Consider the following 57,671-nt stretch of genomic DNA (forward strand, 5'->3'; position numbering starts at 1 on the left):
TCATGTCTTTGTTTTGGACACTTTTGATCACTTGCGCTCGAAAGTCTGCTGAATAGGTCATGTATTCTTCTGCCGTGTCGCTTATTTTAAAAGTATTGTATCTTATTTATAAAAGACTGACTATATCTACGAAGAAGATATTGCAAATTATGAACTTCATATTTTTCTTGAAAACAAAAAGCTAAATGGCTTAGAGTTAGATGTGAAATCTCGTAAATTTAGTGCTTTTTTACGGCATCAATACAGTAAAAACATTTCATGTGCTGAGTCTGTAATTACAGCTCATTTTGAAAATGACTAAGGCAACTTTTAAATGGGAAAAATATTCGATTAGGTTTCCCTTCACTTTACATCATAATCAAATATTCCATGCCGCTTAAAGATGCGTTATACACAAATCCTTTTTCTAAAATTGAAGTCTCATATTTTTAATAAAGAATTTAAAGTGCCTACTATCCATTAGAGGACTATTTAAAGCTTTTTAAAGAGTGATAATATAACAATAACAACTATTAAGGAAAAACCTATGACAACCTCAAAAGTAACCTACCAAGGCGACTTGCGCACTACTGCCATTCACTTGCAGTCAAACAATGAAATTATCACTGATGCGCCTGTCGATAATCATGGTAAAGGCGAAGCATTTTCACCGACTGATTTATTGGCGACGAGCTTAGCCAGTTGTATGTTGACCATTATTGGTATTAAAGCTCGTGATATGGAAATTGATATTGCAGGTACTACGGCTGAAGTGACAAAAGTAATGTCTGCTGATCCAAGACGGGTAAGTGAAGTACATGTTGCGATTACTTTTAATCAAAAGCTAGATGATAAAACACAAAAAATATTTTATAACACTGCGCTGACTTGTCCGGTTGCTAAAAGCATCCATCCTGATATCATTCAAAAGGTAACTATTAATTCTAAGAACTATTAATCCTAAGAGTTGTTGATTCCAAAAACTACTAATTCCAAAAGTTAATAGCCTCTGTAAAGGTGATTAATATGGCTAGCAAAACCTTACTTATTGTCGCGCATGCGCCATCGCCTAATACCAAAAAAATGGCTCATGCGGCGTATGATGGCGCTAGTCATCCTGATTTAGATATCAATGTCATATTAAAGTTACCACAAGATACCCAGCCCGAAGATGTATTAGCGGCAGATGCAGTATTATTAGGAACGACTGAGAACTTGGCTTATATGGCAGGGCTGACCAAAGACTTCTTTGATCGCTGTTATTATCCGGTGTTAGAGAAGAAGCAGGGCATGCCATTTGCGGTATATATTCGCGCAGGGCATGATGGGACAGGTACTAAGCTTGCTATCAGAACCATTACCACGGGATTACGCTGGTCATGGATTCAAGAGGCGCTGATTTTACAAGGCGATTGGCAAGAAAATTTTACTGAGCAAGTCGAAGAGTTAGCGATGACAATGGCAGCTGGGGTAGAAGCGGGTATTTATTAGTTTTTTCGACGCTTTGCTTGTCGCCATTATTAATATCAAAGCTACAGTAATGAAGATATATAAGGATAAAGGATATTAGCAGTGTTGAATGATGATTTAGATAATAGCCAATCGATTGCTCCTACTGGAATAGCATTTTCTCAAGCGTGTGAAAATAATAAGCAGCCGATTCTAGAAGTTTTACAGCAAGAGTTGCAATGTTCTATTCATGTGTTAGAGGTTGGGTCAGGTACGGGGCAGCATAGTGTCTATTTTGCGCCACGTTTGACGCATTTACACTGGCAAACCAGTGACGTATCAGCGCATCATGCCACCATCAATGCTTGGCGTGCTGCTTATCCTGCCCCTAATTTATATGCACCGCTCCCTTTTGATGTATCGTGTAACTCAGTGCCAGTCAATGAGGTTGCCGATGCGCCTTATGATGCAGTATTTACCGCCAATAGCTTGCATATTATGTCGTGGACTTTAGTGGCTAAATTATTCCAATTGGTCGGTGATATGCTACCTTTAAATGGTAAATTCATCGTTTATGGACCCTTTAACGAAAATGGCAGTTATAGCAGCGCAAGCAATCGTCAGTTTGACCATAGCTTGCGCCAGCGCGATGCTAACAGTGGCATCCGTCATTTAGAAGACGTTATAGATTTGGCAAATACACATCATTTAACGTTAAGTAAGCGTTATGAGATGCCATCTAACAATCAAATATTGGTATTCAAAAAACTCTATTAACGTAAAAAGCTGAGTTGATCCACTGTTATAACACCATGAATCAACTCAGCTTTATATAAGTTTGAATCCGTAAAGACCAACCTATTTATAAATACTAACCCGTATTGCGTAGCCCTGCTGCCAAAGCATTGATGCTACGAATTAATGCATCTTCGACAGCCAGTCTCTCGTTATTTTCCAATTTATCATCACTAGCGTTATCAGGCTGGCGCATACGCTTGAGTAGCTCAATCTGGATATAGTTGATGGGGTCTAAATAGGCGTTACGCCATTCTAATGACTGAGCCAATTCTTGTTGGTTTGAGAGTAAAGACGCTTGTTCTAGCAAGGAGTTGAGACCTGCGTGCGTCAGTTCATGCTCATCAATCACTGCCTGCATGACTTGCTCACGTAAGCTTTCGTCTTTACACAGTTGACTGTATGCACGGGCGATATTCATCTCGGATTTTGTAAAAGCCATTTCAATATTACTGATAAAGACATTGAAAAATGGCCAGTTTTTATTCATCTCCTTCATTAACGCTTCGTCTTTTTTGACGCTATCTAAAGCACTGCCCACGCCATACCAAGCGGGAAGGGTAAAGCGTGCCAATGACCAGCCAAATACCCACGGTATCGCCCGAATCGTCGATTTGCTCGGCAGTCCTTTTTTACGGTGAGCAGGACGCGAGCCAATATTGAGCAATGAAATCTCTTGTACTGGCGTGGCCTCAGAATAAAACTGATAGAAGCCCTCTGTATTATCCGTCAGCTCTCGATATTGCTGTTCGCCTGCATCTGCCAAGTCAGCAAACAACGCTTCATAGCTATCTAGCTGTTTGGGTTGTTCGACAAATCGTGACGAGCTGGCTTTTAGCGCCCCCGTGATTCCCATGGTTAATTCAAACACGGCAGTATCTGGATTGGCATACTTGGCGTAAAGTACTTCGCCTTGTTCGGTGAACTTGATCTGTCCATGTAAAGTGCCAGCAGGCTGAGCAGCGATGGCTTGATGGGTTGAGCCACCACCACGACTGACGGAACCACCACGACCATGGAACAGGCGGGTGGTGATACCATATTGATTGGCGATATCGGTGATGGTTTGCTGGGCACTATATAACTGCCAAGCGGAAGTAATAATGCCGCCGTCTTTAGAGGAGTCTGAGTAGCCAAGCATAATCTCTTGAATGTTTCCTGAGTGCTCAAGTAACTCCCGATATAGCGGATTGTCCAACACCATTGGCATAATCTTATCGATATTTTTTAAATCTTCGATAGTTTCAAACAGTGGCGCAACTGGTAGGGCAGAAAATAAATGCCCGTTCTTATCAATACCCGATAAGCCTGCAAAACGCATCAGTAGCAGTACCTCTAATAGCTGACTGGCGTTGTTGGTCATCGAAATTACATAGCTACCAAAAGTATCGTCGCCAACCAGTTTACGCAGTTTAGCGACAGAATTCATCAGAGCAAGCTGTTCGTGTGTTTGCGCGCTTAAGTTGTCGGTATAAATCAGCGGTGCACCTGGCTTTTCTAGCAAACGGGTTAGCCATTGTTGGCGCTCTGTTTCGCTGAGGGTGCGATAGTCGGGTAGATTCGAGGCGCTAGCAAAAATATCTGCAATGACTTCGCCGTGATATCCTGAATCTTGGCGAATATCTAGCGAGGCTAAATGGAATCCACAGGTTTTGACTAGGCGAATAGTATCAAGTAGTAAGCCTTCGCCATGCGCTTTGTCATGAGTATTAACGCTTTTGCGAATAAGGCGTAAATCATCTAACAAGGCTGTCGGTGTTGAGTAAGCCTCTTGTGCAGCCTCTTTATCTGTGCCTTGGCTTTGGATATGCTGGTTGGTCGCTTTTATTTTAGCCAGAATAATGGACAGCAATCTTCGGTACGGTTCATTATTGTAATCATCAGGATTGTAGCAAAAGACTTTTTGATCGAGTGTGCTGTAGTCTTTGATACGAGTATAAATCTCTGGCGCGATATCGACGATAGTATCGCTATGAATCAGCTCACGACGCAATTTTCTGACCAATACTTGGTAATGGCGTAGCACGGTATTAGCATGCATCAATACCGCCATTTCAGTGGTTTCATGGGTAACGAATGGATTGCCATCTCTATCGCCGCCAATCCAAGAGCCAAAACTGACAAAGGCGGGTAAAGGGTAGTCGATTAACTCAGGATAGATATCGACGATAGCGTCTTTTATATTACGATATACTTTGGGAATGGCAGTGAATAAGCTGGCATCAAAATAGTGTAAGCCGTTGTTTATTTCATCATAAACCAAAGGTTTTCGGCTGCGAACTTCGTCTGATGACCACAGCAAGTCAATGGTTTCTGCTGTTTTTTGCTTGGCTTGCATAAAGGCTAGACTGCCTTCGGGATAGTCGCTCATGGCATCGGTATGCTCATAGAGGGTCTGCAAGATATTCATGGTGGTGCGTCTACGGGCTTCGGTAGGATGAGCCGTAAAAACAGGAATAAATTTAAGGTGATCAATAAGCTCTTTGATTTGCGCAGGTTCGATTTGCCGCTCACGGCATTCTAACAAGGTGCGGCGAAAGGATCCTTCCCAGCTTTGATTGGACTGGGCACGCATAGTACGGCGTTGCTCACGCAGATAGTTTTCTTCCGTTAAATTGGCGAGGAAAAAGTAAATAGAGAATGCGCGAATGACGTTTTTTAAGGTTTGATTGTCTAATGAGGCAATAAGATCGATCAGCTGCTGTTTGTGTGCTGGATTATGCTCGCGGCGCTCCTGAATAAAGCCTTTGCGCAATGTTTCGATAGTACGTAGGGTATCCTCCCCAGATTGGCGAGAAATGGCCTCACCTAAAAATGCGCCTAACAATCTAACACGCGCACGCAATACGTCGTTCTTCAATAACATAATTGGCTTCCTTGGCTTTTAATCGACTCATTTATCAATGAGATAGGCTGGTTAATAATTAAGGGTCGCTGTTCTTATAGGATATAAATTAAAGTTATTTATATTCATTTGCTAAAAAATCCAAATAGCGTTTCCAAGAGCGCTCATCTGCACGTGCATCATATCTATCACTGCCGAACACGCTAAAGGCATGTGGTGCACCACTGTATGTCACCATCTCATGCGGTACGTTGGCGGCTTCTAGCGTCTTACCCAAAGTGGCGAAGCTCTCTAGAGAGACAGATTCATCAGCAGAGCCATGGAATACTAAGATTTCTCCAGTTGTCTTGTCATAACTTTGACCCGTTGGAATATCAAAGGCACCATGGAAGGGTACAAATGCTTTTTGCTCAAATCCTGAGCGCGCCAGCTCCAGAGCAACGGTACCGCCAAAACAATATCCCATGGTAGTGCCTTTACGCACATCATTACCTTGTAGTCGTCCAGCATTCAACGCACCTTGAAGTATGCGGCGCATTTTATTGCGATCATCGTATAACTCCCCAGTTAAGCGTTTGTTTTCTTCAATAGAAGTAGGACGAACGCCTTGCCCGAACATGTCTGCCGCCAATACGTTGTAGCCCTCAGTGGCTAACATGTCAGCACGTTTGCGCTCATAGTCTGTCAATCCATCCCAATCATGAATGAGTAGGATAAAAGGCGCATTAGCTTTGTCGGCTTTGGCGTAATAGCCTTCGTATGCTTGATCATCCACGGTATAGGTAATATTTTTGGTCGTAATAGCGGCAGCTGTTTGGCTAAAAGTGAGTGCCATTAGTCCGATTGACGCACCCATTAGCAATGAGTGATAAGGTTTTTTGGACGTAGTCTTTAAAGTTGATAACATGGTAGGTCGCCTTATAATTGTATAAAAAAGATAAATAGTTGGCTAAAACCATGCCCATTTTATTTATCAACTGTTTTAATGCTTCCTAAGAGCATACCTTAAAAAATCACCACATGACAAGAATCTATCGTCAACGTTAAAGCTCTATTTAAATACGCTGAAATTACGGCTTTATCACGGCTGCAAACTTTAACCAAATATCAACAAGGAGTGCCATGAATTAGTCATATTTTTTGGCTAATATTAAAGACAGCTCTATACAAAGGTTCTAAAGAAATAGAGCCTACTTTTAATTACTAGCTAGGATGCATAATGAAAAATAATATTGATCATACTGACCCCGCTAAAGATATGAATACGGAACGTGGCAATGGCGGTGAGACTCACCAGCGCGCAGGGGATGACGCTAAAGTGCTAACGACCCAACAAGGTGTCGTCATCTCTGATAATCAAAACTCTCTAAAAGCAGGCGCACGTGGGCCAACCTTATTAGAGGACTTTGTATTACGAGAAAAAATTCATCATTTTGACCATGAGCGTATTCCTGAGCGTATCGTTCATGCGCGTGGTAGTGCTGCTCACGGTTATTTTGAGCTGACAGAATCATTAGAAGAATATACCACGGCGAAAATTTTGACCGAGACGGATAAGCAGACGCCTTTATTTACCCGTTTTTCTACGGTTGCTGGTAACAAAGGCTCAAAAGATACGCCACGTGATGTGCGTGGTTTTGCTGTGAAGATTTATACCGAAGAAGGCAATTGGGACATCGTTGGTAACAACATGCCAATTTTCTTTATTCAAGATGCGATGAAGTTTCCAGATTTGATTCATGCGGTCAAACCAGAGCCTGATCGTGGATTTCCGCAAGCCGCTTCGGCGCACGATACTTTTTGGGACTTTGTGTCATTAAGTCCTGAGACCATGCATAATTTAATTTGGCTGATGAGTGATCGTGCACTACCACGCAGTTTACGTATGATGGAAGGCTTTGGTATTCACAGCTATCGCTTAATCAACAAAGAAGGCAAGAGCACCTTTGTCCGTTTCCATTGGAAACCTATACTCGGTGTACAGTCAACCACGTGGGATGAGGCGGTAAAAATCTCAGGCGCTGACCCTGATTATCATCGTCGTGATTTGTTTGAAGCCATTAATAATGGCGACTATCCTGAATGGGAGTTTGGCGTACAGTTATTTACTGAAGAAGAAGCTGATAAATTCCCGTTTGATCATTTAGATGCCACTAAATTGATTCCAGAAGAGATGGTGCCCGTTAAAATCATTGGTAAAATGGTGCTAAACCTTTATCCGGATAATTTCTTTGCAGAAACCGAGCAAGTGGCGTTCTGCCCATCGCATCTGCCACCGGGCATTGATTTCAGTAACGATCCATTATTACAAGGTCGTTTGTTCAGTTATCTAGACACGCAGTTATCACGTTTAGGTTCGCCTAACTTTGCCCAAATTCCAATCAATGCGCCGAAATGTCCGTTTGCCAATAATCAGCAAGATGGTCATATGCAGATGCAAGTACCTAAGACTCGTGTGCTCTATGAACCGCAAAGCTTAGATCTGACTAGACCGCGCGAAAGTGCCAAACGTGGCTTTGAATCATTCCATGAGCAGTTGGATGATGGTGTGAAAGGTCGCGTGCGCGCAGAGAGCTTTGCCGATCATTATAGTCAACCGCGGATGTTCTATCGTAGCCAGACGCCAGCTGAGCAAGCGCACATTGCTTCTGCCTATGCCTTTGAGCTAGGTAAAGTAGATACGGCGCATGTACGTACGCGTATGCTGAGCCATCTGCCGCATATCGATGAAGACTTGGCAAATCGTGTGGCAACAGCGCTAGGTATGGAACTGCCAGAGCCTGCTGATGCCGCTGCTCCTGTACAGGATATGGCGACATCGAAAGCAGTACAAACCATTGGTCTAACGCCGAAAAGTTTACAAGGGCGTTTGATTGGTATCTTGGTCGCTGAAGGCTCAAAGCATAGTGAAATCAAAAAGTTCGAAGAGGCGGCAAAAATGCAGGGTGCTAGCGTGAAAATCGTTGCGCCCAATAAAGAAGTTGTCTTAGATGACGACACTCGCATACAAGCAGATGAGCGTCTCGCTGGCGGTCCATCAGTGATGTTTGATGCGGTCGTTAGTATCATTATGCCAGACCAAGCTAAAAAGTTAGCAAAAGACAGCTCAGCACTAGATTGGTTCAATGATGCGTATGGTCATTGCAAAGCCATCGCTTATTGCGGGGCGACCGATGAGTTCATCTTAAGTAAGCTACCTATCGAAAAAGATGCCTTTGTCACGCCACTGGCTGAATTGGATACTTTTATTGAGAATGCCAAATCTCGTCTGTGGGAACGTGAGCCAAAGGTTCGTGATTTGGCATAAGGTAGTATTAAGTTTAAACTTCTGATACTTTTAGAATTTTACCGATTTAACGAAAACTCAGCCTTAGCGCTGGGTTCTTTTATTGTAAGTTTTATAAGAAAGCAATTTATAGCCACAAGCGTTCACTCAAAGTCATTACAAGTTAAATGGCGGGCGTTATACTAAATTCTATTAAGGCGCGTTAAAAGCGCCTCCTATAGTAGGGATACTATAACAGTGAGCAATCATGTAGCAGGGAATGCAAATGAGTTTATGTGAAATTGTACGTTTAGAAGGATATATCCAAAGTACTTATCTTGCGGTATATCCAGATAAAATTATGCTGCTAGATGGGGCGTGTCGCCCTGATGTGCCGATGGTATTAGACTATATTAAGACAATGTTGCAACGACCAATAACGGATCTAAAAGTCGTCGTGGTCACTCATATGCATCCTGATCATGCAGGTGGCGCTCATCAATTCAGAAAAGAGACGGGCTGTATCATTGTTTCAGCAGAAAAAAAGCGTCAATGGTATAGCGGTATCGGTGGGCATGCCATGCATTTTGTGGATATAAACCTTGCGCATTATGTGGCGAGACGTCAAGGTCGCTCCCTTAAGAACCTGTGTTATCCTGCCCATCTTACGCCTGATATTATCGTTAAAGATGGGGATAGTGTGCCGAAATTTGATGAATGGCAAGTACTGGAAACACCCGGACATACAGATCGTGACTTGTCTCTATTTCATGTACCAAGTCGGCAAGTCTATACGGCCGATCTCATTATCAAACTGCGTCATAAGTTTGTGGCGCCTTTTCCTATTTATGATCCTAAAGTCTATATTCAGTCACTACAAAGAATAAAGGCGTTAAAACCTTCTATGGTTATGATGGCACATGGGCGTGAGCTAGCAATCGACGCAGAAACGTTTGATATGCTGATTACGCAAGCACCTAAGCATCCACGGACGATCAAAGACACGATTAAGCATAAGCTACTGTGGCGAAAAGACACTGACTTCACTATTTTTAAACGAAACCGTAAAAAATAAAGTGAAATTTTAAGCAAAAAAAAGCCCAGTCATTATTAATATAATGACTGGGCTTTCTAAATATGGTGGGCCGACCGCGACTCGAACGCGGGACCAATTGATTAAAAGTCAACTGCTCTACCAACTGAGCTATCGGCCCTGAAGAGTGTATAAAAAAGCATGGCTTTTTTTAACTCTGCAAGTGAATTTACAACTTCGTAAATTCGGTGAAGTTTTCTAAAGGAAAGCTTCTTAAACTTTGTTACTTATTATGCCAATACCTGATAGGGCAATGTACATAACAAGCATAATACTAAATATGGTGGGCCGACCGCGACTCGAACGCGGGACCAATTGATTAAAAGTCAACTGCTCTACCAACTGAGCTATCGGCCCTGAGCGAAGATAAAATGAAATATTACTTCATCTGAGTACAAGAGAGTTTACATTTTCGTAAATTCTAAAAACTCTATACCTTTACTAGGTTTATATCTACTACAAGATAAGTTTCCTTGAAGGCAAACTTATTAAAACTAGACATCTAAAAAATGTCTTTAAACTTAATTTTTAATATTAGGTAAATCAACATTAAAAGAGGCATTAAGTTTGTTTCAACGTTTAAAGAATTTCTATCCCTAAACGTGAGAGCACATTATATACACTATCAGGACAATTACAACCCCGTAATATAAAAAAAGTGCAATTAATGCGAAAAAATGCGTTTTTTTATATAATTTGGCTTATTGGTGGCTGTTTCATGGCAGTAAATGCCTATTTAAAACGTCAGTCGCGACGTTTTAGTCCCTAGACAGTGCTTCAACAGGATCTAATTTAGCAGCATTACGCGCTGGCAAGAATCCAAATACGACACCAATCAGTGTTGAACATATAAATGCAGCAATAATAGAGGTTGGTGAGTAGATAACTTGGAAGCTATCACCGCCCACTCGGTTAATCAGCTCGCCAATGGCAAATGCCAATCCAATACCTAGCAGACCACCTAAAATACAAACCAGTATGGCTTCAATGAGAAACTGTTGCATAATATCATTTTGGCGGGCACCTACTGCCATGCGTACGCCTATCTCATTAGTACGTTCGGTCACTGATACCAACATAATATTCATCACTCCGATGCCACCAACAATCAAAGAGATAATGGCAATTGAGGATATCAGTAGGGTCAATGCACCAGTCGTCGATTCGATAGTCTCACGGATAGAATCTGAGTTTCGTATACGAAAATCGTCAGTGCCGTGTCGGCTTGTCATTAGACTGGAAATAGCGGCTTCAGCGGCAGCAGACGATATATTATTATCGATAAGTGCAACAAAGCTTTCGATATAGGTGCTGCCTATGAGACGTGACATCATAGTGGTATAAGGCATGTAAAACGTTGGTGTATCCGTATTTCTACTAAAGCCACTACTGTTAGGCTCAAGTACACCGATGACACGTCCAGGAACACTGCCAATCAGTACTACTTCACCGATAGGGTTGGGATTGTCAGGGAAGAAAGTTTGCAGGGCGTTATCATCGATAATGATGTCTTGAGTACGGAGTGAGATGCTTTGTTCATCGAAGCCTTGACCTTGAGCGAGTTTCTCTCCACTCACATCCAGATAATCTTCACCGACGCCGCTGATACTGGCAGCTTCTTGTATATTGCGATAGCGCACATTCATATTGCTATCAAGCTGTGGACTGACACTAATGACGTAGGGCTGGTCGGCGACTGCTTGCGCGTCATCAGGTGTTAAGTTGTCATCGCCAAAACTTCGCCTTGGGTCGCCGTAAGGGTAGCCGTCAATAACGGTGATGGTGTTGGTACCCAGTGAGCTAATATTTGATAAAATTTGTTCTTGAGAGCCTTTGCCAAGCCCGACCACTGAGACCACTGAGGCGATACCAATGATAATGCCAAGCATGGTCAATAATGTGCGCATCTTATGAGCACGCATCGCCAGTAGTGACATTTTGAATGCTTCAAACAAGCGATCAATAAAGCCACTAAAAGCCCCTTTACGATTATTGTCTAAAATCGGCTCAGGTTGGATATGGGTTGGATGATAGTGTTCGGTCTTGTAATCAGCGATAATATGGCCATCTTTGAGTTCAATGACACGTTCGGCCTGCGCTGCGAGCTTAGGGTCATGAGTGACCATGATAATAGTATGACCTTTGGCTTTTAGATCATACAAAATTTGCATCACATCTTCACCAGACTTGCTGTCTAGCGCGCCAGTTGGCTCATCGGCCAAGATGATATCACCGCCATTCATTAGCGCACGAGCGATAGAAACGCGCTGCTGCTGACCACCTGAGAGCTGGTTTGGTCGATTGGTGGTTTTATCTCCTAATCCTAGATCCGACAGGAGCTTTATGGCTCGCTCGCTGCGTGTGTGTCCATCCATACCTGCATAAACCGCTGGAACAGCGACATTGTCTCGTGCATTGATATCACCTAATAAATGATATCGCTGAAAAATAAAGCCAAAATGCTCGCGGCGTAGTTCAGCCAGCTCATCAGCATCAAGCTGACTGACCGATTTCCCAAATATTTGGTAATCGCCCGCGCTTGCTTTATCTAAGCAGCCCAAAATATTCATTAAAGTGGACTTGCCTGAACCAGACTGACCGATGATGGCAACCATTTCGCCTTGATTGATGGTTAAATCAATATCGTGTAGCACACGAATGGTTTGCTCACCAGCATTGAACTCTTTAATCAGCCCTTTGACTTGCATCAAAGGGGCATCTGCTGCCGTATTTACAATGGGGTTTTTAGTATCCATTTATGTGGTTGCCTATATCAGTCAATATCAGAAGCGTTTTTTGTAATCTAAAGCTATTTTTTAGCATGTCTGATTTATTAGAATGGACGTCCACCACCGCCTTTACTTTGTTTCTTCGGACCTTCTTCGCTTAGTATCACCTCATCACCCTCATTCAAACCGCTCAAAATCTGAGCGTTGACTCGGTTATTGATACCAACTGTGACCGTTTGCTCAACCACATTACCATCTGCTTGTAAGACTCGGACGGTAGCGGTAGTGGCATTTTTTTGAGTATCGTCTTGATTACTCTTTTGTACCTTTTTTTGAGTTTCACTGTCGGTCTTGGCTATATCGGCATTGCGGGGCGATTTACTAGCATTTTTGCCAGCTTGCAGTGCAGCAGAGGGAATCAATAAAGCATTCTTTGCTTCGTTGATGATGATATAAACTTGCGCAGTCATATCAATACGAAGGCGACGGTCAGTATTAGGCACTTCGATGTAGCCGACATAATAGATAGCAGAGTCGGTAGAGCTGGTTTCACTAATCATTTCAGGGGCAGGCTCAATTGCTCTGAGTACGGAGTCAAACTTTTGGTCAGGATTACCAATGATATTAAAGTAAACGGGCATGCCTGCTTTGACATTAATGACATCAGCCTCAGAGATTTGAGCGTTGATTCTAACAGTAGACAAATCTGCTAAAGTTACGATGGTCGGGGCTGTTTGATTGGCATTGACCGTCGTGCCTTGCTCTGTGGTCACTGAGACGACAGTACCTGATATTGGCGCGCGAATCGTTGTATAGCTAAGGTCTTCTTGAGCCGTTGCGACATTGGTTTGAGACTTTCGTAATGCTGCTTGTTGGCTATTAATGTTTGCAGTGGCTGTTGCAATGGCGGCTTGTGCCGTATCAATAGCAGCGCGTGCATTGGCGACCGCTGCCTGCGCTGTTTGAACTTTTGTTGCCTGTGTATCGTAATCCTGTTGTGATATCGCATCGATAGCGAGTAGTCCTTGCAGGCGTGAAAAATCTGCTTGTGCTTGTCTTAATTCAGCTTGACGACTTGCAAGATCGGCTTGCGCACTTTTGAGTCCAGCTTGGCGACTTAGTGCTTCTGCTTGAGCGCTTTCAATAGCAGCTACGCTTTGCTCTAAGGTGGCTTGCTCGTTACTCAAGTTATTATTCTGAGTGACTTGATCAATCTGGGCAATGAGGTCACCTTGCTGCACTTCATCACCAACCTCAACGTAGAGGCGTTTTACTTCACCAGATACTTGCGCGCCGACATCAACGGTATTTAGCGCTTTAACTTTGCCAGAAGCCATGACATTGTTTTCAATATCACCAATTTCAGCGGTAGCCGTTAAGTAATTGGGCGTGATATCTTTTGGTTTTAAGAAATGATAGGCCAAAGCCAATAATGCTATGACAACTAAGGCGATAACCCCCCATTTAATAGCAGATTTTTTGCTTATTTTGCGCATAACAACAATCCAGTCACAATGAAATCAAGTGTACATATAGTAGAGGCTTGAAGTCCAAAAGGGAATGGTAATTAGTTTAAGAAAGGTTAAGGTGGTTTTTATGGAGGGAGACCAAGCACTGCGCTGAAAGTTATCAAAATTAAATTTTAGATAGGATGCCATCATAATAGGAGGGGATTAAAAATCGACTACGCCAGTAATGAAGACGTTGACGTATACTAAGAACAATTGCTATTTATCGTGCAGTAAACAGCTGCTTACCTGACAACTCAAGTGCTGCCTGCAATAATAACTCCCACGCTGGCTGACGCACGAGTCCTTTGATGGCTTGGTCACATTTATAAAGCAGGACAGGCCATTCAGCCGTTTGCGTTTTTGACTGGCGACGGCAAGCTTGCTGGTACAACCCTTGTTTACTACGCCAGATACCAAGCGCTTGTGGATCTTGCCCATCCATCAACTGCATAATTTGCCGCATGTCTTTACTAATCGCCCATAATACCAAGGTGGTTGGCTCGTCGGTGGCTTTGAGCTGAAACATGATTTTAGCGACTTGCGTGCTGTTACCGGCAAGCATGGCATCCGATAAATCAAAGACGCTAAATTGTGCATCACTGACCAACGCAGCTTGTAGATCCTTAATGTCTAAGGCAACATTGTTTGGCAGTTGTGTAGAGTGATCAGCCTGTTGACTAGCCTCAATATTCTTAGCGACTAACTGCGGCGCAAATAAGTAGGAGAGCCGCCATAAGGTCTGATAAGCGCTTAGCAGATGGTGCTCAGTATGCGACATAAGCAGCTGCCACGCCTCTTGAGACAGCCGTAAGCCAAACTGCTGAGCTTGTATTTGTAATAGCTGCTGTCGTTGCTGCTCATTATATAAATTGCAATCAATGATATGACCATATTGAGCAAATGGCGTAAACCACTTGCTGCTTTGCGCTCGTTTGTCTTGCTTGGGCGTGAGCCATAATAAACTATGACTGTGTGTCCCTGTTTGAGCTTCAACGGCAAAGCGCTCAAGCTCAGTGATGACCGCCTTGTCAGGCTTATGGTTACCCGTCACGATGAGTGCACTGGCATCATCAAATAAAGACTGGCTACCAAGCTCTGACAATACTTCTTGCCAGCTCTTGACCGATATCAGCTCAATACGCTTGATCGCGTAATTCTGCGCGCGCCAATGTGGGCGTAAGGCATCGATGAGCCATTGACTGAGTAGTGGCTCATCACCATGCGCCAGCCACAAGCCCGCGACTGCAACGGAAGGCTGTAGTAGCTTTGGGTAGGCTTGTATAAAGGTATCTTGCATAGGGTAATAAGTACACAGATTGATGAAAATAAACGTGGAATGTGTTGCGCATTATAAACTATGGGTTTGGCACCACCACCGCGATCGATGTTGAGCCATTACCGCTTTGCACAGATTGTCTGACTCCAGAAGAGCTGACCTTTGGTAGGGAGATGGCGACATATTGATCAGTAATTCGGCGTGCTAAACTGTCATAGAGCCAGTCACGAATTTGATCGCCTTGCTGATCATCAGTGCTCACCGACGCTTCATTATATTGATAGCTACGCTCGACTTGGATAGGGTTGCTTAGCGTAATTGGTTTGCCATTTTCCATGGTCTGATAGCTGACATCTGCTGAAAGTACCAAGCGTATCTCTGTCAAGACACCGACCAGCTCATAACGCTTAAAACGGACGTTACTGATGGTGATAGCGGCAATGGGTGCAGCACTTGCTTGTTTGTTATTGTTCGCAACATCAGCTGCTGTCATGTTGTCAATGACATCAACACCTAAAGTTTTTAGGCGTCTTGTCAATGGCAGCTTAAGCGGAAATGAGGTGCGATTGTCTTCGAGAATCACGGCTGTTTTGGCGACATCAAGCAGCATCGGCGCATCATAGCCACGCAGTTGAAAGCCGCAGCCACTAATAGCTGCCGTTGCACTTAGTAGCGTAAACATTGGCAGGGCAGTCAGAAAAGCCGCCGCCAGTTTTTGTCCGCTTGATTTTTTGGCAAAAGCGTCTTTTTTGCTTAAGCTGCCTTTGGGTGACTGACCTGCTCGATATTTATACGACATAATCGCTATCCTAATATTATGAAAAGGCTCAGACTAATCATTAAACTAATAAAAAGTACTGAGCCTAAAAAATCTAGCCTACCACCACGATGTTTACCAGCTTATTAGGGACGACGATTTCTTTTTTGATGTCGCCAGTCAAGAATTTTGCCACACTTTCCATTGAACGTGCTTGTGCTTTTAGCTGTTCTGGATCGCTATTTGGGGCTACGTCCATTTTACCGCGCATTTTACCATTGACCTGTACCACCATCGTGATCATATCTTGTACCAGAGCATTTTTATCAACTTCTGGATAATTCAAGGTAATGGTATTTAAACCCAATTGCTCAAGTAAATGTTCACCAATGTGCGGCGCATATACGGATAGCATAATCAGCAGATCCGTCAATGCCTCATGCTGTACCTGTAGGTCTTGCTTGTTATTGGCCTTAAAGCCAGTCAGCTCGTTGGCAAGCTCCATCAAACTTGATACAGGCGTGTTCAATGCCAAACGATCACCCAAATCACTATCAATTTTAGCAATGGTTTCATGAGTTTTACGGCGTAAGTTTTTGGCTTCTTTGCTTAAGCCATCAGTGCTCAAAGCTTCATTGTTCAGCGTCTCGATACTTAGATTCGCAGCAGTAAGCGCTTGCATGTGTTCAGTAGCAATACGCCATACTTTTTTAACGAAGTTATAAGGGCCTTTGAGCGCATCATCTGACCATTCTAGCGTTTGATCCGCAGGCGCGGTAAAGAGCGTATAAAGACGAACGGTATCAGCGCCATATTTATCGATGGTAATTTGCGGATCGACACCGTTGTTTTTTGACTTAGACATTTTTTCAATTTTGCCAATGGTCACCGGCTGCCCATCAGATTTTAAGATGGCTTTAATCGGTTGACCTCGTTCGTCATAGTCGATATCAATGTCTTCTGCAAAGTAGTAGGTGGTACTGCCATCCTCATTTAGGCGATAGAATGTCCCTGCCAATACCATGCCTTGCGTCATCAAATTAGCAAATGGCTCATTTCCTGACACCAAGTCTTCATCACGCATCAGTTTATGGAAGAAGCGTGCATAAAGTAGATGCATCACCGCGTGCTCAACACCGCCGATGTATTGATCGACAGGCAGCCACTTATTGGCGGCAGATTTGTTGACCATGCTTTGCGCATCATTTGGGCTTGCAAAGCGTGCATAGTACCAGCTTGACTCCACAAAGGTATCAAAGGTATCGGTTTCGCGCTCAGCAGGATTACCGCATTTAGGACATGTCGTATTGACAAATTCTGGAATGTTTTTTAACGGATTTCCGCGACCATCAGGAACGACATCAGTCGGCAAGACAACGGGCAAATCTTGCTCTTCGACAGGTACGGTGCCGCAATGCTCACAGTTTACCATTGGGATAGGGCAGCCCCAATAACGCTGGCGAGAGACACCCCAATCACGGAGACGGTATTGGATTTTTTTCTTAGCAAGCTCTTGTGGTTCTAGTTTGGTCAGCATCGCTTCAAATGCTTGCTCAAAGTCTAACCCATCAAATTCACCTGAATTGACCAAAGTATTGCGTTCGGTATAAGCACGATTAATCTCAGTATCGTTCGCCTTTGCATCTGCTTCCAACGCATCGAAATAGCCGACAGGGATATCGATGACTTGTTTAATGGGTAAGCTGTATTTAATCGCAAATTCATAATCACGCTCATCATGAGCAGGGACAGCCATCACCGCGCCTGAGCCGTAGCTCATAAGCACATAGTTGGCAACCCATACTGGCACTTCTTCGCCAGTGAGTGGGTGCGTGACCGTAAGACCAGTAGCCATGCCGATTTTTTCAGCTTTAGCTAGGTCTGCTTCTGCAACTGAGCCTTTTTTGCAAAGCGCACAGAATTGCGCAATCGCTTCATCATGCTCAGCCGCATACTGCGCTAGCGGATGTTCGGCCGCGACTGCCACATAAGTCACACCCATCAAAGTATCAGGGCGAGTAGTGAACACATCTAAGGTATTGGTCTCGCCAGCAAGCTCATAAGGGAAGTGTACTTCCATGCCTGCGCTACGACCAATCCAGTTGCGCTGCATGGTCAATACTTCTGATGGCCAGTGACCTTCTAATTGGTCTAAGTCATCAAGTAATTCGTCAGCATAATCAGTGATATTAAAGTAATACATCGGAATGTCGCGCTTTTCGACCGCAGCGCCACTACGCCAGCCTTTACCATCGATGACTTGCTCGTTGGCTAAGACGGTATTATCAACAGGATCCCAGTTGACGGTCGACAGTTTTTTGTAGACCAAGCCTTTTTTGTACAACTGCAAAAACAACCACTGTTCCCACTGATAATACTCAGGGCTGCAAGTAGCAAATTCACGTGACCAGTCGATTGATAAGCCAAGCAGTTTAAGCTGCGCGCGCATGCTGTCAATATTGGCAAAGGTCCATTTGGCAGGTGGCGTCTGATTGGCAATTGCCGCGTTTTCTGCTGGTAAGCCAAAGCCATCCCAGCCCATAGGCTGCATGACTTCATAGCCCTTGAGGCGATAATAACGGCTCAGTACATCAGAAATCGTATAGTTACGCACGTGACCCATATGCAGCTTACCGCTTGGATAAGGGAACATCGACAGCATATAGCGACTTGGCTTATCGCTTGGCTCATTGCTCACTTCAAAGCGCTTGTCAGTTGCCCATTTGGCTTGCTGCGCCGCTTCTATCGCTTGTGGGTTATAATGATTGTTTTCAGCTTGGTCAGATGTCACAGTATTGCTCATAGTTGGCTCGAGATTGATTAATACGAATAAATTGGGTGAAATTTCACAATGCCATAGCATAGCGTAATTTGGCGAAAATTGCGACGATATGATAGGGCGTTTGCGCATGACGAAGAATACAAATTCGAAAATTTGAGTGGGTTTTTAATGTTTTGGTTATCATAAACCAAATACCCATAGGCTTAGGTATAATAAACAAAATAATGATCATTGATTTGGAGTTTTTATGACCATCACTATTTACGGTATCAAATCTTGCAGCACCATGAAAAAAGCCTTTACCAAACTAGACGAGCTAGGTGTCAGTTATGAATTTCATGATTATAAAAAACAAGGTATCGATAAAGATAGCGTTAAGCGTTGGGTAGATGAATTAGGCATTGATAAAGTGCTCAATAAGCGCGGTACGACATGGCGCAAACTAGACGACAGTCAAAAGCAAGCGGCTGATGCTAGTCTAGATAACGCAATTGATTTGCTCGTAGAAAATACCAGTATGATTAAGCGTCCGATAGTTGAAGGTGAGCGGGTAGATAAAAATAAGCCATTATTATTATGCGGCTTTGACGAAGCCGAGTTTGATAAAGTTTTTTCGTAAAAGAATACGGCTACCATTAATAAAGCCTGAGCTAAGAACCTCTTAGCTCAGGCTTTATAACACCTAAAATAAACCAAATCACACTTGCGAGCCATATAAGCAAGACGTAAAAGCGAATTTGTTCGGCATTCCAATCTAGTGCAAACCACTCAATGAGGAAAAATGACTTCCACCCTTCTATCCATTTTGCGCCACCATAGCCAATAATCCACCAGCAATACAAGCTTTCTAAGATAAAAAGTAGACACCAGAGCCACAATGCCATGATTTACTCCTGCTACTCGGCCAATGATGAGCCTAAATCACGACTGATTAATGTACCAACCCCTTCGTTGGTGAAAATCTCTAACAGTGTGGCATGAGGCACACGACCATCGACGATCACCGCGCTTTTTACGCCGCTACGTACCGCATCAAGTGCACATTGGATTTTGGGAATCATACCGCCTGAGATAGTGCCATCTTCAATGAGGCTGTCGACTTTCTTTGGCGTGAGTCCAGTCACGACTTCGCCGTCACGACCCAGCACACCTTTGATATTGGTTAGAAGCATGAGCTTTTCAGCTTGTAAAAATTCCGCTACTTTACCTGCAACCAAGTCGGCATTGATATTGTACGTATTGCCTTCGCTATCGACCCCAAGCGGCGCGATGACGGGAATGAAGTCAGAGGCAATGAGCATGTTAATCACGTCTTTGTTGACACTGACCACATCACCGACAAACCCTAAATCGACAGGCACAGCAATTCCATCTGCGCCAATTTTTTCCATCATCAGTTTTTTGGCTAGGATTAAATTGGCATCTTTACCCGTCAGACCAATGGCGCGGCCACCGTGCTTGTTGATTAAGCTAACAATAGATTTGTTGACGCTACCACCTAAGACCATCTCGACGATATCCATGGTGCTTTTATCGGTGACGCGCATACCATCGATACGGTCTGACTGACGCCCCAACTCTTTTAATAAATTATCCACTTGTGGACCACCGCCATGTACGACCACGGGATGAATGCCAACGGTTTTTAACAAGACGATGTCGCGGGCAAATGAGCTTTCAAGCGCAGGATCCGTCATCGCATTGCCGCCGTATTTGACCACGATAAGCTTATCGACAAAGCGCTGGATATAAGGTAGCGCTGTGGTCAATACTTCAGCAGTGTTTTTGGCATCATCTAAATTAAGCGTCATTATAAACTCCTAAGTTATGGTATTAAAAAGTCATATTTTTATTTGACAGCAACTACTTTGACGGTAACTGTTTTGCTCAAAACTATTCGGCAGGAATAGCGACAATTTGTTCCGCCAGTTTTTTATCAAATGGGCGACATAAAGCGGCAAATTTTGCTTGGATGTCGCGTAAGTCTTCTATGCTATCACCAGCAAAGCGTGCGGTAAGATTGTGACTGGTGTTTGATTGGCGGAGCACCCCAAAACCATGGTCGAAATCCAAACGCACGCCATCAATACAGCTCAGCTTCGTCCCCACTGGCAATAAGCATTTGGCTTGCTTGGACGTCATATATTGCCGACTCATCGAACAACGGCAAAGCGATGGCTGGCTAGTAGCTATCCAATGATCACCAGAATCTTTTGCTACAGTCGCTTCTACGAGTTGGCGTAAATACTGACAAAATTTGGTCAGCTGTTCGACGATAGCATCGTCTTTTTTAAGGGTTTTAGGCATCGGCAAATAATGATCCGCTGTACTGACCATAGCAGGCAATTGCTCTGTAATATCAGTCAGAGATTTTTTACCGTGAGCATCGTAAGCCGCTAGCCAATGCAGCAATCGCAAGGCCGCGTACATGGCATCATCATAGATAATAAAGCGGCTATCGTTAAATATGAAATGCCCTGACAATTCACCCGCAAAGACAATTTGACCAGCAGACTGCTGCATCTGTCGGCGCATAAAGCTGCTGCCCGTTTTACTGAGCACAGGTGTTGCGCCAAGCTCAGACAAGAGGTTCGGTAGATGATGGGAGCATTTGATATCAAAAAGGATTTGAAAAGGCAGTTGTGAATGGACTGGGCTTTTATAACACAGCGTTTCAGGGTGTTCGGTCAGTGCCACTTGTGCTAATAAATATAGCAAGTGATCGGGCGTGACAACTTTACCGCTATTATCGACGATCATTAAGCGATCGCCATCGCCATCAAAAGCGATACCTATATCTGCTTGATGTTGACGCACACTTCGCTGTAATTGTTTAAGACGGTGGGGTTCAGTGGGATCAGGATTGCCAGAGGGAAAACTGCCATCTGCGAGGTCATTAATCATGATGACCTGCTGGCAAAAATGCTCAAATAAACGCTGGGCGATATTACTGGTCGCCCCATGCATGCAGTCTATGACTACCACCACATCAAGGGTTTCAGATGGTTGTTGGTTATCTTTGGAGTGTTGTGTATTACAGGGATGGATTTGCTTAAAAACTTGCGCGATAGCCTCAATATAAGTCGTCACGACTTGTGTATCAGATAAATTAAACGGCTGATTACAAATAGATTTAGCAGTTGTATTTTTCAGCGTATTTTGAGCATCAATCTGTGCTTGAGCGTGATTGAGGTGGCAGGCATAGTTAGCCCGTGTTTTTTGCCAAAGCAACTGAATCTCTGCATGACTCGGAGATTGATGATTGACCAGCCATTTGATACCTAAAATATCTTTAGCAGAATGACTGGCGGTAACGATAATGCCATGACCCGAGTATTGCTCTGCCCAAAAAACCATCATGGGGGTAGTAATTAACCCCAGCTGGATAACCTGTAAGCCATATTCAGTCAGTGTATTAGCCAATCTCTGAGCGATAATATCACTACCGAGACGCACATCATAACCAAGCACAATGATGGTTTTTTTGCGGTCAATACTTGGTTTTGGCAGGCAGGCTTTGGCAGGAGCTGCGGTTGAGTCGCAATCTGTGGCACTATAAAGCTGAGCAAATGCCTTGCCTAATGCTTGGATAAAATCCGTCGTAAAATGCTGGCGTGAACCACGAATATCATAAGCACGAAATAAGCATTGCTGCGCAGCAAAAGACGGCATCGCTTACTCTCCTTATGGCGTGATTCACGTGATGGTGATTTTGTGATGACTAAAAGATAATTAACATGGCAAATCAGTAATGATAACTGATTACTGGCGGCCTGAATGTCCAAAGCCGCCTGCACCGCGTGCACTGGTATCACTAAATTCTGATACCACTTCAAACTCAGGGCGGGCAACGGGTACGACGACATATTGTGCCATACGTTCCGCAGGATTCAACACAAAGTCTTCATTACTACGATTCCAAATACTGACCATCAGCTCACCTTGATAATCGGCATCAATTAAGCCAACCAAATTACCCAAGACGATACCGTGCTTATGACCAAGACCTGAGCGCGGTAAAATCATCCCTGCAAAGTTAGGGTCTTGGATATAAACCGCCAAACCAGTACCAATTAAATGTGTGGCACCTGCTTTAATCGTCAATGGCTCATCAATACAAGCGCGCAAGTCGATACCAGCGCTGCCATCAGTGGCGCGTGTCGGTAACGAGAACGCTTTATCTTCAGTAATTTTAGGGTTTAATACTTTAACTTGTACAGCTTGCATAACGCACTCACTTAACGGTTGGATAGTTTCTAAATAATATTGTTTCTAAATAATATAGTATTAACGTTGGCTATGTGATTATAGTATCAACACACTCGCCAAACCCAAGAATGACATAAAGCCGACGATATCCGTCACGGTGGTTAAGATAACCGAGGCGGATAGGGCAGGGTCAATATTCATGCGTTTTAGGAGCAGTGGAATACTAATGCCTGACACATTGGCGGCGGTCATATTAATGGCAATGGCAAAACCAATGACGGCACTGATTTTAATGTCATGAAACCATAGTTGGGCAATAATCGCCATGATTATCGCCCATATGATACCGTTTATCGCGCCAACCCACAGCTCTTTATTTAATAACCACAAACGGTTGGAACCACCGATTTGACCCATCGCCATACCACGAATAACCACAGTTAATGTCTGAGACCCAGCAATACCGCCCATACTCGCAACCACAGGCATGAGTATCGCCAGCGCCACCACTTTTGCCAGTACCGCCTCGAACTGACCAATCACAGCCGCCGCCAATAAGGCGGTACACAGGTTAATGCCTAGCCAAATACTGCGGCTTTTGGCACTGGTTAAAATAGGCGCAAACAGCTCTTCATCTTGGCTGACACCTGCGAGATTTTTCATGGTGCTATCGACATCATCTTGGATAATTTCCATGATGTCCTCGCCATTTAACTGACCGACCAACTCACCATGGCTATTAATAACGGGGGCAAAACGAATATCCTCTGAGCGAAAAATCGCTGCGGCATCTTGAATGTCTAAGCGATCGTTAATAGTAATGGCGTTATCAATCAATTCTGAGACTAAGGTAGTTTGATCATGTTTAATCAAATCGACCAGACTGAGCAGCCCGAGTAATTGTTGGCTTTGATCGACGACCAGCAGCTCTTGGCTTTCATCATCGAGCAAATCGTCATTTTCTCGTAGCCAGTTTTGTACTTCTGCAAGGGTGATATCATCCCTGATCTGAATGAGGTCAGGATCCATATAACGACCGACTTCCCAGTCAGCATAGGTGTCAAGCTTGTTGACCTGCACTCGGATGTCTTCATCCAAGGTTGCCATGACCGAGGTACGCACACTTTCGGTGACAGTATCTAAAATCTCAGAGATGTCTTGCGCATCAAGGTCTTGAGTAAATAAGGAAATATCTTTCGATGAGACGTTTTCTAACAGCGGCTGGCGTGTATCAAACTCTAACTCGGCAAGCACTTCGCCTTTGATGTTTTCTGGTACTTGTGCCCAAATCAATAAGCGATTTTGGCTAGGGAACGATTCTAATAGGCTCGCAATCTCATATTTGGACTGCTTTTCTAAAAACTCAGTAATCGCCTCGTAAGCCTTGTCAGCAACCAAACTTTGCAGGTATAGAAGCTTATATTCGCCGCTATACTCTGCCGGATTATAATCTCCCTGTAGCGTAGATGGTCGTTCCTGATCAGGCATAGGGGTAGGCATAAAGGTTCCAAAGTTTTTAAAAAGTATAAATAATAACAAACACTAAAATGTCGAATAAGTGCTAATTTCTCATGTCGCTAACTGGTGATGCTCTCAAGCGCTGAGCCAAACGCTAACGATTACCCAATAAAGCGCGAATATTAGCCAAGTATTCATCAGCAACGGCTTCAGGGTCTTTAGTCGCTTTTTTCTTTTTTGCCTTGGCTGGCCAGTCGATATGCTCTTCTGGTAACTCATCTAAAAAGCGCGATTCAGAAGTGACACGCATCTGACCGCCCGCACGGCGCTGAGTCGCTAGCGTCAATGTCAGCTCTCGACGCGCACGAGTAATGCCGACATACATCAAGCGCCGTTCTTCTTCGACCGTCTCGCTTAGGATAGAATTGCGGTGCGGTAGCATTTCTTCCTCAAGCCCCATGATATACACAAAATCAAATTCCAAACCTTTTGCTGCATGCAAGGTCATCAAGTTAACCTTGTTGGTATTTTCTTCTTCTTGCTGTTGCTCGAGCATATCCAGCAACACCAGCTTACGAATGATGGTATCAATGGTGCGATCTTCGTCTTCTTCAGCGCGATTAATCAGCGATTGAATACTAGTGTAGAGCATATCAATATTATCGATACGGTTTTTTTCTTGTTGTGGGGTTTTGGCGTCGCTACGCACAAAGTCGATATAACCCGTTTCATCAATCATTTGACGAACGATAGGCACAGGGTCAGGATGCTGATCCAGCTCACGCGTATAATGTTCAATAAACTCACCGAACTCCTTTATCGTACCATAAGCCTTCGACGGTAAAACATGCGCAAGCCCTGCATGCGTACAAGAAGCGAGTAGCGAGATGCTATGCTCTTGTGAAAATAAGCCTAACTTTTCTAGCGTTGCTGGTCCCATACCGCGCTTAGGCGTATTAATAATGCGCAAAAATGCACTGTCATCTTCAGGGTTCAGAATCAAACGCAGATAGCCCATGATGTCTTTAATTTCACTACGCGCAAAGAACGACTGACCACCCGACAACTTATAAGGCACTTGCAATTGACGCAACTGCGCCTCTAGCATGCGCGCCTGAAAGTTACTACGATATAGAACCGCATACTGCTCCCACTCATTACCGAAACGCAGTTTATGAGTGACAATCTCTTTTGCCACACGCTCAGACTCATCATCATCGTTACGACAGTTAATAATGCGAATTTTTTCGCCTTGACCTTTATCTGACCAGAGTTTCTTTTCAAATAAATGCTCGTTATTGGTAATAACGGCATTGGCAGAGGTCAAAATACGCGTGGTCGAGCGATAGTTTTGCTCAAGCATGACGATTTTGAGTTTTGGGAAATCTTCTTTAAGTAGCGCCATGTTTTCTGGTTTTGCACCGCGCCACGCATAGATAGATTGATCGTCATCGCCCACGACAGTAAAACGCCCTTGCGGTCCGACTAAGTATTTAATCATCTCATACTGGGCGGTGTTGGTATCTTGATATTCATCGACGAGCAAGTAACGAATACGGTTTTGCCATTTATCGCGCAGCTCTCTGTTTTCACGTAATATCTTGGTCGGCAGGACAATCAAATCATCGAAATCAACGGCGTTATAAGCACGCAAATTGCGCTCATATAAGGCATAGAGGGTCGCAAAAATCATGTCTTCTGGATCGTCTAAGGTTTCCATCGCCTTATCTGGTTCAATCAGATCGTTTTTCCAGTCAGAAATCATTTTAATGGCTTTGCCGACCAATTCACGACTTTCAGCGCCGCTTAAATTGTCGCGCATCATCAGCTCCATCAGCAAACGCTTACTGTCGTCGCTGTCCATAATGGAGAAGTTACCTTTGAGCGGGGTATGAATCAGCTCATAACGTAAAAACTGTAGCCCAAATTGGTGAAAGGTAGACACCGTCAGCCCGCGAGTTTTTTCACTCGGCAGCAATTTACTGACACGGGCTTTCATCTCGCGCGCCGCTTTATTGGTAAAAGTCACCGCGGTAATGCGCTCGGCTGGCATATTGCATTCTTCGATTAGATACGCAATCTTGCGGGTAATCACCGATGTCTTACCGGAGCCGGCACCTGCTAGCACAAGCAATGGACCGGATACGTAAAGCATCGCTTCTTGTTGTTTGGGATTAAGTTGACTCATAAGGTGACCTGTAAGACAAAAGCAAAAAGAAAGCAAAAAAGGCGAGTGTTGATATCAAGCGTTGCTCAGTGAGATAAAAAAGGCACGTATGAGGCAGATCGATAGCGCAACATAGCATTATAGCTTGTTGCATCATCTCGATATCAAAACATGGCGTCGATAAGGTTAATCAACCTATCCGCTAATCACGCTCATGACCATTAATATTTTGTGACAATTAATCAAGAGCGCCATCGTTAAAACAGCCGCTGATACTACCATGCAATTAGGCGGGTTATTATAAAGCAAAAACCGTCACATTGGGGAGGAGTTCAAGGATCGGCACCCAGTAAAAAAGCGTTAATTTTTCGTGACTTATACTATATATACTAGCGTCCATTCAAAAATGTGGATTTGGGCTTAATATAAGGTAACGTCTATATCATAATTTATGGCAAAAAAAACATGTTTCTTTCACCTATAAAGTGACCGTTCAATACAGTTAAAAACTAGCTTTTAGGCACTGATATGCGTATAGTACGTAAATAATTTATGCCAGTTGTCTCGTCATTGTTGACCACGTGTAATGAGCTATTAAATCAATTAAATAAACTATCGAATATGATATTGATTTAATACGTTGATCTTACGTTGTTAGAAGATGCGTTAGGCGACCAGCCTTTCTCCGTTATATATCGGAGTATCTATAGTTGGTCATGTCTGACATCGTCGTCAATAAGCTTGATAATTGGTTATTACCAGCACAGTATCTATATGAGCCATTGAGTCATTGAGTTATTAAGACCCAATGGCAGTTACTTTGTGTTTTCGTCTGCGTTATGCCAGTCGCTATTACCACTCTATAGTTTGTGAGTATGTGCGCTGCGCTTGACACTCGATTGGGTGAGGAGCACGTATTATCATGTCTGCTTTTAATTGGTCAGCCATTGCTTTTATCTTAGCCGCCATTGGGCTAGTGGTCTTTATGCTGGTTGTGCCGCGTTTGCTTGGCGGTCGCTCTCAGGGCTCACAAAAAGAAGAAGTATTTGAAGCGGGTGTTGTCGGAGCTGGCAACGCCCGTATTCGTTTGTCTGCCAAATTCTATTTGGTGGCAATCTTCTTCGTTATCTTTGATTTAGAAGCGCTATATTTATACGCTTATGCCGTTTCAGTACGTGAAGCAGGCTGGCTGGGCTTCGCTGCTGCCGCGATATTCATTACCATCTTGATTATAGGCTTGGTATACGAGCTCAGTCTGGGTGCGATGAATTGGGCACCATCGGACAAGCGCCGCAAGCAACCACGTCTATATGCAGCTCCAGCAGGTTTTAATTTGGCAGATATTACGCAGTTTGATGGAGTCGATGAGCTGATGGTCGATCCAACTGGCAAGATACCAGCCCAGTCTTCAGGGCAGATTAATGTCTCGAACAATATCGAGACCAACCGTCGTCACTTGCAAAATATCGATCATATTAATACTACTGGTAATGTGACTTCCATGGATTTTGCCACATCTGCGCAACAAGACAAAGTCAAACGCTAATCGCTTTTGACGGTCTTGTGGCACGTTACTGCAAAATGGTCGCCTATTAATAATAGAAGTTAAGGCGATAGCGGAAGCAAGATGATTGCTGCGCTTCGCCTAATATAAAGGTTGTATGTTATGAAATACACATTAACAAAAGCCAACCCTGATGCAGATGTCTACCCTGCACAGACCAGTCAAACGGTCAATGACCCTATCGAAGACGAAGTGAATAAAAACGTCTTTATGGGTCGTCTCGAAGACCTCGTCCATTCAACAGCAAACTGGGGGCGCAAGCACTCACTATGGCCATTTAACTTTGGTACCTCTTGCTGTTACGTCGAATATGCCACTACCTTAACCGCTGTTCATGACTTATCACGCTTTGGTGCTGAGGTTATTCGTGCCTCGCCTCGTCAGGCAGATGTCATGATCGTCGCCGGTACGTGTTTTGTCAAAATGGCACCTGTTATTCAACGTCTTTATGAGCAAATGCTTGAGCCAAAATGGGTTATCTCGATGGGTGCCTGTGCCAACTCTGGCGGTATGTATGATATCTATTCGGTCGTGCAAGGCGTGGATAAAATTATCCCTGTTGATGTCTATGTGCCCGGTTGTCCGCCGCGTCCAGAAGCGTTGATCCAAGGCTTGATGTTGCTGCAAGAGTCGATTACTAAAGAGCGTCGCCCGCTAGGTATTCATGTCAATGATCAGGGTATCTATCAGCCACAAATGACGCCTGAGCGTGACCGTAAGCAAGCAGATCGTATCGCTGTGAAAAACTTGCGTAGCCCAGACAGTATTTAATCAACGAGCCTGTAGCCAAACTGCATGTGAGAAACAGAATTTAGGCATAAATTATTTGGCTATATCATGTTTTAGTTTGGCTCAATCATACATAATCCGTAAAAGTGCTCAGTACGCATATATTCATCGTAGTTCGCTTATGTTTAGCGTAGTTCAGTTATGATTAACATGGTTCAGTTATGATTAATATAGCTCGGTTAGGCTCAACATAGCTCAATGATGATTAATGAAGGAATACATCATTCATGGTCACGGTAGTCGAAAACATTGATCCTAATAACATGGATCCTAACATTAAGCCTGTTCCAGCGGTTATCACCGAGCTGGAGCAGAAGTATGCCGGTAAGTTTGTCGTGCAGCACACTGTGGATGAGATTCCAACGGTTTGGGTGGCACGTGCTGATTTGCTGGATATTCTTCTATACCTGCGTAAATTGCCTAAGCCTTACGTCATGCTATTTGACTTGTCAGCGATAGATGAGCGCTTACGCCAACATCGCCAAGGTTTGCCTGACAGTGATTTTACGGTGTTTTATCACTTGATGTCGCTTGAGCGTAATAGTGACGTACGTATTAAAGTCGCGCTGAGTGAAGACGATGTCAATGTGCCGAGTGCCACCAATATTTGGCCAAACGCCAACTGGTATGAGCGTGAAGTGTGGGACATGTTCGGTATTGTCTTTACCGGTCATCCGCATTTGACCCGTATTTTATTACCAAAATACTGGGAAGGTCATCCACTGCGTAAAGAGTATCATGCGCGTGCGACTGAATTTACCCCGTATTTCTTGAACACCGCCAAGCAGCAATACGAGCAAGAAAACCTGCGTTTTGTCCCAGAAGAGTGGGGCATGAAGCGTTCAGGCCGTGATGAAGATTTTATGTTCTTGAACATCGGTCCTAACCATCCATCTGCTCACGGTGCATTCCGTTTAGTCTTACAGCTTGATGGCGAAGAAGTCGTCGATTGTATCCCTGATATCGGCTATCACCATCGCGGTGCAGAAAAGATGGCGGAGCGTCAAACTTGGCACTCATTTATTCCTTATACCGACCGTATCGATTATCTCGGCGGTGTGATGAATGAGCTACCGTACATCATGTCGGTCGAAAAGCTTGCAGGAATTAAGATTCCACCGCGCGCTGAAACCATTCGTGTGATGATGAGTGAGTTTTTCCGTATCACCAATAACTTACTGTTCGTCGGTACGTTTATTCAGGATGCGGGCGGCATGACCCCGGTATTCTATATGTTTACCGATCGCCAAAAAGCCTATGACGTCATCGAAGCCGTGACTGGCTATCGTATGCATCCCGCTTGGTTCCGTATCGGTGGTACGGCTGCTGATCTGCCACGTGGTTGGCAGCGTTTGGTTCGCGAATTCTTAGATTGGATGCCAAAACGCTTGGACGAATATGTCAAAGCGGCATTGCAAAACAGCGTACTCAAAGGCCGTACCCAAGGTGTTGCTCAGTACAATGCCAAGCAAGCATTGGCTTGGGGTGTGACGGGTGCAGGTCTGCGTGCGACAGGCGTTGACTTTGATCTGCGTAAAGCGCGTCCATACATGGGCTATGAAAATTACGATTTTGAAGTGCCAGTTGGCTACAACGGCGATGCGTATGATCGCTGTATGGTCAAAGTCGAAGAGATGCGTCAGTCATTACGTATTATTCGCCAGTGCATGGATAACATGCCACAAGGCCCTTATAAAGCGGATCATCCACTCGCGGTACCACCGCCGAAAGACCGTACGTTAAACGATATTGAGACCTTGATTAATCACTTTATCTCAGTATCTTGGGGTCCTGTGATGCCAGCGGGCGAGTGTACGACGATTGTAGAAGCGACCAAAGGGTTGAACAGCTATTACATCACCTCAGATAAGGCGACGATGAGCTATCGTACCCGTATTCGTACGCCGACATTTGCGCATTTGCAGCAGATGCCATCGGTGATTAATGGCTCGCTCGTCTCTGATGCCATTATGTATTTGGCATCGATTGATATTGTAATGGCTGACTGTGATCGTTAGTACCGTGATCGCTAATACTTTAGTCTAATGCTTTGATCAGAAAATTATCGTTATTAAAGAAATACGTTTATCAATATATCATTGCCAAATGGCACACCAAAATGCTGATATCTTGCCATATAGCGACACTTATAAGACTGTCGCTATTAGCTGATAAAGCGTGATGAGTGAGGACAGATAGAAGACTATGAAAATTGTTTCCGACAAAATGCCAAAAGTAGATGTGGCAAGCATCCTCACTAGCGAGGAAATTGCGGCCATTCATGAGTTTATGCACCATTACCCACAAGCGCGTGCTGCTTCGCTAGACGCGCTAAAAATCGTGCAAAAGCGCAACGGTTGGGTCGATGACGCACAAGTGAATGCCATTGCCAATATTCTAGACATTCCGATGTCAGATATGGACGGGGTTGCTACTTTCTTTAACCGTATTTATCGTCAGCCTGTCGGTCGTCACGTGATTCTCATCTGTGATTCAGTGGCTTGTTATTTGACAGGTTATGAAGCCTTGTCTGCTGAGATCAGATCACAGCTGGGTATTGAGTATGGTCAGACGACGGCTGATGGTCGCTTTACGCTATTGCCAATTTGCTGCTTAGGTAACTGTGACAAAGGCCCTGCTGTGTTGATTGACGAAGACACCTATGGTCCTGTCCAGCCCGAAGAAGTCACGCAATTATTGGAGCTATACGCATGAGATTAACGCTTTCAGAGCAGATTGCTCAACGTAGTCAAGGCAAAGCGCCAAGCCAGCTCAATGAGCAGCGCATTCCAATTTATGGTGATAAAGCCACAGCGACTAGCGAAACCAAACCGTTAACATGGCGTCTAGCACATCATGATGCCGTACTAGATTTGACCACCTATGAGTCGTTAAAAGGCTTTGATGGCTTAAAGCAAGCTTTGAGTCAATCGCCTAAAGAAGTCGGCAATATGATTAAAGCTGCCAACGTCAGAGGTCGCGGCGGTGCAGGTTTTAATGCTGGTTTGAAGTGGACTTTCATGTCACCACCAGATGGTTTACCTCGTTATCTCATTTGTAATGCCGATGAGATGGAACCGGGCACGTTTAAAGATCGTCTATTGATGGAGCGTCTACCGTTTCAGCTGATTGAAGGTATGTTGATTACCGCACATGCGATTGGTGCGACTGACGGTTATATCTTTATCCGCGGTGAATACATTTTAGCTGCCCAGCGTTTGGTCGCGGCTATCGAAGAATGCTTGGCTAATAATCTCATGGGCAAGAATATTTTAGGCTCAGATTTTAGTTTTAATCTGCATGTGCATACTGGCGCTGGACGTTATATTTGCGGTGAAGAAACCGCATTGATTAATGGCTTAGAAGGTCGCCGTGCTAATCCACGTACCAAACCACCGTTTCCACAAATTTCTGGTGCATGGGGTCGTCCAACCGTCGTCAACAACGTTGAAACCTTGTGTAACATGCCAGCCATCCTAAACCATGGTGTTGAATGGTATCAGTCATTATCTAACATCAAAGGCAAGAGCCAGACACCGGGTACCAAACTGTTTGGCTGCTCAGGTTTAGTCAATGACCCAGGTCTGTGGGAGTTACCGTTTGGTTATACGGCACGCGAAATCATTGAAGATTTAGCGGGTGGTATGCAAGAAGGTAAAACACTGAAAGCTTGGCTACCGGGCGGTGCCTCTACTGACTTTTTAACCACTGAGCATTTAGATGTGGTGGTGGATTTTGACACCATTCAAAAAGCAGGTAGCCGTATGGGTACTGGGCTAATTATGGTCGTTGATGAAGCACAAGATATGGTACCGCTCGTTCGCAATCTCGAAATTTTCTTTCAGCGCGAATCCTGCGGTTGGTGTACGCCATGCCGTGATGGTCTGCCGTGGGGTGTCAAATTGCTTACCGCTATCAATGATGGTGAAGGGCAAGTCGGCGATGTCGAAAAACTAGAAGGCCTTACGCGTGACTTATGGATTGGTAAAACATTCTGTGCACATGCGCCGGGTGCGATGGAACCACTGATGAGTGCGATTAAATATTTCCGTCCAGAGTTTGATCAAAAAATCGCGCAGGCGGTTGGTGTCGATGTCATTGATGCGGCAGCCAATCAACAGCCAGAAGTGAAATAAGGAGAGCGGCATGGCAGTCATACATATTGATGGAACCACTGTCGAAGTAGATAGCGCAGATAACTTGCTACAAGCCTGCTTATCACTCGGCATTGATGTGCCGTATTTTTGTTATCATCCAGCCCTTGGCTCAGTAGGCTCGTGCCGTCAGTGCGCGGTCAAGCAATTTCAAAATAAAGAAGACATGGAAGCAGGTCGTGGTCGTCTTGTGATGTCATGTATGGTCGCTCCGGGCGATGACATGTATATCTCTGTTACTGACGATGAAGCCAAAGCATTCCGCAAGTCGATGGTTGAGCTACTGATGACCAACCATCCACATGACTGTCCAACCTGTGAAGAGGGCGGACATTGCCATCTGCAAGACATGACGTATATGTCAGGTCATAGCCGTCGTCGTTATCGCTTTACCAAACGCACGCATCATAACCAAGAACTTGGCCCATTCATCGCGCATGAGATGAACCGCTGTATCGCTTGCTATCGCTGTGTCCGTTTTTATAAAGACTATGCGGGCGGTGAAGATTTGGGTGTTTATGGCTCAAACAACCGTGTTTATTTTGGCCGTGATAAAGATGGCCAGTTCGAAAGCGAATTCTCAGGCAACTTAACGGAAGTATGCCCAACGGGTGTGTTTACCGATAAAACACATTCTGAGCGCTACAACCGTAAATGGGACATGCAGTATGCGCCAAGCATCTGTCATGGCTGCTCAGCAGGTTGTAATATCTCACCGGGTGAGCGTTATGGTGAATTGCGCCGTATCGAAAACCGCTACAACGGTGAAGTGAACCGCTATTTCTTATGTGACCGTGGCCGCTTTGGTTACGGCTATGTCAATCGTGATGATCGTCCAACCCAAGCGCTTGAACGTATCAATGATAAGCATGTCAAAATCAATATTGACTACGCACTTGATGAAACCATCAAACGTATCAAAGACAAAAAAGTCATCGGTATTGGCTCACCGCGTGCCAGTTTAGAAACCAACTTTGCACTAAAAAATCTGGTTGGCTTTGATAAGTTTTCAACAGGTCTCAATCATCAGCAGCAAGCATTGGTTAATAAATGCATCGAAGTATTGAGTACTGATGGCATTTATAACCCAAGCATGACTGATATCGAAAGTTATGATGCGGTATTGGTATTGGGTGAAGATATCACTCAAACCTCATCACGTGTCGCGCTGTCAGTACGTCAAGCCGCAAAAAACGAAGGCCTGAAAATGGCAGCGGCATTGCAAACGCAGTCTTGGCTTGCAGAACCGGTTAAACGTATTGCTCAAGATGCGTTAAGCCCAGTTTATGTCATCGACGTGGTGCAAACTAAGCTAGAAGACATCAGTAAAGTGAGTGTGGTTGCAACGCCTGAAGACATCACTAAGCTTGGCTTCAAGGTTGCTGATGAGATTGCTAATTTCGCTGATGATTTAGCAGACATAGCAGATCCACAAGCAGCTGAACAAGATGCTGATACAAGTACTGAAACTGACGGTATGCAAGCATTGGCGCAGCAAATCGCTTATGACTTGATTCAAGCTGATAAGCCTTTAGTTGTTTCGGGTAGTAGCTTGTCTTCTACCGCATTGATAGAAGCAGCAGCACAGATTACCCAAGCGTTGACCCAAAAACGCGCGGCAATCAAAGCGACTGAGCAGCAGCAAGTGGACACGTATAATGCTCAAGTCCGTGATGAGCAAGCGCAAATAGAAGATAAAGAGCTATCCGCTAAACCAAACAAACCTGAAACTGGTGTTGATACAGAAACGCAAGACAATGTAGAACGCGCTCCTGCTAAAAAACTTGAACTGAAAGAAGTAAATAATAAATATCAGGCACAAGCAGGTATTTACCTAACGGTTACCGATGCCAATAGCATGGGTGTTTGCATGCTTGGCGGTCAATCAGTCGAAGAGCTACTGGCGACTGATTTCGATGTGGTGATTGTCGCTGAAAATCAGCTGACTGATGCCATTGATGCCAGTAAGTTGACTCAACTATTAGCCGACAAAACCGTCATTGCGCTAGATCATCAGTTGCTTGATTGGCATAAAGATGTCGATATTGTCTTGCCAGCTGCGAGCTTTGCTGAAGCGGATGGTACGCTGATATCAGCTGAAGGTCGTGCACAGCGCTTCTTCCAAGTTTACGACAACGAATACTATCATCCGATGAGCAGTATTAAAGAAGGCTGGCGTTGGTTACATGCCGTGCATAGCAGCATCGAAGATCGTGATGTCGACTGGACGCAGCTAGATGACGTTATCAATGCATTGATCGCCACGCATCCTAAGCTTGCTGGCATTAAAAATGCTGCTCCTGATGCCGATTACCGTATGACAGGTCTTAAAATTGCTCGTCAGCCGCGTCGCTATTCAGGTCGTACCGCAATGCGTGCGCCGATATCCGTACATGAGCCGATGCAACCAAAAGATTTAGACACCGGTTTGACTTTCTCAATGGAAGGTTATAGTGGTAAAGAAACGCCAAGCTCGATGATTCCTTTTGCCAATGCGGCAGGTTGGAACTCACCGCAAGCGTGGAATAAATACCAAGACAAGGTCGGTGGTCATCTAAAAAATGGCGACCCAGGTGTGCGCATGTTCGATCAGCTAGCACGTTTAGAAACACGTCAATATGTTGCACCAGATGCCATGTCTGTGACGACGACGGATATGCAGCAAGGCCAAGCCAAACTGGTGCCTATCAATAATATTTATGCCAGCTCTATGATGGCGTCACGTAGCCCAGTGGTTGCGGAGCAACTGCCTGTTGCTGCATGGCGTATCGGAATGGATGATGCTAAGGACTGGAACATCGCTAATGGCGATTACTTAGCGATTGAAATCGATAAGCAACAAATCACCTTGCCAGTACAGATAGTCGGTTATTTAGCAGAAGGCTGTATCGGTTACCCAGTTGGGCAGGTGAGTATCATTCACCCATCGATGCCAGCGTCGGTTCGCAAAGTGGATGCACCAGTAACGATGATGGGTAGCATGGCTAACGATATGATGAACAATAACGATGCTGCGCAAATGAACACAGCACCGACCACCACACAGGAGGTGTAATATGCAAGTTACCCGTATTATCCCTGATGTGCCAAGCTTCTTGGCTGGTAGCATGAGCTTTGATGCTTGGTCCATTTTATTTATGGTCGGGCAATCATTGGTCATCTTCTTGGTCGTGGTTATGGTTGCCGCTATGATGATTGTCTATGAGCGCCGTATGCTAGCTTTGTGGCAGGATCGTTACGGTCCAAACCGCGTCGGACCCTTTGGTTCGTTGCAGCTGGTTGCTGATATGCTCAAAATCTTCTTTAAAGAAGATTGGACGCCGAACTTTACCGATAAGTTTATGTTTACCTTGGCACCTGCGGTCGCCATGTTTACCGCATTGGCCTCATTTGCCATTATTCCTATCTCGCCAACGCTTGGCGTGGCTGATTGGGACATCGGTATTCTGTTCTTCTTTGCGATGGCAGGTATTGCCGTCTATGCAGTGATGTTCGGTGGTTGGGCATCTGCCAATAAATTCTCGCTACTGGGTGGTTTGCGCTCTGCTGCACAAACGATCAGTTATGAAGTCTTCTTGGGCTTATCACTGATGGGCGTGGTTGCATTGACAGGCTCATTTAACTTGCGCGCCATTGTTGAGGCGCAAATCGACGGCTGGTATATCATTCCGCAGTTTTTTGGCTTTTTGACCTTTGTCGTTGCGGGTGTTGCTGTTACCCATAGACATCCATTTGATCAGCCAGAAGCAGAACAAGAGCTGGCTGAAGGCTATCATGTTGAATATTCTGGCATGAAGTTCGGTATGTTCTTTATTGGCGAATATGTCAACGTTGTACTGATTTCTGCCTTGATGACGTGCTTATTCTTTGGTGGTTGGTTGGCACCTTTTAACTTAGATATTCCATTTATTCCACCAGCTTTTTGGTTCATGATTAAAACGCTGTTCTTTATGACCATGTTTATTTTGGCTCGAGGCTCACTCATGCGTCCGCGTTATGATCAAGTGATGAACTTTGGCTGGAAAGTTTGTCTGCCAGTAACGCTGATTAATCTGTTGGTTACTGCTGCGGTCATTTTGATCTTTTCCCCAACGTTGTAATCATCACTAGCCATCATTGATGAACTAGGGTAAAGCTGATAAGGATAATAATCCCATGTTTACTACCATAAAAAAGACCGTCATTGGACTATTTACCATTGTCCGCAGCATGTGGATGGTCAATAGTCATGCGCTCAGACCGCGTGACACCATCCTTTATCCTGAGGTGCCGGTACCTGTGCCACCGCGTTTTCGTGGACGTATTGTCCTAACGCGTGACCCTGATGGAGACGAGCGCTGTGTGGCTTGTAACTTGTGTGCGGTGGCCTGCCCGGTAGGGTGTATCTCCTTACAAAAAGCGGAACGTGAAGACGGTCGTTGGTATCCAGAGTTTTTTCGAATTAACTTTTCGCGCTGTATTTTTTGTGGACTGTGTGAAGAAGCCTGTCCCACGACAGCCATTCAAATGACCCCAGATTTTGAGCTGGGTGAATATAAGCGCCAAGATTTGGTCTATGAAAAAGAGCATTTGCTCATTTCAGGGCCGGGTAAATATCCTGATTATAACTATTATCGTGTGACGGGTATGGCGGTAGCGGACAAACCAAAAGGCGCAGCACAAAACGAAGCTGCACCGATTGATCTAAGGAGCTTGCTACCATGATGAATATTTTGAACCATCCTGAACTGGCTGGGTTTTATTCGCTTGCAGCAGTGGCCATATTTGCCAGTCTGCGCGTCGTGACTCAGGCCAATCCAGTGCATGCTATTTTATCGATGATTGTGTCATTACTGGCAATCGCAGGGATATTTTTCGTGCTAGGCGCGCCATTTGCTGGTGCGTTAGAGATAGTTGTCTATGCCGGCGCCATTATGGTGCTGTTCGTCTTTGTCATCATGATGCTGAACTTGGGCATGAGCAATGATGAGCGTGAAGAGCGCTGGCTTGATGCGGGCACTTGGGCGCTACCGACAGGGTTAACGATTATTATCGCGGTTGTGCTGTATGCGATGATTGGTATGGGTCATGACGAAGCGGCAATGATTGGTGGCTCGACAATATCTGCCAAAGCAGTGGGTACGGTACTATTTACTAAATATGTGATGTTGATAGAAGTGGCTGCATTGCTACTATTGGCAGCCTTGGTCGCCGCGTATCATTTGGGTAAAGAGTCTATCGCTGATGAGGTTACTGTTAATGCAAACCACAGTAATGATAGTCAAGGATCTAATGCTAATGTTGCGAGTATCAAACACTACGATAATCATGGCATGCCTATAGATGCTGACGCGGCGAAAATGGCAGAACCTTACGAATATAAAGATGTTGACCCGCATGACTATGTAAGTATGAATGCAGGTACGCAGCTGGGTGTGAATAAAGTCACGCGCAAGGAGTCAGACTAATGGTACTAGCAGCGAGCGTGGCACAAGATGTGTCAAACGTGCCGTTTGCCCACGAGGTAGCGGGCTTAGTACAGCCTGTTGCTGAGGCGCAGAATGTACTGGGCATGATACCCATGAGCCATGGACTGATTTTGGCAGGTATCTTATTTGCCATTGGTCTGTGCGGCGTCATGGTACGACGTAACTTCCTATTTATGCTAATGAGCCTTGAGATCATGATGAATGCAACAGCATTAGCATTTGTGGTGGCAGGTAGTCGTTGGGTTGATCCAGATGGACAGATTATGTTTATCTTTATTTTGACCTTGGCAGCAGCAGAGGCCGCCATTGGTTTGGCAATATTATTGCGGTTTTATCATCAGCGTGGGCATCTCGATGTCGACAGCGCCAATGAGATGAAAGGATGATGTCATGAGTTTATTACCATTAACCTTTATATTCCCGCTCGTTGGCTTTTTGATTTTAGCCTTTATGCGCGACAAGCTAACAGAGCAGGTGGCAGCGATTGTCGGTGTCGGTAGTATGCTGTTATCAGCACTATGCACGCTAATCGTTAGTTATACTTTTTTGACCAATAATCCAGCAGGAACAGTCATAGAGATTCCGCTTTGGACATGGTTCCAAGTCGGAGATTTTGCTCCAAGTTTCGGTCTGAGCTTTGATGGTTTGGCACTGACGATGACGGGTGTCATCACTGGGATTGGCTTTTTAATCCATCTTTTTGCTGCTTGGTATATGAAAGGCGACACTGGATTTGCCCGTTTCTTTAGCTATATGAATTTGTTCGTCGCCAGCATGTTATTGCTAGTATTAGCAGATAACTTGTTCTTGCTTTATCTTGGCTGGGAAGGCGTTGGTATCTGTTCGTACTTACTGATCGGTTTTTATTACCATGACCGCGCCAATGGTCTTGCAGCGATGAAAGCCTTTACGGTGACGCGCGTGGGTGATGTATTCTTAGCCTTCGGTCTGTTTTTATTATTCCGCGAATTCGGTACGCTTAATATTCAAGAAATTATTACTCGTGCACCAGAAGTGTTTGATATCAACAATCCAACGATGATGTTGACCACCATGATGTTGGTTGGCGGCGCGATGGGTAAATCAGCACAGCTGCCATTACATACATGGCTGGCTGATGCGATGGCAGGTCCGACGCCAGTATCAGCGCTCATTCACGCGGCAACGATGGTCACGGCAGGGGTTTATTTAATCGCTCGCTTACATCCATTATTTGAGCTGACGCCTGGTATTTTATTATATTGGGTCGGCGGCGTAGGGGCGTTGACGTTGGTCGTTGCTGGATTCTGTGCACTGGCACAAACCGACATCAAACGTATTCTTGCATACTCAACCATGAGCCAAATTGGCTATATGTTCTTAGCACTCGGCGTTGGTGCGTGGCAAGGCGCAATCTTCCATTTGATGACCCATGCTTTCTTTAAAGCCTTGTTATTCTTATCATCAGGTGCAGTCATTCTTGCGGTACACCATGAGCAAAACATCTTTAAGATGGGTGGTCTACGTAAAAAGATACCGTTGGTATTCTGGTGTTATATCGTCGGTGGCGGTGCATTGGCAGCGATACCTTGGGTTACCGTTGGCTTTTATTCTAAAGAAGCGATTCTTTGGGAGAGTTATGCAACTGGTCACATGGTTTTATTCTATATGGGTGTATTCGGTGCTTTCTTAACCGCACTTTATACTTTCCGTATGATTTGGATTATCTTCTTTGGTGAAGAAAAGACGCATGCACACAAATTATCAGGTGTGTCATATTGGCTACCACTTAGTGTGTTGCTCGTATTATCAACGGCAGTGGGCGCATTTATTACCCCGCCATTACAAGGCGTCTTGCCAGAGAGTGTTGGGCATTTATTGGAAGTCGCTGGTCAAGCGCATGGTAAGCATACGGCTGAGTTTATCGCCATGGGTGCGATGCTGGCTGGTCTAATAATAGCGGCGCTATTATATGTGGTGGATAAAGGTCGAATGCTCACCCGCTTTAAGCGCTCACGTGTTGGTGGGGCGCTATATCACTGGTGTTATCATGGTCTAGGTTTTGATGCGCTATACGATATAATTTTTGTAAAACCCTTTTTGTTCATCGGCCGCTTATTTAAAGCCGACCCTATCGATAAAGCGTGGCTCGTTTTGCCTAAGCTGGCATCTGCTGGTAATAAGGTATTATCTGCGACGCAAACTGGGTCACTTCGAGGTTACGCTGCAAGCTTTGGCTTGGGCATGGCTGTATTACTAGTGCTGGTAATGATGACGGTGGTATAAGATGATTGAGTTACAACAAACGTGGATGCTACCAGCATTAATTGCAATTCCCTTTATTGCCGGGTTGTTATGTTGGTTGGTCGAGCGATTTAATAAACGTCTGCCGCGCTGGATTGCTCTAATCGGTATGACGTTGACCTTTGTATTGTCGCTAGTGCTGTGGCAATACGGCGACTTTAGCGGCATGAGTAAGCAAGTGATTGCGCCAGACGCTGCTGTGCCTTGGGTCGCTGAATTTAGTGTGCCATGGATACCGACTTTTGGTATTAGCTTCCATTTAGCGATGGATGGCTTGTCACTGATGATGGTGGCGTTAACAGGATTGCTCGGTATTGCTGCTGTGGCTTGTTCGTGGAATGAGATTCAGCGTCGAGTCGGCTTTTTCCATCTCAACCTTTTGTGGAGTTTGGGCGGCGTCATTGGTGTGTTCTTAGCTATTGATCTGTTCTTGTTCTTCTTCTTTTGGGAGATGATGCTGGTTCCTATCTACTTCTTGATCGCTATTTGGGGTCATGATGTGGTTGGCAAAACCAAGGAATACGCAGCGACTAAGTTCTTTATTTATACCCAAGCGTCTGGGCTTATTATGCTGGTCGGTATTTTGATATTGGTAATTATCAGCTACGCTCAAAAAGGGGTGGTCAGCTTTAATTACAATGATTTGCTCGGTACGTCACTTGGCGGCTGGGAATATCCGATCATGCTGTGCTTCTTTATTGGCTTTGCCGTTAAGCTGCCGATTATTCCGTTCCACGGCTGGTTGCCAGATGCGCATGCACAAGCACCAACAGCAGGTTCGGTGGATTTGGCAGGGGTTTTGATTAAAACCGCCGCTTATGGTTTGATTCGTTTTGTCTTACCGTTATTCCCAGCAGCATCACAAGATTTTGCACCGATTGCGATGACCTTAGGTACCATTGGTATTTTCTATGGTGCATGGCTAGCCTTTATGCAGACTGATATGAAGCGTTTGCTGGCTTATACCAGTATCTCGCACATGGGCTTTGTGGTATTAGCAATTTATGCTGGAACCTTACTCAGCTTGCAAGGTCTGATGATTCAGATGTTAGCGCACGGCTTAAGCTCAGCAGCGCTATTCATCATGGCAGGGCAGTTATATGAGCGTCTACATACGCGTGATTTAACCTTGATGGGTGGTATGTGGGGTCAGTTCCGTTACTACGCACCGATACTGATGTTCTTCTGTGCCGCGTTGCTCGGTATTCCGGGGACAGGTAACTTCATCGGCGAGTTCATGATTTTATTTGGTGCTTTTGCTCAGTATCCCGTATTTGTGGTCTTTGCAACATTCAGTCTGGTACTAGCAGGGCTATACTCGCTTATTTTGATTCACCGTGCATTATTTGGCAAAAACAACATCGAAGCAGTCGCCATGCAAGAAACCAAAGCACATGGTTTGCCTACGCGTCCATTAAAAGATTTGGGCAAGCGTGAGTTGTCATTGTTATTGATGCTCGCTGCAGGTTTGGTATGGCTTGGTCTATATCCACAGCCGTTCCTTGATACTTCAAGTCATGCGATGCAGTGGATCAATAACGCTTATATATACAGTCAAGTCACACAAGTAGATGCGTCGCAACTGCTTGATGCAATGGAGGCACGTTAAGTCATGAATGATATTACGATGAATGATTTGATGGGATTGTTGCCTTATGCGCCAATCATTGCCGTCGTTATGACGGTATTGGTGGTCATGATTGCCATCGCAATTAAACGCTCACATATGGTGACTGGTACGATAACGGTCGTCGGCTTAAATATTGGTCTGTTTACCCTCATTGGGCAAATGACTGGTATGGTGAATAGCGGTAATCTCGTACCAAACGCTGAGCAGTTATTCGTTATTGATAACTTTGCTCAGTTTAATATGGTGATTATCTTTATCTGTGCATTGGCTTGCTGTACGTTGTCTTATGCGTATTTAGCCAATCTCAAGGATAATAAAGAAGAGCTATACTTGCTCATGTTGCTATCGACAATTGGTGCTTTGCTGATGGTCAGTGCTCAGCATTTAGCGTCATTCTTTATGAGCTTAGAGATGCTGTCTATACCGCTATACGGCATGCTGTCATATACCTATATGCGCAACCGCTCACTCGAGTCAGGGCTGAAATACTTGGTGCTATCAGCGACGGCATCGGCGACATTGCTCATGGGTATGGCATTTATCTATGCCGAAGTAGGCTCGCTCGCCTTTAAGCCAATCAGTATGGTATTAGGTGATGTTTTTGAGTCGCCACTACTGATACTTGGTGCGGCGATGATGATGTTTGGTATCGCCTTCAAACTCTCTGCTGCGCCGTTTCATATGTGGACACCAGATGTATACGAAGGCGCTCCAGCACCAATCGCTACCTTTTTAGCATCGGTATCAAAAGTAGCTATGATGGGCTTGGCGGTTCGTTTCTTAATCGATACGTCTTTATTGGCATTGCCATCGGTGCAAATGCTGTTAATGGTCATGGCAACTTTATCTATTTTGATCGGTAATTTATTAGCAGTACGTCAAACCAGCCTCAAACGCCTATTGGGTTATTCATCCATTGCCCATATGGGTTATGTGTTGATTGTCATCGTCAGTATCGGCGCGGCAGCGGATAGTATCTCTAGTATGTATATGGCTGTTTATGCATTAACCTCTATCGGTGCCTTTGGTGTTGTGACCTTGATGTCGAGCCCTTATCGTTTATCTGGTGAGGCTGATGAGCTGACCCATTATCAAGGGCTATTCTGGCGTCGTCCCGTATTGACTGCGGTTATGACTATTATGATGTTGTCATTGGCGGGTATTCCGTTGACGGCAGGCTTTATTACCAAGCTATTTGCGATATTGGCAGCGGTACAAGGAACTAATTGGTTCTTGGCAGCGATGATTATCTTGGGTAGTGCGATCGGCTTATTCTATTACTTGCGCGTGATGCTCACCCTCTTTAAACGTCCTAAACAGTTCATTGAGTTTGACGTTTCTAGCCAATGGGCGATGCGTACTGGCGGAATCATGGTTATTGCGGTGACTGCGATGATTATCTTCTTTGGTATCTTGCCAAACAGCATGATTGAATGGGCAAGCCTGGCACGTATTTGGTAAATAGCAAAAGGGTAAGTAGGGGTATGCTGATACCGCTGCTTATCTGTTATTACGGTCAGAAACCCAAGATGCGCCAGCTTTATGATAAGCTTGGCGCATCTTTTATTTTGTGTCGTTCAAAGTTTTGATAAAAATAATGATTACTAAAAAGTGAGTCGATAATTCTTATGAGTGATAATATTCAGACAGTAACTGTGCTTAGTAAGACCACGTGGACACCAAACCTATTTAGCTTCACTGTCAGCCGTCCCGATAGCTTTAAGTTTACTGCGGGTCAATTTGTGCGTTTGGGCGTCAATCCCAGTCAATTAAAATATTACCAGCAGCAACAAGGCGACACCGTTAACGATGTACCTGATGCTGCATTGAATGAAGACATCTTTCGGGCTTATTCCATCGTCTCTTCACCTTTTGATGAAGTATTAGAATTTTTCTCTATTGTCATCCCCGATGGTGCATTTACGTCGCAGTTGCAGCACCTAGAAGTGGGCGATGAGTTGCTGCTTAATACCATGCCGTTTGGTTTCTTGACGTTAGCACGTTATCAAAAGCCTTTACCAAAAGATTTATGGCTGCTCGCGACTGGAACGGGCTTGGCACCATTTTTATCAATGCTGCAAGATTTGCAGACGTGGGAAGATTACGAGCACATCATATTGGCTTATAGTGCGCGCTCGATAGAAGAGCTTGCCTATATCGACAAGATTGAAAGTTTGCAAGAAGACTTTGGTTCTCTAGTTGACAATCCTGCAAAACTAATCTTTATTCCCATCGTTACCCGTGAACCTGTCGAAGGCGCACTGACAGAGCGTCTGCCCAAGCTGCTGCTAGATGGTACGCTGCAAGCGCGCGCAGGGATAGCCTTAGATATTGATAGCACGCACGTCATGTTATGTGGCAATCCAGACATGGTGGAAGATACCAAAGAAGCGCTCAAGACTTTAGGTTTGGTGATGAATCGTCGCGGCGAGGGCAATATTGCGGTAGAAAATTACTGGTAGTTGCATGATTGATGACGGCGTGCTCTAGAAACCATTGAAAATTTGCTTGATAAAAAGCGCTGACGCTAAAAGACAAAAATAGTCTCTAAGTGTCAGCGCTTTTTTGCTAACTAAAAAACGTCATTTGTATACTGAGAGATTTATACCTGACTCGGTTCGGTCGCATCATCTATTGGGTTAATAGGGCCTTGCATCAACTCAGGCTCATCATCATCGCCGATGATATCTTCGTTACTGCTGGCAGCCAATAAATCACGATAATTGATTTGAGTTTTCAAAATCATTTGCTCTTCTTCAAGCTCGCCATAGTTGACTTGAACTTTATGCAAAGTGCTCATGATTTTTTTGTTCTTTTTTAACCAACGATTGATATCAAGGTAGATAACCTCGTCTTTTGCACGGGCGATATTGATATAAGAGAGAATAAAGCCTAATGGGTCTTTTTTCAGAATAGTGTGATAAAACCAAATAAACAGTTTGATACCTTGGCGCTTAATAAACGACTCACAACGTAGATTTAGCACATCAGTATAAGTCTGTTGACCAAAGACAAATCGCTGGACGTTACGATCAAGCTGTACATGAATCAAACTAAAATTACTCGCCACCTCTGCATAAATGCCACCAGCATCGACCGTACAGTATAAGCGGAACCAGTCATCATGCATCTCAACACGTAGCTCTAAGATGGCTTTCACATTATCAGTGACGAACTTCTGCAGCGCATCATTGACATAGATCTGTGCTACTGGCAGCGACAACTCATCTTCGAATTTATCAGTCGTTCTATGATATATCTGTTTGATTGATTGGGTAAGGCGCTCCCAACCATCGCTAAATGATTCGTCGAAACGATAGCCCATATTTTCAAAAAATTCATCAAAATTGTCTGAATTATCCCTGTTATCAAAATCACTCAAACTTATTATCCTTATAATTATAGGGGAGGTAGCTGACTCAATGGCATAAAGAGCGACTGATTAAAAAATGACAGACAGACTGTTCTTTAATGAAAGCTGGCGAGTGGTCATTACATGCGTTTTTGCCAAATCAGCAATAATCAGCCCTGTCTATTTACGCCTATTTAACCCGCCCTAATGACACAAAAATTATAAAACAGTATATAACAAATATGATGGCTTCAAAATGGACACATGGGTTTTGTCGCAAATCATTTAATTGGCAATGCTTATATGTTCAAAATACGGTCTAGCGATGACATACCCGCATTAGTGTTATATCATTTTTGCTGGTTCCGCTCGTCAATAAATTGACCAAGGGAGATAAGTAATGTGTGAGCGGATTAAAATGAGTCGGCAACGGTTGTGCTAGCGACAGAATTCTATGTCATGTTATGATAGCGCCAGTATAAATCCTGCCCATTATCATAACGCTTATTACTTGCTGTCTTGTATTTATAAGCTCATATTCATAAGCTGAGACCCATTGTGGCCTATATCAAAGATTCACAAAGCTATCATTTTTCCGCGCAAGCACCTAAGCGGGATGTTAGTTTACCAGTGGCCATCGTTATCGCTGTGGCCGTACACGCCATTATTATTTTTGGTATTGGCTTTTCGATGGGCAAAGATCCTGCAGCAATGATGCAAGATGTGGCAAAAGCGCTAACTGACAATATGCAGCCAAATGAAGACGCTCACTTTATTGCTAATGCTTCCCAAGAAGGTGGCGGCACAGTGGAGGAGCAATTAAGACAAGAGAACGACCAAATCAGCCCATTGTCTGCTGAGCAAATAAGTGAGACGCAAGATGTGATTAGCCTGCAGCGTCAAGTCCGCCAGCAGCATTATCAAGAAAGCTATCTGCGTACCACCTTAAGCTGGCGTCAAGCGAGCGTGGAGTCTGATAATGATAGCAAGCAAGCACAAGATGATATGATGGCGCAAGAAGAGCGTCTGCGCAAACAAATTGCTACTTTAGAGACACAGCTGTCTCAACGTCAGCAAGTTTATGCAACCAAATCAAAAGTCGTAACGGTCGATAGCAACTCGACGACGCGTGGTGCCGCGGCTGATTATATTAATACTTTCCGTGAACATGTCGAACGCATTGGGAATTTGCATTATCCCATGCAGGCACGGGCACAAGGTATCACGGGCGAAGTGCGCCTTATGGTCATCATCAGTAGTGATGGTAATATTAAAGCCATACGTCTGCTTGAAAGCTCCAACTCCACATTACTAGATGAAGCAGCAAAGCAATCGGTGCGCCAAGCAGCGCCCTTTGGTAAATTCACCAAAGACATGGAAGATATTGTTGAGCTGCGTTTGATACGTACCTATCGTTACAGCGATAAAGTGGATGTTACTTATTAGGGCGTGTTGAATATACAAATGATGAGCGTTAGCTACGCTGCAAACAGATAAGATACCAATATTTATAACAAACGAATACCACACACCGCTATAAAATAAAGAGTCAGTATGGAATTTTTAGGTTTTACAATAGATGTTGCCAACTTAACCAGTAACGCATTAAGCTTGGTCATTAAAGTTGCGTTAGCGATATTAATATTCGTCGTAGGTCGCTGGCTTGCCAAAAAGGCAGTCACCGTTGCTCACAAAATGATGTTGCGTAGTCGCTTAGATGACACCGTTGCGAACTTTTTAGGTCGTCTAATCTATGGAGTGTTACTGGTCGTGGTTGCATTAGCTGCCTTGAGCAAGGTTGGCGTACAGACCACCTCAGTCGTCGCTATATTGGGCGGTGCTGCAGTAGCCATTGGTCTGTCACTAAAAGATCAGTTGTCTAATTTTGCCGCTGGCATCATGATTGTGACCTTTCGTCCCTTTGTGCGCGGTGATTATGTGCAAATCAGCAGCTACACAGGGACCGTAACAGAAATCACTTTGGTCAATACCCACCTAACGACGATAAACAATCACGATATCATTATCCCAAATAGTGATATTACGACTTCAGCCGTGACGAACTATACCGCGCTACCCAACCGCCGTGTCGATATCACGGTCGGTATTGGCTATGATGCCGATATCAAAACTGCCAAAAACGTGATGCTGAATTTGGCAAAAAATAATCCGTTGGCCTTTACTGACCCTGAACCTATCGTACGCGTCACCAATTTGGGTGATAACTCAGTAGACTTGACGCTCAATATTTGGACAACCAATGCTGACTGGTGGACGATGCAGTGTGATTTGCTTGAGCAATTCAAATACGCCTTAGATGATGAAAAAATCGACATTCCATTCCCGCAGCGTAATGTCCATGTTAAAGGACTGGATCAGATGATTAATCAGATGATTAATCAGATGAGTCAAGCACAAAAGCTACCGATGACCAAAGACTAGTCGCTAAAAATTCGAACTAAGTATAAGGGTTTGGAAGGCTGAGACCTGCTAAAATCTCAATTTCAAACCGCTCCATCTCATCTTGCTCGGCTTGTCCAAGCTCATGATCAAAACCCAATAAGTGCAGCACACCATGTATCAGTAAATGGCTAATGTGCTGTGCGGTTGTCTTTTCTTGTTCTGCGGCTTCACGTACTATGACGCCATGACAGATGACCAGCTCACCGAGGGGTAGCGTTGGCATCAGCTCAATAATTGCGGCTGGCAGATCACTTGGATAAGATAAAATATTGGTCGCATAATCCTTACCGCGTGCTTCCAGATTTAATGCCTGACCCTCAATTTCATCGGTAATGTATATGTCTAATACTTTAGATTTTTCTTGCCATAGCTCAGGGTCGATATCTACAAAATAGGGTAGCGTTAGACCTTCTTTAATGCGCCCATCGATATAATCCAACGCTGCCATCATCACAGACTGTAAGTGCTTACGATCATAAAAAGTGTCCAGTATGTCATCATCAATACTACTGGTGGCACTGATATCAAGTGCTGCCAAACTGGCATCATCGCCAGCACGCTCATTTGCATCATGGTTGTCAAAACTGTTGTTACCCTTCTCTTGGCTCATGCCATTATCCTTTTACTTTATTGTAAGATGGTGTGCTTTATCATCTGATATAACTTATGAGTAAATCTGAAAAGCTCTCGTCGTAAAAAGCCGGATTACTGACAGTAATCCGGCTTTGCATTTTTATAACATTAAGTAGCAGGCTAGACCGTTTATAGCTTGGCTGCAGCATTAGCGATAACTTGTTTACGCTCTTGCTCTTTTCTGCGCTCAAACTTACGCTTTTCTTCTAACGCTACTTGTTCTTCATCATAAACATCGTAGGCTTCTACAATTTTCTGTACCAATTGATGACGTACCACATCTTTTGAATCAAACTTGGTGATATGAATTTCTTCAATACCACTTAAGATTTCCATTGCTTGCGCTAAGCCTGACTTATGACCACGTGGCAAATCGACCTGTGTAATATCACCTGTAATTACTGCTCGTGAACCGAAACCCAAACGGGTCAAAAACATTTTCATCTGTTCAGGCGTGGTGTTTTGCGCTTCATCTAAGATGACAAACGAGTTGTTTAACGTACGACCGCGCATATAGGCAAGGGGTGCGATTTCGATGACTTGTTTTTCAATCAGCTTGCCCACTTTTTCAACGCCGATCATCTCATATAGCGCATCATATAATGGACGCAAGTAGGGATCGATTTTTTGCGTCAAGTCACCTGGCAGAAAGCCCAGTTTTTCGCCCGCTTCTACGGCAGGACGCACCAGTAAAATACGCTCGATTTCGTTACGCTCAAGCATATCCACGGCGCAAGCCACGGCTAAATAGGTCTTACCCGTACCAGCAGGGCCAATACCGAATGAGACATCAGAGTTCAGTACGTTTTGGACGTAGGTCTGCTGATTGCCACCGCGAGGAATGATACGACCTTTACGCGTGCGTAAGCTAACTGGCGTAAACTCGTGAGCTGATTCTAAGTCGGCCTCAGCGTCTGCATTATCCTTGGATTCTTGCTCATCTGCTTCCATATCTTCATCACGAGAAATGCTCGATTGGATAATAAGATGTAGCTCCGCTGCGCTAATGTCCTTGGTATTCTGTGCCTCATCTACCAGTTTATAAATAATACGTTCACCGCGCTCGACATTTGATATGTCGCCACTCAAGCAGAAGTCACCTTGACGCTGCATGATTTTGATATCGAGGCGTTGTTGGATATATTTCATGTGGTTGTTGTATTCACCAAGCACGGTTTTGAGCTGTGATGGTGTCAATGATTCAAACTTTATACGGCGGCTCATGGAATCAGTCAAGCGATTATCCTTTTATTATGTACCCCAACGCTATGATTTGGTTTTGATGGCATTACGGGTTTAAGAGATAAAATAGTCGGTCGTTATGGTATTAGCTTTACGTTATAGAGATAGAAATGACGGTAGAATTATTATTCGTTTTAGGAGTGATGATAAGTAACGGTCTTGCCTTTATTATGGTCGATAGATTTTAAATTTCAAGCCATACGTCGAACAGATGCCACTGTTTTTGTACGACGATTGCAACCGCTTTTCGACATTGATATTTTTATGTCCATTTTTGAGCGGGTTACAGTATTGTAAATAACGTTTAGAGCGTGACGAAATCAAGCGTTTCAGTTATACGTTTTGGCTACTGTTAAGGCCACAGAATGATGAGTGATTTGTGGTAATCTATGGATGATGTCGTAGTGCTTTATCGCTGAGTTTAAAAGATGAATAAAATGATGAAGGCTGACGAAGGTTAGGGCGTATTACGCATTCGACTAAGGCTCCACCTATGTATGAATGTTCAATACGGCCTAAAAAATTAAAATAATTCTAGCGATTATTCATCGCTTATAGTGCGTGCGCCCAACAGCGTAAAATAGACATGAAAATTAGGAATAATAATGCAAAATACTGATGTAAATTTATCGAATGCTAAAAAAAAGTTTGAACATAACAAGGCAGCTACTGAGCAGCAAGTACTCATCGCTGGTGGTGGTCATGTGGGATTGTCCTTTGCACTGTTACTAGCGCATCACGGTATTGCTAGCACGTTATTAGAAAAAAATAGCTACCCAACCATCAGTCCAAATGATGACAGCAATCGCAGCCATTATTTAGACAGCCGCAATACAGCACTGTCACGTCGTACGGTACAGATCTATCAAGAAATTGGGTTATGGGATGAGTTGCAAAGTCATGCTTGTCGTATCGATGCGGTGCAGATTAGTGAGCAAGGCAGCTTTGGACGCGCCCAGTTAAACAAAGTTGAAGAGCGGGTCGAGTCATTTGGACAAGTGATGGAAAATGCGTGGCTCGGACGTAAGCTTTTATTAGCCGCGCAGCAAGAGCCATTAATCACTTTGATCGATAATGCCAGTGTCAGCGCCGTGACCCAACAAGCGGATGGGGTGACGCTCAGTTTTAACTATTATGGTGAAGAGGAACATGAGCAGCAATTGCAGGCCAGCGTTCTGGTCGCTTGTGATGGTCGCGATTCGACGGTACGCCAATTATTAAATATTGGCACGACAACTTATGATTATCAGCAAACCGCTATCGTCGGTGTGGTAGAAACTGACAAGCCACACGCACATGTGGCGATTGAGCGTTTTAGTCCGGCAGGGCCACTGGCAGTCTTGCCATTGACAGATCCAGACGGTGATGGCAATGATGACTATCAGACAGGCTATAGACGTTCGGTAGTTTGGGTATGTCCAAAAGGGGAAGAAAATAAATACTTAGCAGACGATGCGCATTTCTTGGCGACATTGCAGCAAGCCTTTGGTGAGCGTGCGGGCACGTTTGTCGCTGCTGGTCGCCGCGGCGCTTATCCACTGACACGCGTGCTGGCAGACAAGCAAGTAGAGGGTCGCTGTGTCATCATGGGTAATGCTGCTCATACCTTGCACCCTGTCGCTGGTCAAGGTTTTAACCTTTGTATGCGCGATGCCCATGTGCTGGCACAAATGATGAGCGTGCAAGTGCTAAAGGGCGAAGACATCGGCGATACGCAACTGTTAAAACGCTATGAGAAAGCACGTCTAAGCGATCAAAAACGCGTCATTCGCTTCTGTGATGCCGTGGTACATGGTTTTACCCATCCTAATCCAGCCATCAAGTTGGCAAGGAATGTGGCCTTGGTTGCCTTTGATAAACTGCCAAATATTAAGCCACTAGTCGCTAACTACGCGATGGGATTAAAGTCTTAGTTTGCTATATCACGGTATATTAACGGTCTAGACCAATGTTCTATACGATTGCACTTAACTGTAGGAATAACTTATGAAGAATAATCATACGCTGATTATCGGTAGCGGTATTGTTGGGGCAACGCTTGCTTTAAAGTTGGGGCAAGCAAAAATGCCCGTGACGTTAATTGATGCCCGTCCTGCACGTAGTGACTCAGAATGGCAACAGGTGCTTGGCAAACGGGATGCGCGCGTTTATGCCTTGAGTCTTGCCAGTATTAATTTGCTTAACGACGTGGGTGCTTGGCAAAAGATTGCTGCCTCTGAGCGTAAAGCGGACTACTCGCAAATGCAGGTGTGGCAACTAAACGGCATGGGCGAGCTATTATTTGGTGACAGTGTTGATAATCATCCTAACAGTCATTTACCGCAAATGCTCGGTAGCATGGTCGAGCCTGCTGTCATTGAACATGCATTGTGGCAACGCCTGTATGAAGATGATGTCAGTGACTATCTAACCATTATCGCGGGGCAAAAAGTTACAAACATGGATTGGTTAGGTGCAGAGCAAGGCTACCGTGTGACGTTAGACAATCAGACTGCTATCGATGCGATGCTGCTGGTTGGTGCCGATGGTCGTGGCTCATTTGTACGCCAACAAGCGGCGATTGGGCTGGACACACTCGATTATAATCAAACCGCTATTTGCTGTGCGATTCACACCGAAAAACCGCATCAAGCGACTGCGCGCCAAGCAATGCTGCCCACAGGTACGCTAGCGTTATTGCCGCTCGCTGATATTACTGATGCAGATAAAGCCAACCCACAACATTGGCAGTCGATCGTATGGACATTGCCGCGCAATCAAGCATTGGCGTTGATAGAGGAGGACGCGCGCGTCATTGCTGATAAATTGGCTGCTGCCAGTAACTATGAGCTAGGTGCTATCACTCAGATTGAGTCAATCGCTAGCTTTCCACTGACCGCGCAACAAGCAAAAAGCTACGTCGCGGACAATTTAGTCTTGATCGGTGATGCAGCGCATGGCGTCCATCCACTGGCGGGTCAAGGGTTGAATCTGGGCATGCTCGATGTACAGACTTTAAGCGAGCAATTGGCACATGATTTTGAACGTAGTGGTAGAACCAGTTGGGGCAGCAATCAAACGTTGCGTAGCTACGAGCGTTTGCGCCGTCCGCATAACAGTCTAATGATGCACAGCTTTTCCGCGCTTAATTGGCTATTTGCAGGGTCACTTGCACAGATGCGTCCTATTCAACAAATCCGTAGCGAAGGTATGTACCGCGTTAGCAAAATTAAGCCATTGATGAGACTGTTTGCTAAGCAGGCGAGTGGGGTTTAGGGTTTTGACTAAAATTATTAATTGAACTTTTTAACTAAACTAAGGATGGCGTATGAAGACTCAGTCATGGATGGCGATAGCCATCGTAATAGCTAGTTTTATTTTAGCCTCCTGCCAATCTACACCTAAAAATAATACAATAGATAAAAAGGCAGACAACACACCTAAAGTATTGATAGAACCACTTGCAGATACAGACAATGACGGCGTGCCCGATGAAATTGATAACTGTCCTAACACTGCTGAAGGGGTCAAGGTTGATCCCTATGGTTGTCCAGTGGCGGTCAATTTGATTGGGTCACTAGTAATGGATATTCGAGTCTATTTCACCTCAGATAGTATTACCCTAACCAACGAAGCTTATTTAACTGAAGTACAAAAGGTCGCTGAAAAAACGCGTAACAATCCTGACTTAGTTACCATTTTATCAGGCCATATCTCCAAAGCTGAAGCTGAAAACCGTCAAGCCACTAACGCCACGCCTAATAATAGACGCTTAGCGAGTAATCGCGTGAAATTAGTCAAAGATTATTTAGTAGAGCAAGGGATTGTTGCTGATAAAATTTTGGCGTTTGATTGCAGGGATAAAATTCAGCTTGGTGTTAATAATGAAGGTGCTAATATTGAAACTGAAAAGCATGCTGCTGAAATGTCATTGTTGAATCAAAGAGTTTTTGGGGCGGTAATAGAAGCTGATAAAGCATATTCTAGGAATTACCCTGATGAGCAGCATTCTTTGAAGCATTATAAAGAAGTCTGTCAGCAGCTTTAGAAGAAATAATTTATGAATACGCTATTGAGAAGTATACTTGTTGTTTTAATCAGCGTCTTAACGCTATCCGCATGTCAAACACATGACTTGTCTAACCAAAAAGCTCAAACTATTAATTTGCCAATTATTCTGATTAATTTAGATAGCGACGGCGACAGCGTGCCTGATGATTTAGATCAATGCCCAAATACGACAGAGAACGTGGTAGTGGACGAAAGAGGTTGTCCTGAGATTACAAGTCTTATTGGTATGCCTCCAATGATGGAGTATCGTGCTTTTTTTACCAAGGACAGCAGTGAATTACTGCCACAGTATCATGATGAGCTTGATAGAGTAGCAGAACAAATGAATAACTATGATACGGCTACTATGAAAATTGAAGCTCATGTCTCGAAGGATGAGGTCAATAAAGCTTCTACCTCAATGTTGCAATCAAACTCACTAGCTAAGAATAGAGCACTCATTGTTAAAAACTACCTAGTTTTAAATCACAAAATCGAGTCTAGTCGTCTGACTACTCTCGATTGCGGTATTAAAGGTTCTATTGCACCTTCTGATACCGAGGAAGGCAGATCTATGAATCGTAGAGTTTATAGCTTAGTAACTGATTTAAAAAACCACAAAGCTAATTATCATCAAAATGACCTAGGCTCAAACAGGTGTATCGAGTTTTAGTTTTTGTCATTTATTAATAAATAACCATAAGATAAAAATAACTACTCGAAGGCAAATCTCATGCTTATCCCTAAATACTGGGCGCAACACAAACAGCGCTTTGAATCGCTAGAAACGTCTAGTAACCCTTCCAAGCAAGCCACTATCAAACGTTACGGTTGGTCGGATGTCAGCCAAATGGAAGCGCTATCCCATGCTAAAGCGCGAGTAGATGACGCCCATGAGCGATGGCTGGCAGGTGAAGATATCTTACGTCGTGAGCGCAAGGAAGAGTATAACGAAGGCAATAGCATTCCTATTCGTGAAAAGATTATTTATGAGCATGATTTTCCAGAAAATGAATTATCTAATAATAGTGCAGCAGTAACGAAGCTCATTGTCACGCGCAACAGCTATGGCGCACAAGTCGCCAACGTCGATAATATTGCCATTATCGATGTCGATAATGATGATTTATTACGTCATAACTATCCTGATGATTATAACCATCATGGCTTTATGTCTGCCTTCCTCGTTAATCAAAGCAATCCCGCCAGCAAAATTAAAATTTGGCTTTTTGTTGTTGTTTTTATAATTATTGCCAGTGTCATCGCTTGGCTAGGACTATCATGGTTATGGCTGTTAGTCGTTATGTTTGGTGCGACTGCTTATTTGTGGCAAAAAGCCAACGTCAGAGACAAAACCCGCGCGCAAAAATATGCCGATGATGCCGCCTCACTACTGCCCTATATGACGGATTTAATCAAAAAACGTGTTGCGAATCATCCTACCGAATGCTTTCGTTTATATCAAACACCTGCAGGCTTTCGTATTATTGCGACTCACGATGTTGTATCGCCAAGTGATAACGTGGTCACGGAGTGGTTTGAGTATTTCCATGCAGATGCCAATTATGTTCGTCTATGCCAAGCGCAGCAGTGCTTTCGAGCGCGGCTCACTGCCAAGCCGTGGCGTTTGAGTGAGGTTGAAAATAATAAGTTGGCTAAAGATATCCCTGCTAAGGACTTTTGGTTTGGCTCTGATAATACCGATGTGGACAATAGCATTGAGCAACGTCAAGATGAGTTAAAAGCGCGTAAACAGTGGATTGTTGACTATGATCGTTTTACCCAAGGCTATCGTGCTTGTCATTATGTCGATAGTATGATTGGTAAAGAGGTTGCTAGGGAAAGTGGCAGTGGAGCACCTTCTCATATTGATGAGTTTATCCAGTGGCATGATAAGGCGTGTCAGGTGGAAAAAAATCTAGAGATGGCTTAGGTTATACTTTTTTTAATTAATTTTTTATGAATGCTAAAGTAGTATTTAATTATATAGAAGAAGGCTACTGATGAGACTTTATAGCGTTTTATTATTAATAGCATCTATTGCTTTAGCTGGTTGTCAAACTAATACAACTGCGCCGTCTAAAAAGCTACCTAAAGATGAAAATATCAGAACGATGCAGGCAGATAGCGATTTAGATGGCGATGGTGTGCTTGATGCTATAGACGAATGCCCTGAAACGCGACCCAATGTAGTAATTGATGCTAAAGGCTGTGAAATAATAATTGAGGGAGGCGAGGCACTTGAAATGGAGTTCAATGGGTTTTTCTCGCAAATGAGCAGTCAGCTATCTGATATCTATGATGCAGTATTTGTGAAAATAGCAGAAAATCTTAATGATCGCCCAAAAGCCAATGTTTTTATTTTCGGTCATGCAGCGACAAGTGAAATAGATAAAGATGCTTTAGCGACTTTTGGTTTCGATTCTTTATCACGCAATCGCGCGCTAATTATTAATAATAATTTAGTGTTGTAATATAATATCGATGCTGAGCGTATCCGTACTTATGAGTGCTCAAATAAGATTATAGTTACAGATACAGCGTTTATAGATCCAAGTTTTGAAAAGCTCACTCTTAAAAATATTGAGGCAAAACAACGCCGCGCAACTTTAATGGCGAGTAGTGAAGTTCATGATTTGATGAATCTTGAATATGATTCTGATATGCAAAAATATGGTGAATATGCCAAGCACTGTGAACTGTTCGAATAATAACGACTGATTTTCTTCAACCGTCAAATATTATTCTTACCCCAACGCCGAAAACACCACCATCAGAACTGGCGAGACAATATTAATAATAAAGCCAAAACTAATCGCCAATGGCACGACCTTTAGACCACCTGATTGTTGAATAATTGGCAGGGTAAAATCCAAACTGGTCGCGCCGCCAAGTCCTACGGCTGCTGATGGATATTTACGTATAAACACGGGAATAAATATCAATGCAAAAAACTCACGCACCAAGTCATTAAATAGCGCGACACTGCCCCAAACCGCGCCATAAGCATCGGTCATGACGATTGCTGATAGCGAGTACCAACCAAACCCTGATGCCAGTGCCAAGCCTTTGGTCCACGATACCTCACTGAACATCAGCGCAAATATCAAGCCACCAACCAATACAGCTAGTGTAAAGATGATACTCATCTCAACGCCGCGCTTATTCAGCAGCACTTCTTTTAGCGTAATACCTGAGCCTTTTAAGCCAATGCCGACCAACAAAATTAATATCATCAGCATCACTGTCATCGTATTTTCAGGCGGCATATAATTGTCTGGTAAGAAATAACCAATCACCATACCAATGACCACACAAACGACTTGAGCGAGGCTACCACGGATACTCACGCGATGTTCTTTAGATTTTACGCTGGGTTTTTTGGCATGCCATGGACGCAGTCGGTCAAATAACATCAGGGCAAACAAACCACTGCCAATTGTCAATATCGATAATATAGTCACATAAAGGGCAATTTCGCCTATCTGACTGCCAAGTCCTTCAACTTGTGACAGCTCGATACCAATCAGCGCTAAGATGATAAATACCAGATAAGATAAGCCTTTATCTGCAAGCTTTGTCATGGTTGGATGAGAAGGAATGGCAAAGCCAATAAACATTGGCATTAATACCAGAACAAGGGTAACTAGGCTTTGCATGGTGATTGGCTCGCGGCATTTTCAAAGGCGTTTTTAAGAAGCTGGAAATTGTATCACATGAAACGATCAATGCTGCCATGAGCGGCTAAG

The 57,671-nt window shown here is 44.1% G+C and carries 45 protein-coding genes and 2 tRNA genes; 28 read left to right on the forward strand and 19 right to left on the reverse strand.

Translation table 11 applies throughout. From position 1 onward, the window contains the following. Window positions 1-526: 526 nt before the first annotated feature. The 3 genes from JMW94_RS08480 (at window position 527) to JMW94_RS08490 (ending at window position 2,205) form a co-directional block, all read left to right on the forward strand. Window positions 527-937, forward strand: a complete 411-nt coding sequence (locus JMW94_RS08480; protein ID WP_201603941.1) for an OsmC family protein — start codon at window positions 527-529, stop codon at window positions 935-937. Window positions 938-1,005: 68 nt separating this feature from the next. Beyond that, window positions 1,006-1,470, forward strand: coding sequence for a flavodoxin family protein (locus JMW94_RS08485; protein ID WP_201603943.1), 465 nt, complete (start codon window positions 1,006-1,008; stop codon window positions 1,468-1,470). Between the two features lie 81 nt (window positions 1,471-1,551). Further along, window positions 1,552-2,205, forward strand: coding sequence for a DUF938 domain-containing protein (locus JMW94_RS08490; RefSeq protein WP_201603945.1), 654 nt, complete (start codon window positions 1,552-1,554; stop codon window positions 2,203-2,205). Window positions 2,206-2,299: 94 nt separating this feature from the next. Here JMW94_RS08490 and ppc read toward each other — a convergent pair whose 3' ends face one another. Beyond that, entirely contained in the window at window positions 2,300-5,089 is a 2,790-nt protein-coding gene (ppc, locus tag JMW94_RS08495) for a phosphoenolpyruvate carboxylase (RefSeq protein WP_201603947.1), read from the reverse strand. A gap of 94 nt (window positions 5,090-5,183) precedes the next feature. After that, the gene (locus JMW94_RS08500; RefSeq protein ID WP_201603949.1) at window positions 5,184-5,975 is read right to left on the reverse strand and encodes a dienelactone hydrolase family protein; all 792 of its coding nucleotides are present in this window, start codon (window positions 5,973-5,975) and stop codon (window positions 5,184-5,186) included. A 312-nt stretch (window positions 5,976-6,287) separates the two neighbouring features. On the opposite strand from JMW94_RS08500, the gene JMW94_RS08505 reads away from it, so the two are divergent. Both JMW94_RS08505 and JMW94_RS08510 read left to right on the forward strand, forming a co-directional pair. Next, window positions 6,288-8,375: a catalase gene (locus JMW94_RS08505; protein WP_201603951.1), complete on the forward strand. Its 2,088-nt coding sequence runs from the start codon at window positions 6,288-6,290 to the stop codon at window positions 8,373-8,375. A gap of 244 nt (window positions 8,376-8,619) precedes the next feature. Next, window positions 8,620-9,408 carry an MBL fold metallo-hydrolase gene (locus JMW94_RS08510; RefSeq protein WP_201603953.1) on the forward strand — a complete coding sequence of 263 codons (789 nt, stop codon included), beginning with the start codon at window positions 8,620-8,622 and terminating at the stop codon, window positions 9,406-9,408. 63 nt (window positions 9,409-9,471) lie between these two features. Here JMW94_RS08510 and JMW94_RS08515 read toward each other — a convergent pair. The 7 genes from JMW94_RS08515 to leuS form a co-directional block, all read right to left on the reverse strand. Then, window positions 9,472-9,547, reverse strand: a tRNA-Lys gene (locus tag JMW94_RS08515). Window positions 9,548-9,707: 160 nt separating this feature from the next. Then, window positions 9,708-9,783: transfer RNA gene (locus JMW94_RS08520), tRNA-Lys, on the reverse strand. Between the two features lie 401 nt (window positions 9,784-10,184). Continuing rightward, complete coding sequence (locus JMW94_RS08525; protein WP_201603956.1) at window positions 10,185-12,182, reverse strand: MacB family efflux pump subunit; 1,998 nt, start codon at window positions 12,180-12,182, stop codon at window positions 10,185-10,187. A 77-nt stretch (window positions 12,183-12,259) separates the two neighbouring features. Then, a complete protein-coding gene (locus JMW94_RS08530; RefSeq protein WP_201603958.1) occupies window positions 12,260-13,651 on the reverse strand; it encodes an efflux RND transporter periplasmic adaptor subunit in 1,392 nt (463 codons plus the stop codon). A 235-nt stretch (window positions 13,652-13,886) separates the two neighbouring features. After that, complete coding sequence (gene holA, locus JMW94_RS08535) at window positions 13,887-14,963, reverse strand: DNA polymerase III subunit delta (RefSeq protein WP_201603960.1); 1,077 nt, start codon at window positions 14,961-14,963, stop codon at window positions 13,887-13,889. A gap of 58 nt (window positions 14,964-15,021) precedes the next feature. Further along, window positions 15,022-15,741, reverse strand: coding sequence for a hypothetical protein (locus JMW94_RS08540; protein WP_227685466.1), 720 nt, complete (start codon window positions 15,739-15,741; stop codon window positions 15,022-15,024). A gap of 73 nt (window positions 15,742-15,814) precedes the next feature. Continuing rightward, window positions 15,815-18,502, reverse strand: a complete 2,688-nt coding sequence (gene leuS / locus JMW94_RS08545) for a leucine--tRNA ligase (RefSeq protein WP_201603962.1) — start codon at window positions 18,500-18,502, stop codon at window positions 15,815-15,817. Window positions 18,503-18,728: 226 nt separating this feature from the next. On the opposite strand from leuS, the gene JMW94_RS08550 reads away from it, so the two are divergent. Continuing rightward, window positions 18,729-19,100 carry an arsenate reductase gene (locus tag JMW94_RS08550; RefSeq protein ID WP_201603964.1) on the forward strand — a complete coding sequence of 124 codons (372 nt, stop codon included), beginning with the start codon at window positions 18,729-18,731 and terminating at the stop codon, window positions 19,098-19,100. A 31-nt stretch (window positions 19,101-19,131) separates the two neighbouring features. Here JMW94_RS08550 and JMW94_RS08555 read toward each other — a convergent pair whose 3' ends face one another. The 6 genes from JMW94_RS08555 to JMW94_RS08580 all read right to left on the reverse strand — a co-directional run bounded on the left by JMW94_RS08555 (window position 19,132) and on the right by JMW94_RS08580 (window position 26,336). Then, window positions 19,132-19,365: a hypothetical protein gene (locus JMW94_RS08555; protein ID WP_055124538.1), complete on the reverse strand. Its 234-nt coding sequence runs from the start codon at window positions 19,363-19,365 to the stop codon at window positions 19,132-19,134. Window positions 19,366-19,377: 12 nt separating this feature from the next. Beyond that, window positions 19,378-20,292, reverse strand: a complete 915-nt coding sequence (argB, locus tag JMW94_RS08560) for an acetylglutamate kinase (RefSeq protein ID WP_055124537.1) — start codon at window positions 20,290-20,292, stop codon at window positions 19,378-19,380. An 82-nt stretch (window positions 20,293-20,374) separates the two neighbouring features. Beyond that, complete coding sequence (locus tag JMW94_RS08565) at window positions 20,375-22,153, reverse strand: phosphomannomutase/phosphoglucomutase (protein WP_201603966.1); 1,779 nt, start codon at window positions 22,151-22,153, stop codon at window positions 20,375-20,377. A gap of 90 nt (window positions 22,154-22,243) precedes the next feature. After that, window positions 22,244-22,708 carry a dUTP diphosphatase gene (gene dut / locus JMW94_RS08570; protein WP_045444733.1) on the reverse strand — a complete coding sequence of 155 codons (465 nt, stop codon included), beginning with the start codon at window positions 22,706-22,708 and terminating at the stop codon, window positions 22,244-22,246. A 78-nt stretch (window positions 22,709-22,786) separates the two neighbouring features. Further along, a complete protein-coding gene (mgtE, locus tag JMW94_RS08575) occupies window positions 22,787-24,190 on the reverse strand; it encodes a magnesium transporter (protein WP_083475673.1) in 1,404 nt (467 codons plus the stop codon). A 112-nt stretch (window positions 24,191-24,302) separates the two neighbouring features. Then, window positions 24,303-26,336, reverse strand: coding sequence for a UvrD-helicase domain-containing protein (locus JMW94_RS08580; RefSeq protein WP_060490569.1), 2,034 nt, complete (start codon window positions 26,334-26,336; stop codon window positions 24,303-24,305). A 901-nt stretch (window positions 26,337-27,237) separates the two neighbouring features. Here JMW94_RS08580 and ndhC point away from each other — a divergent pair. The 14 genes from ndhC (at window position 27,238) to JMW94_RS08650 (ending at window position 44,665) form a co-directional block, all read left to right on the forward strand. Next, window positions 27,238-27,861 carry an NADH-quinone oxidoreductase subunit A gene (gene ndhC, locus JMW94_RS08585; RefSeq protein ID WP_055124534.1) on the forward strand — a complete coding sequence of 208 codons (624 nt, stop codon included), beginning with the start codon at window positions 27,238-27,240 and terminating at the stop codon, window positions 27,859-27,861. Between the two features lie 120 nt (window positions 27,862-27,981). Then, window positions 27,982-28,650, forward strand: coding sequence for a NuoB/complex I 20 kDa subunit family protein (locus JMW94_RS08590; RefSeq protein WP_025653094.1), 669 nt, complete (start codon window positions 27,982-27,984; stop codon window positions 28,648-28,650). Between the two features lie 245 nt (window positions 28,651-28,895). Beyond that, window positions 28,896-30,686, forward strand: coding sequence for an NADH-quinone oxidoreductase subunit C/D (gene nuoC, locus JMW94_RS08595; RefSeq protein WP_201603968.1), 1,791 nt, complete (start codon window positions 28,896-28,898; stop codon window positions 30,684-30,686). Window positions 30,687-30,873: 187 nt separating this feature from the next. After that, the gene (gene nuoE, locus JMW94_RS08600; protein ID WP_087815841.1) at window positions 30,874-31,383 is read left to right on the forward strand and encodes an NADH-quinone oxidoreductase subunit NuoE; all 510 of its coding nucleotides are present in this window, start codon (window positions 30,874-30,876) and stop codon (window positions 31,381-31,383) included. After that, window positions 31,380-32,804, forward strand: coding sequence for an NADH-quinone oxidoreductase subunit NuoF (gene nuoF / locus JMW94_RS08605; protein WP_201603970.1), 1,425 nt, complete (start codon window positions 31,380-31,382; stop codon window positions 32,802-32,804). The genes nuoE and nuoF overlap by 4 nt, the downstream gene beginning before the upstream one ends. 10 nt (window positions 32,805-32,814) lie before the next feature. Beyond that, window positions 32,815-35,877, forward strand: coding sequence for an NADH-quinone oxidoreductase subunit NuoG (gene nuoG, locus JMW94_RS08610; RefSeq protein ID WP_201603972.1), 3,063 nt, complete (start codon window positions 32,815-32,817; stop codon window positions 35,875-35,877). A gap of 52 nt (window positions 35,878-35,929) precedes the next feature. Next, window positions 35,930-36,922 carry an NADH-quinone oxidoreductase subunit NuoH gene (nuoH, locus tag JMW94_RS08615; RefSeq protein ID WP_045445151.1) on the forward strand — a complete coding sequence of 331 codons (993 nt, stop codon included), beginning with the start codon at window positions 35,930-35,932 and terminating at the stop codon, window positions 36,920-36,922. A 55-nt stretch (window positions 36,923-36,977) separates the two neighbouring features. After that, window positions 36,978-37,526 (forward strand): NADH-quinone oxidoreductase subunit NuoI, encoded by a 549-nt coding sequence (nuoI, locus tag JMW94_RS08620; RefSeq protein WP_045444743.1) that lies wholly within the window; start codon window positions 36,978-36,980, stop codon window positions 37,524-37,526. Beyond that, window positions 37,523-38,269: an NADH-quinone oxidoreductase subunit J gene (nuoJ, locus tag JMW94_RS08625; RefSeq protein ID WP_201603974.1), complete on the forward strand. Its 747-nt coding sequence runs from the start codon at window positions 37,523-37,525 to the stop codon at window positions 38,267-38,269. Before nuoI ends, nuoJ begins: the two co-directional genes overlap by 4 nt. A gap of 98 nt (window positions 38,270-38,367) precedes the next feature. Beyond that, on the forward strand, window positions 38,368-38,676 hold the full coding sequence (gene nuoK, locus JMW94_RS08630) for an NADH-quinone oxidoreductase subunit NuoK (protein WP_045445153.1): 309 nt from the start codon (window positions 38,368-38,370) through the stop codon (window positions 38,674-38,676). A gap of 4 nt (window positions 38,677-38,680) precedes the next feature. Further along, on the forward strand, window positions 38,681-40,555 hold the full coding sequence (gene nuoL, locus JMW94_RS08635) for an NADH-quinone oxidoreductase subunit L (protein ID WP_193007136.1): 1,875 nt from the start codon (window positions 38,681-38,683) through the stop codon (window positions 40,553-40,555). 1 nt (window position 40,556) lies between these two features. Then, window positions 40,557-42,182, forward strand: coding sequence for an NADH-quinone oxidoreductase subunit M (gene nuoM / locus JMW94_RS08640; RefSeq protein WP_055124527.1), 1,626 nt, complete (start codon window positions 40,557-40,559; stop codon window positions 42,180-42,182). Between the two features lie 3 nt (window positions 42,183-42,185). Then, window positions 42,186-43,664 (forward strand): NADH-quinone oxidoreductase subunit NuoN, encoded by a 1,479-nt coding sequence (gene nuoN, locus JMW94_RS08645; RefSeq protein ID WP_201603975.1) that lies wholly within the window; start codon window positions 42,186-42,188, stop codon window positions 43,662-43,664. Between the two features lie 167 nt (window positions 43,665-43,831). After that, a complete protein-coding gene (locus JMW94_RS08650) occupies window positions 43,832-44,665 on the forward strand; it encodes a ferredoxin--NADP reductase (protein ID WP_201603977.1) in 834 nt (277 codons plus the stop codon). 140 nt (window positions 44,666-44,805) lie between these two features. Here the strand turns inward: JMW94_RS08650 and JMW94_RS08655 are convergent, their stop codons facing one another. Next, window positions 44,806-45,585, reverse strand: a complete 780-nt coding sequence (locus tag JMW94_RS08655) for a hypothetical protein (RefSeq protein ID WP_045451664.1) — start codon at window positions 45,583-45,585, stop codon at window positions 44,806-44,808. Window positions 45,586-46,113: 528 nt separating this feature from the next. Between JMW94_RS08655 and JMW94_RS08660 the strand changes: the two genes are divergently transcribed. After that, window positions 46,114-47,001, forward strand: coding sequence for an energy transducer TonB (locus tag JMW94_RS08660; RefSeq protein WP_060490580.1), 888 nt, complete (start codon window positions 46,114-46,116; stop codon window positions 46,999-47,001). A gap of 108 nt (window positions 47,002-47,109) precedes the next feature. Next, a complete protein-coding gene (locus tag JMW94_RS08665; protein ID WP_201603979.1) occupies window positions 47,110-47,997 on the forward strand; it encodes a mechanosensitive ion channel family protein in 888 nt (295 codons plus the stop codon). A 16-nt stretch (window positions 47,998-48,013) separates the two neighbouring features. On the opposite strand, the gene ybeY is transcribed toward JMW94_RS08665, so the two are convergent. Continuing rightward, complete coding sequence (gene ybeY / locus JMW94_RS08670; protein WP_201603982.1) at window positions 48,014-48,628, reverse strand: rRNA maturation RNase YbeY; 615 nt, start codon at window positions 48,626-48,628, stop codon at window positions 48,014-48,016. A 152-nt stretch (window positions 48,629-48,780) separates the two neighbouring features. Continuing rightward, a complete protein-coding gene (locus JMW94_RS08675; RefSeq protein ID WP_201604040.1) occupies window positions 48,781-49,875 on the reverse strand; it encodes a PhoH family protein in 1,095 nt (364 codons plus the stop codon). 623 nt (window positions 49,876-50,498) lie between these two features. On the opposite strand from JMW94_RS08675, the gene JMW94_RS08680 reads away from it, so the two are divergent. The 6 genes from JMW94_RS08680 to JMW94_RS08705 all read left to right on the forward strand — a co-directional run bounded on the left by JMW94_RS08680 (window position 50,499) and on the right by JMW94_RS08705 (window position 56,396). After that, a complete protein-coding gene (locus JMW94_RS08680) occupies window positions 50,499-51,806 on the forward strand; it encodes an FAD-dependent monooxygenase (protein ID WP_227685467.1) in 1,308 nt (435 codons plus the stop codon). Between the two features lie 73 nt (window positions 51,807-51,879). After that, window positions 51,880-53,148 carry an FAD-dependent monooxygenase gene (locus JMW94_RS08685; protein ID WP_201603984.1) on the forward strand — a complete coding sequence of 423 codons (1,269 nt, stop codon included), beginning with the start codon at window positions 51,880-51,882 and terminating at the stop codon, window positions 53,146-53,148. Window positions 53,149-53,200: 52 nt separating this feature from the next. Continuing rightward, window positions 53,201-53,920 carry an OmpA family protein gene (locus JMW94_RS08690; RefSeq protein ID WP_201603986.1) on the forward strand — a complete coding sequence of 240 codons (720 nt, stop codon included), beginning with the start codon at window positions 53,201-53,203 and terminating at the stop codon, window positions 53,918-53,920. Between the two features lie 12 nt (window positions 53,921-53,932). Continuing rightward, window positions 53,933-54,595: an OmpA family protein gene (locus JMW94_RS08695; protein WP_201603988.1), complete on the forward strand. Its 663-nt coding sequence runs from the start codon at window positions 53,933-53,935 to the stop codon at window positions 54,593-54,595. 60 nt (window positions 54,596-54,655) lie between these two features. Further along, a complete protein-coding gene (locus JMW94_RS08700) occupies window positions 54,656-55,855 on the forward strand; it encodes a hypothetical protein (RefSeq protein ID WP_201603990.1) in 1,200 nt (399 codons plus the stop codon). 70 nt (window positions 55,856-55,925) lie between these two features. Next, window positions 55,926-56,396, forward strand: a complete 471-nt coding sequence (locus JMW94_RS08705; protein WP_201603992.1) for a hypothetical protein — start codon at window positions 55,926-55,928, stop codon at window positions 56,394-56,396. A gap of 273 nt (window positions 56,397-56,669) precedes the next feature. Here the strand turns inward: JMW94_RS08705 and JMW94_RS08710 are convergent, their stop codons facing one another. Then, entirely contained in the window at window positions 56,670-57,581 is a 912-nt protein-coding gene (locus tag JMW94_RS08710) for a lysine exporter LysO family protein (RefSeq protein ID WP_201603994.1), read from the reverse strand. Window positions 57,582-57,671 lie beyond the last annotated feature (90 nt).

The sequence above is a fragment of the Psychrobacter immobilis genome (assembly GCF_904846185.1).
GTDB lineage: Bacteria > Pseudomonadota > Gammaproteobacteria > Pseudomonadales > Moraxellaceae > Psychrobacter > Psychrobacter immobilis_B.

Excerpts from the sequence above, each read along its gene's own strand:
- ybeY (WP_201603982.1), bottom strand. The coding sequence starts at position 48,628 with ATGAGCCAAGAGAAGGGTAACAACAGTTTTGACAACCATGATGCAAAT.
- JMW94_RS08485 (WP_201603943.1), top strand. The coding sequence starts at position 1,006 with ATGGCTAGCAAAACCTTACTTATTGTCGCGCATGCGCCATCGCCTAAT.
- JMW94_RS08505 (WP_201603951.1), top strand. The coding sequence starts at position 6,288 with ATGAAAAATAATATTGATCATACTGACCCCGCTAAAGATATGAATACG.
- JMW94_RS08550 (WP_201603964.1), top strand. The coding sequence starts at position 18,729 with ATGACCATCACTATTTACGGTATCAAATCTTGCAGCACCATGAAAAAA.
- JMW94_RS08685 (WP_201603984.1), top strand. The coding sequence starts at position 51,880 with ATGAAGAATAATCATACGCTGATTATCGGTAGCGGTATTGTTGGGGCA.
- JMW94_RS08500 (WP_201603949.1), bottom strand. The coding sequence starts at position 5,975 with ATGTTATCAACTTTAAAGACTACGTCCAAAAAACCTTATCACTCATTG.
- nuoG (WP_201603972.1), top strand. The coding sequence starts at position 32,815 with ATGGCAGTCATACATATTGATGGAACCACTGTCGAAGTAGATAGCGCA.
- nuoM (WP_055124527.1), top strand. The coding sequence starts at position 40,557 with ATGATTGAGTTACAACAAACGTGGATGCTACCAGCATTAATTGCAATT.
- argB (WP_055124537.1), bottom strand. The coding sequence starts at position 20,292 with ATGACGCTTAATTTAGATGATGCCAAAAACACTGCTGAAGTATTGACC.
- JMW94_RS08705 (WP_201603992.1), top strand. The coding sequence starts at position 55,926 with ATGAGACTTTATAGCGTTTTATTATTAATAGCATCTATTGCTTTAGCT.
- JMW94_RS08565 (WP_201603966.1), bottom strand. The coding sequence starts at position 22,153 with ATGCCGTCTTTTGCTGCGCAGCAATGCTTATTTCGTGCTTATGATATT.
- nuoF (WP_201603970.1), top strand. The coding sequence starts at position 31,380 with ATGAGATTAACGCTTTCAGAGCAGATTGCTCAACGTAGTCAAGGCAAA.
- JMW94_RS08700 (WP_201603990.1), top strand. The coding sequence starts at position 54,656 with ATGCTTATCCCTAAATACTGGGCGCAACACAAACAGCGCTTTGAATCG.
- nuoN (WP_201603975.1), top strand. The coding sequence starts at position 42,186 with ATGAATGATATTACGATGAATGATTTGATGGGATTGTTGCCTTATGCG.
- JMW94_RS08695 (WP_201603988.1), top strand. The coding sequence starts at position 53,933 with ATGAATACGCTATTGAGAAGTATACTTGTTGTTTTAATCAGCGTCTTA.
- JMW94_RS08525 (WP_201603956.1), bottom strand. The coding sequence starts at position 12,182 with ATGGATACTAAAAACCCCATTGTAAATACGGCAGCAGATGCCCCTTTG.
- JMW94_RS08675 (WP_201604040.1), bottom strand. The coding sequence starts at position 49,875 with ATGAGCCGCCGTATAAAGTTTGAATCATTGACACCATCACAGCTCAAA.
- nuoI (WP_045444743.1), top strand. The coding sequence starts at position 36,978 with ATGTTTACTACCATAAAAAAGACCGTCATTGGACTATTTACCATTGTC.
- dut (WP_045444733.1), bottom strand. The coding sequence starts at position 22,708 with ATGCAAGCTGTACAAGTTAAAGTATTAAACCCTAAAATTACTGAAGAT.
- nuoC (WP_201603968.1), top strand. The coding sequence starts at position 28,896 with ATGGTCACGGTAGTCGAAAACATTGATCCTAATAACATGGATCCTAAC.
- nuoE (WP_087815841.1), top strand. The coding sequence starts at position 30,874 with ATGAAAATTGTTTCCGACAAAATGCCAAAAGTAGATGTGGCAAGCATC.
- nuoL (WP_193007136.1), top strand. The coding sequence starts at position 38,681 with ATGAGTTTATTACCATTAACCTTTATATTCCCGCTCGTTGGCTTTTTG.
- nuoH (WP_045445151.1), top strand. The coding sequence starts at position 35,930 with ATGAGCTTTGATGCTTGGTCCATTTTATTTATGGTCGGGCAATCATTG.
- JMW94_RS08580 (WP_060490569.1), bottom strand. The coding sequence starts at position 26,336 with ATGAGTCAACTTAATCCCAAACAACAAGAAGCGATGCTTTACGTATCC.
- JMW94_RS08555 (WP_055124538.1), bottom strand. The coding sequence starts at position 19,365 with ATGGCATTGTGGCTCTGGTGTCTACTTTTTATCTTAGAAAGCTTGTAT.
- JMW94_RS08690 (WP_201603986.1), top strand. The coding sequence starts at position 53,201 with ATGAAGACTCAGTCATGGATGGCGATAGCCATCGTAATAGCTAGTTTT.
- ndhC (WP_055124534.1), top strand. The coding sequence starts at position 27,238 with ATGTCTGCTTTTAATTGGTCAGCCATTGCTTTTATCTTAGCCGCCATT.
- JMW94_RS08510 (WP_201603953.1), top strand. The coding sequence starts at position 8,620 with ATGAGTTTATGTGAAATTGTACGTTTAGAAGGATATATCCAAAGTACT.
- JMW94_RS08540 (WP_227685466.1), bottom strand. The coding sequence starts at position 15,741 with ATGTCGTATAAATATCGAGCAGGTCAGTCACCCAAAGGCAGCTTAAGC.
- ppc (WP_201603947.1), bottom strand. The coding sequence starts at position 5,089 with ATGTTATTGAAGAACGACGTATTGCGTGCGCGTGTTAGATTGTTAGGC.
- JMW94_RS08665 (WP_201603979.1), top strand. The coding sequence starts at position 47,110 with ATGGAATTTTTAGGTTTTACAATAGATGTTGCCAACTTAACCAGTAAC.
- holA (WP_201603960.1), bottom strand. The coding sequence starts at position 14,963 with ATGCAAGATACCTTTATACAAGCCTACCCAAAGCTACTACAGCCTTCC.
- mgtE (WP_083475673.1), bottom strand. The coding sequence starts at position 24,190 with ATGCCTACCCCTATGCCTGATCAGGAACGACCATCTACGCTACAGGGA.
- JMW94_RS08710 (WP_201603994.1), bottom strand. The coding sequence starts at position 57,581 with ATGCAAAGCCTAGTTACCCTTGTTCTGGTATTAATGCCAATGTTTATT.
- JMW94_RS08590 (WP_025653094.1), top strand. The coding sequence starts at position 27,982 with ATGAAATACACATTAACAAAAGCCAACCCTGATGCAGATGTCTACCCT.
- JMW94_RS08680 (WP_227685467.1), top strand. The coding sequence starts at position 50,499 with ATGCAAAATACTGATGTAAATTTATCGAATGCTAAAAAAAAGTTTGAA.
- leuS (WP_201603962.1), bottom strand. The coding sequence starts at position 18,502 with ATGAGCAATACTGTGACATCTGACCAAGCTGAAAACAATCATTATAAC.
- nuoJ (WP_201603974.1), top strand. The coding sequence starts at position 37,523 with ATGATGAATATTTTGAACCATCCTGAACTGGCTGGGTTTTATTCGCTT.
- JMW94_RS08480 (WP_201603941.1), top strand. The coding sequence starts at position 527 with ATGACAACCTCAAAAGTAACCTACCAAGGCGACTTGCGCACTACTGCC.
- JMW94_RS08650 (WP_201603977.1), top strand. The coding sequence starts at position 43,832 with ATGAGTGATAATATTCAGACAGTAACTGTGCTTAGTAAGACCACGTGG.
- JMW94_RS08530 (WP_201603958.1), bottom strand. The coding sequence starts at position 13,651 with ATGCGCAAAATAAGCAAAAAATCTGCTATTAAATGGGGGGTTATCGCC.